The organism is Caecibacteroides pullorum (genome assembly GCF_019239235.1).
GTDB lineage: Bacteria > Bacteroidota > Bacteroidia > Bacteroidales > Bacteroidaceae > Bacteroides > Bacteroides pullorum.
In genome coordinates this window covers 115,344-173,014 of record NZ_JAAZTS010000002.1, presented here as the reverse complement: position 1 = coordinate 173,014, position 57,671 = coordinate 115,344, and the positions used below count along the sequence as shown (strand labels likewise).

Below are 57,671 nucleotides of genomic sequence, written 5' to 3'. Positions count from 1 at the left end.
ATGCGCTTGTCGTGGTAGCCGGTATGAACTATGCCGAATACGTGGAAGCAATGGACAACAAGGTTGTGCTTGCGTCCGCCGAACTGTTCGCACGACAGCAGTTGCCAAGTATGATGCAGAAACTTAAATCGCAGATAGCTTCATGAAATCGGATATTGACATCAAAGATGATATTTACAATCACATCAAAGGTTCTGCTTTGGAGCGTGCCGTGACAGGAAAGCTCTGTAAGGCTTCAAAAAGACCATCAGGATCTGACAAGGAAGATATAGTCATATCCATCCTTGACAACGGAAGCGGCCAAATACAGGAGGCTTTCGTGAATGTGAACATCTATGTAAAAGACAATATCCGTGACGGACAGGCTGAGATGAACGATCCTCGGTGTCGTGAACTTTGTAGAACTGCGATTGATGTTCTGGAAGTTGGGCGTGGGGCCGGTTTCCGCTTTACGCTCGACAAGCAGCGTGTGATGCCCGTCAACGGGAAAGACGAACACTTCATCAACAACAAATTATTGTATAAACAAGTAAACGAATAACACTATGGCAGAAAATACCGTAACAGTATCATGGGGACAACCCAAGATTGAAGTAAAGAAATTGGGACAAGAGCCAGAGGCATCATGGGAAGTATTTGCTACTCCTGTAGAAGGAACGACACAGCTCACCACTACACAAGGAGACAAAATAGAAGCAAAAATTGAAGGTGGCGAGAATGAAGCTGTCAAGTACAAGAAAAACACTTATCAGCTTGCTTTCAATGTGCGACAAGTTCCAGAACGTACTGACCCTATCACCGATTCAGAAGGTGTTGTTGAAGATGAATATTCAGTACGTGTAACTCCAGAAAATCCAGAAGCTTTGGGGGTTCTGATAGACAGATCATCTGTGAATGTACAAAAGACGTACGACGCAGAAAACGGACTTGTAAAGGTTTACACATTTGATGTGCTTAAACCGAAAACTGGCGATGCTGTAAAGATCCAAAAGATTGTAGCTGAGTAACTGAATTACACACAGTTGACAGTATAAAAACCGTATAATCAACGAATTTGCCGAGCGTGGGGGCTTTGTACCCACGTGTTTTTTTATACCATCATATGAAAGATATGGATTACAAAGAAACCATTGAAATGAATATCGCCGATACCATCATGGAAAAGCCTGTAAGTTTCCTCATCGGCAGAAGACGTTTCTATCTGTACCCTCCAACCCTTGGAAAGAGATATCTCCTTTCACGCCTCACGAATGGCCTCGGAGTAAACAAACAGATCCTATCATCCAATCCGTATCTTGAAGCGTACAGGCTGGCCACCGAAAAGAAAGAGCTTGTGTGCAGAATACTGGCTTATCATAGCCTGAAACGCAAATGCGACATCCAGAACGAAGGCAAGGTAAGCAAACGTGCCGATTTGTTCCGCAAGAAACTTAATGATGAAGAGCTTGCGCAGCTTCTTGTCATGACATTCAGCCATGAGAATGTATCTGAATATATCGTTCACCTTGGACTGGATAAAGAACATGCTGAGCGAAACCGTATTATGGCTATAAAGAAGAACACAGGCAACCTCTCTTTCTGTGGAAAGAGTACATACGGAACCATTATCGACTGGGCTTGTCAGCGATATGGCTGGAGTATGGAATACGTAGTATGGGGCATTAGTTATGCCAACCTTCAGATGCTGATGGCCGACTCCATCACCTCTGTTTACTTGTCACCCGAAGAAAGGAAGAAGCTTGGCATTACGGACAATCTGGAAATTATCAATGCGGATGATCCCAAGAACAGGGACTTGATACTTGGCTTGCTTAAGGAAAAATCTTAAAAGTAGAACATACAAGGCAAAAAAATATCGGGGGAAGCACTTTTGGAGTCCCCGATAAATATTAAAAACAGAACATTTTTAGTCACTTGATTTCCTTAGCAACGACTATATGTTTTTTAAGATTCACCAAACCACTATCAGTTACAAGAAAACGAGTATTAAACGTGATATGTTCTTGTAGTGGAATCAAAGTAATCGTATCTTGTACGTTTGTGTATTTGGCCCAAATCGAATCCTTGTTTCCTGTGTATTTTGATATGTCCACAAATAAACATGTTGAGTCTCTGAATTCAATCATATTTAAAGAATCAATAGACTGCCACTTTGTATTACGTATGTCTGATTTGTGAGTGCATCCAGACATTGATAGAACAATCACAATTAGAATAAGTAAAATCATCTTCATAGTTAGAATATTATTTAATATTATTTCTGTTCCTATCATTTTCATATGCCGCCAGTGCCACATCAAGTCCCATCTTTAGCTTGTCTTGATATTTACGGATATCCTCAATGCTTTCAAGTTTAATCCACTCGCAACTACCATAACCGTTAATCGGGACGCCTATACGTTTATTATTGTTTTCTAATGACAACCGACATATCCATCTGCGATAATACCCATCCAGATTAATGGCAAAGTAATTCTTGAAATCAATGTATCTGATACGTGATTCATCCACATATTGTTTTAATATATCCTTGATGATGTGGTATGCGTCAATTTCTTCTTTCGTAGTTGTAACACACCGTTTTTCATCCGTGGCCACAATTCCGTCGGCGGACGGCTGCGTTTCCGACTGACATTCTCCTATCTGTATGGCTGTGGTCAGCCTGTCTGCAATCATGTCCCCGATGACGGAGGCGATTGACTTTTTGATGATTGGACGGTATTGTTCAATCTGTTTCGTACTTGATTTGCCGTCATTCAACGCCCGTACAAAATATCTTGTAAACTCATCGCCCGGTTGCTTTAAATTCTGTTCAAGAAGTTTTTTTAGTTGGATGGTTATCTGCAATTCCTGTGCCGTACTTAGTATTTCCCTTTCATCGAAATACGACTTATGGAACCTTTTAAGCTGCTCTATATCTTCATCTGACAGGTTCAACATATTCACAATCAAGAATGGCTTTTCATCCATGACATTCACTTTATGAAGATCTGCGTAAAAACGATATTCTATTCCGTTTGTCAATATACCAAAACGAGCATTCGATGCGACATAATATCTGGCAAGCTGTGTGTTGTGCAGACTTAGATTCTGTTTACAATGTTTACACTCGATAAGAATGACTGGTTGTTCCTCTTTTATGATGGCATAGTCTATCTTCTCACCTCTTTTGGCAAGGTCGCAGTCCATCTCCGGCATTACCTCGAACGGATTGAATACGTCATATCCAAGGGCAGAAATCATCGGCATGATAAATGCCGTCTTTGTAGCTTCCTCTGTTGATATTCCGTCTATTTGCTTTGATATCTTATCTGATAATTGCAGTATTGCGTCCTTGAAGTCCATATTATGTTATCTGTTATAGTATAACAATGCAAAGATATTATATATAATATTGGCAACCAAATTAAAATATCAAGAATATCAGAAAATTATCTTATAGCGTTTTTATTGGATGTATCACATTTTTTCTAACTTTGCAGAAGCGTATGATGTTGTACGCCGCTCATCTAAGGACGAAAAGACTATGGCAGGATTGCATTTTGACATCACTGGTGATAACACCAATTTACTTCGTAAACTACAAGAAACAGAAAATGGCGTCAAGTCTGTTTCAAGAACCGTAGAAAAAGAAGGTGGAAACATCGAAGATTTGTTTAATCGCCTTGCAAGGTCTGCGGCGGCAATCGGTGTCGGTTTTTCGGCCAAAGAATTCATATCGAAGGCTGCACAAATCCGTGGAGAGTTCCAGAAACTTGAAGTTGCTTTTACTACCATGCTTGGTAGCAAAGAGCAAGCTGAAAAGCTTATGGAGCAAATGATACGGACAGCCGCAACAACTCCGTTCAGTTTGCAGGACGTGGCCGGTGGCGCCAAACAACTCCTTGCATACGGAATTGAAGCGGAACGTGTCAACGAAACTCTTATCAGGCTTGGTGATATTGCCGCCGGTCTTAGCATTCCACTCGGCGATTTAGTGTATTTGTATGGTACGACCCGTGCTCAGGGCCGTCTGTACACAGAAGATTTCAACCAGTTCACCAGTCGTGGTATTCCTATGATTGAAATGCTGGCCGACAAATTCGGTGTTGCCGAGAATGAAGTGAAAGGATTGGTGGAAGCTGGAAAAGTAGGCTTCCCAGAAGTACAGGAAGTCATTGAAAAACTCACCAATGAAGGCGGTAAGTTCGGTGGCCTGATGGAGGCACAATCTAAAACCATCGCTGGGCAAATATCCAACATTGAAGATTCCATTGAAACGATGTTCAATGAAATCGGTAAGGCCAACGAGGGAGTTATCAATGAGGCTCTTAGCGGAGTTTCTTCTTTAATTGAGAATTACGAGAAAGTTGGAACTGTTATTGCAAGTCTTGTCGCAGTTTATGGTACGTACAAAGTAGCTGTTATGACTGTAACCGCTTTGCAGTCATTGCAAGCAACAGGGATTGCTGCTTTAACTACAAAAGAAGTAATCCATTACGGATGGCTTGTTGCGACACAAAAGGCACAGATGCTACTGAATGCAACTATGCTTGCAAATCCTTATGTAGCCGTTGCAGCTGCAGTCGCAGGAGTGGCAGCCGCTATATGGAATTTTCATGATAGTTCCACTGAAGCCGAAAAAGCGCAGAAAAGGTTGAATGAGAGGCAGCAGGAAGCACAAAAGGAAGCAGAAGATCATAAAAGAAAGATTGATGCTCTTATTGAAAGTTCGAGAGACATTGCCTTATCCGACTTACAAAGAGGACAAAGCCTTGCGGAGTTACGGAAAGAATATCCGAAGATATTTGCACAATATGACATAGAGACTATCAAACTTGCTGACATACTAAAACTCAAACAAAAAATTTCTGAAGAAGACGCAAGGCAGGCTGGAGAAAAACAGAAACAGGATTTTGCTAATATTGAAAGTGAAATTGCATATTATGAAAATCTCCTGAAATCACTTTCTGGTCAGCAGGGAGTTGATGGTTATGTGAAGAAACTAAAAGAACTTCGTGCTGAACGCGATATATTATTACAGGATAAAGGGAAAGGAATTTCCGAACAATTTATTTCCAGTTTAAAAGATATTGATATTAACGAGTTTGACCGATATATATCAGAACTCGAAAAGCGAATAAAGGGGAAAGGTGAAAATGGGAAAATAAAAATGCGCCTTCCTATTGATGTAAAAGGCTCTTTATCTGACGAAGCGTTATTTGAGGTAAAAGACATTAAGACGTTGATTGATACTGCAAAATCAACAAAGCAGTCTCGCATTGACGCAAAGGAAAATCAAACTAATTACCAGAAAGATTACGACGCTGCCAAGAAAGCATGGGAGGAGGCTAAAAAGAAGCTTGAAGAGATTGAAAATGACAAGAAAGCTTTCACCTCAAAACAATATGAAGATGCGAAAACAGACTATGATGATAAAAAGAAGAAATACGAATCACTTGGAGGAATAACATCCGACAAGGCCATTAATGATGCCAAAAAAAGAGCTGAAGAAGAAAAGAAAGAACAAGAGCAACTTGCCGAAGCACTTCTCCAGCTTCGTTTCCAAAACCAGCAAGATGAAATCAATCTGATGCAGGAAGGCTCCGAGAAGAAAAGAAAGCAAATCGAGCTGGACTATCAGAAAGAAATTGACGCTTACAATAAGGCGAAGGCTAAATATGGAGAGACTGATGAAGTGAAGCAAATGAAAACTCTTGCTGACGAAAAACGTAAAGAAGGGTTATCTGGCCTCGTTGAAGAAGAACAGCAGAAACTACAATCAATGCTGGAGAAATATCAGGATTACGCCGCTCAAAGAGAGGCTATCGAGAAACAACTGAATGAAGACATAACGTATCTGGAGACACAACGCACAGAAGAAAATTCTGCCAATATTGACCGTGCCATCAAGGTTGCCAAGGAGAAGGCCGCCAAGGCCGTGAAAGAAATAACGGATGAAGAGTCCAAGGCTCTTGTCAACGATTCCGGCATATTCGCACGTTTGTTTTCGGATTCCTCTTCAATGACAAAAGCATCACTCAAGAAAGTAATAGCAGAGGCGAAAACACTTGTCGAATACTTATCTGGTATAAGCATTGAGAAGCCGCTTGGATTTACGGAAGATCAGTTGGAAGCGCTCAAGGGAGACGCTGAATCCATCAAAGAAATATATGACGCTCTCATAGAAAAACAGGACGAGCTCGACAAGAGAACAGATTATCCGTTTGATGGAATAGTTAAGGGCTTCAGAAAGATTAAGGAATCATCCGAACTTGCAAAAAGAGCAATCGAAGAGACCAATGAAGAAAAGAAAAAGCTTCTTCAAAGTCAATCTGAAGCAGAGTATGGTAAAGGCGTTTCTTATCTTAAAGATGGAGCACTTGAGGCTTCTGATGCAGTAGGTTTTCTGGCTGAGCAAGTATCCATATTGGCGGAAGCAACAGGAGACGCGAAGTTCAAAGAGTTCTCCGACCAGTTCAGTGCATTTTCGCAGAATTTGCAGGCGGCAGGGCAAGGTGCTCAAAGTGGCGGTTGGATAGGAGCTATTGTAGGAGGTGCATCTAACATGATAACTCAAACAGTAGCTTCAATGGCCCAGCTGCAATCAGAAGCTTATGAATATGAACAGAACAGGATAGATTTCCTGCGTGAGATTGAAAAAATCTCTCTTTCTCTTAAAGACGAAGACTATGATTCGATTTTTGGAACATCCAGTATAGAAAAGGCAAGAGACGCTTATGAGCTCGCTCAGGAAGCTCTCGAGAAGTATAATGAAGAACTTCAAAGAACTTCGGATTTTGAAATTGAAGAAGAGTATAAGAATCTAGGTGCAGCCATATTTGCGCCAATTTTCGGTTCTTTCGGATTTGGGAAAAAAATTAGTGAGGAAACTAAAGCATTAATGGAGGCTTATGAGAAGGGGTATACCGACTTGCAGGCGATGGCCGTAAAAACAAAGGATAGATCCGGATGGGCAAACTTTTGGGGAAAGAAGGACGAATACACGGCTTTGAAAGATCTTGCGCCCGAGCTTTGGAACGATGATGGAACATTTAATGTAGAAGCCGCAGAAGCTTTTCTCGAAACCAATACTCAGATATCGGACGAGCAAAGGAAACAGATACAAAATGTTATTGATTTAAAAAATGCTTATGATGAAAATATATCAATAATCGACGAAATGCTTGCTTCAACATTCGGAAGCCTGGGCTCAGACATCACAGATATCATTTTCGATTCAGTCAGAAATGGAACTGATGCTTGGGAACAATTCCGTGAGGTTGGTTCAGGAGTTATAGATGAACTAGGTAAGCAAATGATTCAGGAATTGTATGTGCAAACCTATCTCGAAACATTCAAGGAGCGTATGCGTGCCGCGTACGGGCTGGATTCCGTTGAGGACACGCAAAAGGAGCTGGCCAACATAATGGCCGATATATATAACGGCTTAGGAGCAGTTTTTGCTGGTGCTTCGGATGCTGCGGAAGAATGGGATAAATGGGCAGCGAGCCAAGGTTTTACTCCCGGAGAATCTAGCGGTTCTGGAGATGTTTCAAGTTCTATCGAGGGTTTAGATGAATTACAAAAAGCTTATGAAAAACTTTCTAAACAGGTTTCTAAAGCCTACTCAAACGAATCTGTTAGAATACTGCAGCAGCAAAATGAAAACTTAAGGGAGCAGGCACGATTGATACAAGAACGCATAGACGCAGGTATGTCCTCTGATGAGCTAAAGGAACAGCTTGAGGACATAAACACTCAGATAGAAGACAACAAAGAGGCCATGAAGGACGCCATCTTCGGTGAAGACATCCAGTCGGCCATCGCGAACTTCGTATCTGCCTATACCGAAGCTTTAGGCAACGGTGGAAGCATACAGGAAATGTCCAAGGATTTCGTTGAAAGCATGGTTCAGAACATGGTGACGGAATCCATGAAGGCAGACGCTTCCCCGGTGATAGAGAATATCCGTGAGAAACTTATCGAGGCATGGAAGGACGGAGTTGTCACGGCTGACGAACAATTATCCATCGAGCAGATTGTAAACAACCTGAACAAGGAGCTGTCGGACAAGTACAGCTGGGCTGAAGAGTTGTTCAAAGAATCGGACATCGAGGGACTGGAAGCCTTGCAGGATGCCTACGACAGACTATCAGATTCAGTATCGGAAGCCTATTCCTCGAATAAAGCGGAGCTTCTACGGCAGCAGAATGAAATCCTCCAGCAGCAGCGTGACCTCATACTGGAAAGGCTGGAAGCGGAGAAAGCTCTTGGTGAGCGTGGCGATTCTTCGCTTGTGAATGAGTGGGAGGAACAGCTGGAGGAAGTAAACAATCAAATAGAAGAGAATAAGAAGGCTCAACTGGATGCCATCTTCGGGCAGAACACCCAGACTCAAATTAGTAATTTGGCTAACGCTTTAATAAACGTATGGTCCGGTGCTGAAAAAAAAGCGGATTCGGCAAAGGACTTCATCAACGGTATCATCAAAAGCATGGTACTGGAAGCTCTTTCTATGGATCTTACCCCTTTCATCGATTCATTGAGGGAACAAATGGCTGAAATGTTCAAGGACGGCATCATTTCAGCTGAAGAGGGAGACGCACTGGCTGGAATGGTTGAGGGGGTAATGGACAGTCTCGAAAAACAATACGCATGGGCTGACCGATTCATTAAGGAAGAGGAAGAAGTGGTTGAAGAAATAGCAGAAACATTCTCCAACATAACTTTTGAATCAATGAGGGATGATTTCACTTCTCAGCTTTCCGACATGGCAACTTCATACGAGGACATGTGTAATAATTTCGAGGAGAAATTGAAAGAATCAATCATACGAGGATTCATACAATCAAAGTACCAAAGCCAGATTCAGAATCTAATCAGTACATGGGATATGTACGGGGACAGTGAGAATATTGACAGTGACGAGATGAAGAAACTTCGTGAACAATATAAAGAACTTATCAGTGCTATGATTAAGGATAGGGACAAGCTAGCCGAACAATTTGGATGGTCAAAGTTCCAGCAGGAGGCTACATCCAAAGGGTTTGAAACCATGTCTCAAGATACAGGCGAAGAGCTGAACGGGAGATTTACAGCGCTGTATGAAGTCGGTCTGCAAATACTACAAAACATATCATCTCTTCAATCCATAAGTGTCTCTGCACAAAGTAGCGACGCAACACTTCTTGAAATTAAGAACTTGATGATTTTATCTAACGGACACTTGGAAGACATTTCCACTTTCGCAAAAAAGATACTTGATGGATTTGGTAAAAAACTTGATGACATTAATGCTAACTTAAAGAATGCTTTATAACGTAACCGCAAAAGTATTATTATGAAAGGAGAGCTTTATATTAACGGAATAGATGCTTATGACACATGGGGAATAAGCATGACTGATACATCACTATCTGCACTGATGACTCCTGCGCCCAATAAAGAGTATATAGAAAACTCATCAAGACTTGAACATGGGAAAAAGGTCATAACAGATAATGCAAAAGTAGACGAAAGAAGTTTGTCGTTGGAAATTCATCTGACAGCTCCTACCAAAGAACTGTTTTTTGAAAGATACCTCTCTTTCTGCGAAGAACTGAAAAAAGGTTCATTGGAAATAAAAACCTCATATCAGAAAGATTTAGTATATCGAATGATATACAAATCATGCAGTCAGTTCAGTCAGTTCATGCAAGGTATCGGGAAATTTACTTTGAAATTGGAAGAGCCCAATCCAGAAAATAGGAATTTGCAATAAAATGTTTGATTTTCAAACATTATTAGTATTTTTGTAAAAACATCGTATGAAGGTGTACGAAACCAAACAATGACAACCATTGACATCAAAGACATATCTGGCCAATTAAGATTTACCACCCCTATCAATAAAGGGGCCAAGGGAAAGTTTACTCTGATGAAGGAGGACTACATTATCCTCTGCTTTTCTACGCCTGAACCAATCCGTTTCTGTATAGGTGATTATACAGACCTCGCAGGAGTACTTGACGATTCATTAGGAGGACGATTATCCAAAGTATACGAAGTCACTGACACGCAGAGCCCAGTTCCGAATATCTCCACAGGTGGATATGATTATCAGCTTAAGATGGAAGCGTATTACATGAAGTGGAAAAACAAGATATTCAAATACATTCCTGAAGGACACGGGCAGGAAGCGGGATGGTCGTTGACAGCTTCGCTATCTGTACACATGGGCATTTTCCTAAGAAACCTCAAGGAACTTGGATATACATTCAGGGGAACTGATTTCACATTTGCAGTAGATGATACTGTTCCCGACAAAGCAGTAGCACTCACCTACTCGAATACAAACATGCTCGATGCACTTACCATGATGGCCGAAGCACTTGAATGTGAGTGGTGGGTGACAGAGAACGTTATCCGCTTCGGAAGATGCGAGTTCGGTGATGCTGTAAAGATAGAACTGTATAAGGAAGCATCCGACATGCAAAGGAGTGAAAGTTCCGGTACATTTGCAACAAGGCTATATGTATTCGGAGGAGAAAGGAATATTCCTGTGAATTATCGCCCTGTAAACGAACAGGTGGTCGTGAACGGCGTGGTACAAAGGAGGCTGATGCTTCCTGAAGGAGTGCCGTATCTTGATGCGTATCCTGGGATGAGTCAGGAGGAAGCAATTGAAGAGGTTCTTATAATAGACGACATCTACCCTAAAAGAATAGGAACGATTTCTGAAGTTACATCCTATAATAGTACGGTCGAGAATGAAGATGGAAGTATGTCGGAGGCCACTTTCTACCGTTATCGGGATACAGAACTTGAGTTCTCGAAGGAATACATTATAGAAGGCCAAACACTGCATGTAATCTTTGAAAGTGGACTTATGAATGGTATGGACTTTGAAGTAATATTCAATCCTAACGGTGATGATCCATATCAATGGGAGATAATACGAAACGAAGATTACGGACGACCTCTGCCAGATGACATAATTAAGCCTCAGGACGGTGATAAATATGTCCTATACGGATATGATACTTCTTTCGTATCAGACAAGTTAATGCCAGAAGCCGAACAAGAGCTGATGCAGGAAGGACAAAAGCGGCTTGACAAGATGATGGTTGATGACAGTACATTCACAGTACCGCTATATTCAACCTGGGTTTATGAGGATAAGGTTAACCGTACATTTGATGTTGGCCAGCGGATAAACCTCATAAACGAAGGATTCTTTGTGGATGGTAGGGTTTCTCGTGTAATCGGCTGGGAGTTTAACCTCGACATCCCTTGGGACACGCCCACATACACGATAGGAGAAAGTGCTGCATATTCACGCATCGGGTCATTGGAAGAAAGTGTAGGAACGCTGACATACAAGGGGCAAACGTTCACTGGAAGCGGAAGCTCAATATATGTTATAAGAACAAATGATTCCACACCAGCCAGTGACAGCAATGTATTCTCCGCATTGAAATCTATTGCGACATTTTTAAGGAAGGATAAGACCGATTCGACAACTTTCCTCCAACGTTTCCTGGGAGGTGCAGACTTCGGGCAGTTCACAACAGGCATGGTTGGTGGTTCTGGGGCACGAATAGACCAATATGGAGACGGTGAAATGCGTTCGTTGAAACTACGTGACTCGTTGACTGTACCACAGATAACCTTTAACTGCATCGATGTGATTTCCGGCGACAAGGCAAACAGCTTTGCCTATGGCACAATCAAGTCCGTAGATACGGAACAAATGATAGCAGAGTTGGAACTGCTGGAAGGCCAGTGGGGAACTCCACATGTGAATGACTTTTGCCGTGGTACGTTTCACAACATTATAGGAGAAAATGCGACAGAGGACAAAGAGGATGCCAACGGGTTCTGGTCGTATTCCGGTTTCTCTACATCCTATTTCATGCCGATTGAGATCCTTGAAAATGTAGCCGGAACTTACCGGTTTAGGTACTCACTACAACAGGGAACATCCGTTCACCCTATTCAAGGTATGAATTTCTTTGCATATGGAAACCCGACAGACAAAACCAGACAATCAATTACCTACGAGACACGATACTATACACGGAGACTGAAGGATGTGACTACCTGGGCCATCAACCCTACGAAGAATATATCCATGCAGGACGGACTTCTAGACGGACTTGTCATCGGAGGTATGGAAATGAGCGGTTATGGTACCTACAGCGAAAACAACTATTTTACCGGAGTGCAGATACAGTTTACCCCGGAACAGGAAGAAAATCTTCGTGGCGAATCGGCATACGGAGTGGTCCTGTCGGAATATTCCGGTATAGTGACACTGGACGAAAATGGGAATGTAATTACAGGATTCTTGGAACTAAGCGACGTGTACTCTGGGGAAAGTGACGTATATTCCGGGGAAAGCGATGTTGTCGTTTCGAATTATAGACTAAAGACCCGTATACAGGCATTCAGAGGTAAAGAGGAACTGTACTACAGTGAAACGTTCGGGAACGGAAAATTCCTGGTCGATGTAGAACCACACGGATGCACCTGCGTGCAACAGGATGGTGTGGTATATATAACAGGAGTGACTGACACGAACTATGCATACGTAGACATCGTTGTAAACTGCGAAGGGAATGCGGAATTCAGGCAGACCTATACGCTTACGTTCGTCAAAGACGGTATCACCCCGGTACTGATAGATCTGGATAACGAGATGGGTGTCCTGACTGTAGATTCATCTGGGAACGTTACCGGAGGACTGCCATTCTCTACGACCGTCCGTGCCTATTCCGGCAATGATGAAATAGCTGTGGAAGGTGTGACGCTGGACGTTCCCGAGGGTGTGACAGCAACCTCATCCGGGAATGTGGTGACCGTACAATCAGTATCAGTATCTACCACAGACCGTATTCAGATCAGTGTGAACGCCACATACCGATATAAGGATACGCTTTACATAAAGTCTGCAACGCTGATACTGGCGAAGTTCAGCGGAGGAGAGGATGCCGTGATATACGACCTGTTCCCATCCGTACAATGTATAAAGATAGAAAAGGATGGTAGCTTATCGACGGCCTACATATCCTGTCACATCAAAAAGGTGGCTGGCCAAAATGCTTCGTTTCTCCAGACACTTCCGGAAGGATTGACGATGAAATTCAGTATTGACGGAGGCGTTGAGACGGTTTACGAGTACCGTTCCAATATCTCTTGCTCCAATATTAAGGATTCAATCAGGTTCTATCTGTATCAAGGTGAGCAGATGCTTGATGCTGAAACGGTTTTCGTACTTTCGGACGGACAGGATGGAGATCCAGGAAAACCTGGAGATGACGGTAGTCCCGGGGTATCCGGGTGTTCAACAAGGGTATCAGAATGGGTTGTTGGAAAAGAATACCGAAATGATACTGGATTGGAAGACGTGCCTATACGATTCCTAGACATTGCACTTGTTCAAAATAATACGCTTGATACTGGGTGGGAAGCCTATATTTGCAAAAAGACACATATTTCTTCTACAACGATTACATACAGGGATACTACATACTGGGAACAAACGAGCCAGAATGTTGCTTCGTTATTCCTTTCGTTCCTACTTGCGAAAAATGCAAAGATTAAGTTCTTGCAAAGTAACGAACTCGTAATATACGACAGCGATGGAAATCCTACTACAGTATTATCAGGTACACTTGAAGGCGATAAGACAAGATTAGCTATAGGCAGCACAGATTTAGATAATGCTCCTTTCAGGGTAAACGAGAAGGGCGAAACATGGCAGACAAATGCACATATCAAAGGAGAAGTTAATGCAACAAGCGGAGCTTTTGAAAATGTTACTGTCGCTAGTATTTCTAGCAAAAATGGTACTTTCAATATTGATAAGGACGGAAATACATCTGTTAAAGACTTAACTGCGACAGGCGGAACATTTAAAGAGGGAACATTTGAAAACATTACTCTCAAGAAATCAATAAATACTCCTAATGATAAATTGTATATTGATGCGGAAGGTAATGTAAAAATTAAAGATCTTTCAGCAGAAGGTGGTTCATTTAATCGTGCTGATCTAACACAGGTTAGAATTGATGGTAACATTATTATTCATAATAATGGTAATCCAATTTTTACAATAAATGATTTTGATGGTTATATAGACATCCAAGTTCTCGGTGCGGCAACAGGATCTAAATCTTCGGCTTTGATTTATACTGACAGATATTATAAGCTTCCTCCATTAAATGGATATTTGAAAACGCTGAGTTTAGATGATACGCTTATTGTAGCAGATGATGGTTTATTTGTAATATCGATAAATGGAAGTTTGTATAAATTCGGCGGCGCAGAAACAATTTCAGGATTTACAGAATGGTTAGACTCTATTTGATATGGAAAAATTATTAGATATAAAGGATTTTCAGCCTTACTCTAGCGTTTCAGACAATGATAGGGTTTTGATGTCGAAGGGCGGAACGGGTTCTGATGCTTCAATAACTATTTCTTTGTTAAGAACAATACTTACAGACCACATAAAACCGGAGATAAAAGAAGGTATTTGGTACATTGGAGGAGTATCAACAGGAGTATCCGCCGGATCAGTTCAATTGCGCTTGGGAGATAACGGTATTGAATACCGTTATTCTGATAACGACGAATGGGCTATGTTGATAACTGTTTCTAAGCTACAAGAGCCAGCAGTTACTATAGCAGAAGAGCTTAAAACGCATCCTTGCAAGGTTTCTGAAAATTATACATGGCTGATATGGGATGCAGTAAATAAGGAATACATAGACACAGGTATCTCAGCCCGAGGAAGAAGCCCTATTATACGAGATATGATATGGTGGGTTTGGGATGATTTAACAGGAGATTATATATCGACAGGGCAGGCCGTTAATGATTCTTTCGTACTTACAAAAGAAGAAGTAGAAGGGGTATTTGTAGGAAACGTAGTAGGACACCATCATTTGGAGTACACAGTTCCTACAATCGACAGCATTCCTACAGATGCTACATTGACATGGACAGACAGCGATAATAATCTTTATATGTTTTTTGTTGGCCAGCTTTGCAGAGTTCCGGATACAATATCTGAAAAAGGATATAAGTTTTACCAACTATATGATATAAAAGATGGGAAAGCTGTTTGGGGAGAGATAAGTGGAAGTGGAAATGGTGTCGGCAAAGGTAATCCAAATTATCCGGGCGCGGAATATTTTAATGACTATATTAACAATAAAGCAGACGGACCGTATGCTCATGCGGAAGGACGGGAAACAACAGCCGCAGGTCCACGAGCACATGCAGAAGGTTATAAAACATCGGTATACGCGGCTGATGCTCATGCTGAAGGAAGAGAAACTTGGGCTATGGCCTCACAAGCGCATGTAGAAGGAATTTACACTATTGGGATAGGTCCTAGTTCACACGTAGAAGGATCTACAGAAGCAGATTGGGATGTTGGAGAGGAAAGTTCTGTAATTCTGAACGACGTAGAGAAAATTAGAGATTTTCTAGGAAACTTTACGACTCAGGTTTATCCTTACGGTGAAGATGGAAGTTACTATTTTCAACTCGATTCTGAAAAGTTAGGGAATTATATTTTTCACGGAGCTTTAGGATTAAGCACACATGCGGAAGGAATAAATAACGTTGTATGTGATAAAGCCGGACATGTCGAAGGTTATAATAATGTTGCCGGCGATATGATACCCGGGCATGGGCAGGACAGTAAGATTTATGCTCCTCATGTTGAAGGCATCGGAAATAAAGTAGCTAGTTTGCTTTATGCCGTCCATGTTGGTGGCGCGAATTGTATAGTGCATTCAGGTAACTACTCTTTCGCTCACGGTTATAATCTTTCTATATCAAATAATTATGAAACGGCGTTCGGCAAATTTAATTTGTCTGAAATAGATGGCAAGAAGATTGTATTTAGTATAGGAATTGGAACATCGGATACAAATCGGAAAAACGCGGTATCAGTATTTGAAGATGGATCAGTCAAAATTCCTGGCCTGCAAGCTTCTATCTCAAAAGAACAAGTAGAAGAGATTGTGTCTAACGCATTGATACCGTTATCTGCAAAAATAGACAGCTTGAATGACAGGATTAATACTGTCGAAACAACCGTAGATGAGATAACAGCGTTGCTTTCTAACATTTATACAGGAACTAAAGTTCATGTTGTTGGAGATAGACTTGTATTTACTAGTTTGATTGATGCAAATGTAACTGATGGAACTCTTGTTATAACAGATAATGAAACTAGGGTTGAAGAAGATACGTTGATTTTTGAATTTACTAATTAATAAAAATAAGATTATGGAAATAATTAAAAAAGTATCTGTAAACGGCCAAGTTTATAATTTGGGAGGTTCTTCTGTTGTTGAACCAATAGAGATAACATACTCTGAATTGAAAGCACTCAAGGATTCTTCGGGTTTAGTACCCGGTCAAAAATATAAAATAACAGATTATGAAACAATAATTAAAAATGTTTCAATAGGTCTATATGCTGAAATTCCTAGAGTTAAATCAGCAAATCATAGATTTGATTTGACTGTTACAGCAAATAGCACAAATTCATTCGATGCTTTAGCTAAAGCATCAAAAAATAAAGATGACAGCTATTTTAATAATTCAAAATTAGATGCTTGGACAATATATTATTGTTTTGATAATGATACTAATTATCCCGTAGATGATAATTGTAAGGGATACATATATAAAATGGTTGATGAGTATAATAATGAAGCTAATTTTGATTTTAAGAATGTATTAATGGCTGTATATTGTCAGACAGTGCACAATATAGTAGATTCTAGGAGCCCTTCAACAGATACATCGGCCGATCATGTTTATTTTTATTTATTTTCATATGCTTTATCTAAAAGTACAAGTGACCTTCAAAATTCGCAAGATGCCTCTGTATTAGGATTTGCAAAAAATAATACAGTAAATATACCGACAAGTTTTAACTCATTTCAACCTGGTAACAAAGAAGGTTGTGTTCTTTTAGTTATAAAAGGAATACTTCCAATTACATCCTTTTGTATTGTAAATAATATTATAAATAGTGCAAGTACTTTTATTTTTTGCTATAGTTCTACTTTTGCTGACATAAGGAATAATAAAGTCGAAGGGGGTTCTTTCTTAATAAGTAATATTTGCGGACTTGTTAAAAATAATTTGTTATTAAATAATGCGCGATTACAAGTAGGAATACAAAATTGGGAGCAAGAAAGCCATAATCATGTTATGGGAGATATTACAGGTAATTTTTTATATCCTGATTCAAATTTTTATTGTTATGGCACATCTAAAAATGGCGTTAAATTTGAAAACAATATAATATCTACTGCTTATAGATCTACAGTTAATTGTGATTTTAATATTCTTAAGTGTAAAATAGAAGGTTCGTTTCCATATACTTCTGTTTTAGATAGTGAATCCGAAGAAATGTATATTTTAGGAAACGGCACGGATTCTATAAGAAAAGTAGCTATATACGATATAGGAAATTAATATACAGTAAGAAATGCGAAAGATATGAATAGGTAATGATATTTAGGTTCAATGGGCAATAACCCATAATGGAACACCTGAATCACTTGAAGGCAGGAAGCTAAATCTTCAACATCTTAGTTCCAATAACCTGCATCGCAACTTGCACGGATGATCATTGTATTGTCAGTAGGTCAATACCGAATAATTTTCGAAGTTGGGTTATTTATTAAAATATAATCAACAAAAATGTTATAGTTATGGCAAATCAAAAATTAAATTTCACGCAGGAAGGCAGCAAATACAAGGCCAGTTTTGTATCTGCCGGGACAACGGTTGTCCAGCTGGAGAGAGAATACAAAGCCGAGAATAATATCGGCCAGCTTACCGTGTACGCATACATCGACGGTATGAACCCAGTACCCGTGAGAAACTGGACAAGTTACGAAGCATCAAGGAATATGATATTCCAAATAGACATTCCTTCAGGTGTCACGGTAGAAATCGTCAGCTTGTGCGAAGTGATAAACGCATACATAGTTTCGGGGGAATGACCATGGACCTGATTGGTATCGAACAAGTAAAACTGGAACAAGTCAGGTTGGGTGCTGAGAGGATTCCTCGGATTGGAAATTTGCGCCATGGAGAAGCATCAGACCCATTTCCTGTTGAAGGTATATATAATGCTATCCTTCTAGAGAATGGAGGAATATTGATGGGAGAAAACCAACAATATATCCAGTTGGAAGAGAGCATTGAAAGTAAGTTGAAATCATATTATAATTTTTAGCGTATATGGATATACAAGGACAGAAAATCAGCCAGATGTCCGAACTGAGTGAAGTAAGCGGACAAGAATATATCCCTGTTGTGGATAGCGGAGGAAACAACAAGAAGGTAAAAACAGACAAGTTCGCCAAGAAGTCCGACATTCCCGACATCAGCGGCCTTGCGACCAAAACAGAAGTGGAAGAAGCAATCACACAGGCAACCGCCGACCAGCTCACCAAGACCGAGGCGGCTGGTACCTATGCAACGAAGCAGAGCCTTGAAGGGCTATCCGAAGATGTGGAGCAGTTGAAGCTGTCCCAGTCACCTTATGCCGTTGCCGGCTGGGACCCCGACGAGCTGGCACCTGAAAGCGTGTCTTTCTTCCGAGGGACAAAAGACATCCTGATGAAGTACGACTTCTATCTGCTTGATACCACCGACAACACCCGTCAGACCACGAAGCCTGTCGGCAAGCTGATGCGCAACAACCTGCTGCGGTTTGCGGACGGCAGCTTTGCGCCGACCGTCGGCATTACCGAGGCGCAGCGTGCGGAGTGCGACGTCGAGCTGTATCTGGACGAAGCGCAGCAGCAGAAATACTGCGATGCCGGTGCGTTCGATGCCGAGGCGTTCTACAATGAGCACGGCATGGCCAAGCTCTACAACTCGGAGGGTACCGAAGTTCGCGTGCTCCGCCCGTGGGAAACCACCGAGACCAAATACACCATCGGTATTGCCCGTACTGACACCGTGTATCTGCTTGACAACGTAATCGGCGAGAGCGGCAAGGCATGGAAAGGCATATTCACCAATCCAGTTGTGTGGGACGGAATTGACGTGAGCAAGTACCCTCTTGTACCGACCGCCATCGGCCCCGGCCCGGCATGTACGGTGAACAAGAAGACACGAAACTTCCTGTATCTGTATAAGGGTGAAGGCAACTGCCAGTCAGGAAAAGGCCAGAACAACCTGTGTACCATGTTCTACGACCAGGAAAAGACCTATCCTCGTGTCAACGACATGCAACAGATTAACAACATGACCTACGCCCGCTCGAACAATGCGGACGCCAACGCCCCTTATCCGTTTGCAGAAGGCGGCTATCATGCCTTGAACACGTTAATTACGGAGCTTGAGGTGCTTTACGGCACCAAATACCTGCATAACGCCAACATGTTCGGCAGCGGGATATCGTCCAACGACTCTTGTGCCAATGAAGAGAATTGGCTGGTAAACGGTGGTGTCAGGTTCAAAAAAAACGGTACAGAAACATGGACGTACGCAAAATGGAGCGACCAGAAAGATATCTATTACAACGCAACCGGTAACCGTACTCACTTCTATAATTTGATAAATTCGGAATACCCCAAAGAAGCCTGCATGGAAAGCCAGATGGCCTTCAGCTTTGCCGTGGAGACAGGCGTTCCAGAAGACACTGAATTTGAGTTTTACGGATACAAGTACCGTTATGTCAGTGTTCCCGGTACGGACGGTACGGCCAGCATGAATGTGCGTGTATATAAAGTCATGTCACAGACCTTTACGGCCTATACTTCCGATGGCACTGAACAAAGCTGGGATGTAGAAGTCAACCTGCGCATGTCGCTCTATTCCGGAGTAAATCTTTCAGGAGACATATTCATGTATTGTGGCGGCGGTTATGAGCAGGTTGGTACCTGCCTTTATCCTACCAGTGCAAGTACGGGCAATCCTGTCAAGTTTTATCTGCAACCCGACCAGCTGCAATGGCACACCGAAAAAAGTTCGTCCAAAACTGAACTTGGTGTCTTTGACTTTGAAAGCCAATACCTGATGATAGGCGAGGGAACCAATCTTGGTGACGGTTACGCTCTTCGCAGGTTGCCTTATGCACCATGGAAAATCGAGAAAGGCGGAAGCATATCCACCGGGGAATGTCTGTATGTATGGGACAACAACTATTGGAGTACGACACTTAACCAGCGTGTGCGTTTGGCCTGCCGTTCTCGCGGTGCTGCGAACTACAGCAATTGCTCGCCTCGTTACTTGCTTGCGAATCATGCCGTTACGGCTGCCTATCGCGCCACTGGCGGGTCTGCCCAAGCCTTGATTGAGTAGGCGCAGCCCGCTGCAAGCGGAATAAAGGGGCTGCAAGCCCCGCAGAAATCCTTTCGTCTCCCGTCAAGTCCGGCATGAGGACCGAGACCTCCGAAACGGGAAAGGAGGGTTGAAAAAACGGTGAAGCGGACGGCCTGCCGTTCTCGCGGTAATGCGTTCAGCAGCACTTGCTCGCCTCGTACCTTCACTGCGAATAATGCCGTTACGAATGCCAATCGCAACAATGGCGGGTCTGCCCAAACAGGAACAATAAAACTTCGAGAACCGCTTCGCCGTGTCTTGGAATGACGAATATATAAGACAAGCCCGCAGTAAGGAGTGCGGGTGACGGTGGTACCCACACTGTCATGCAAGCCCGGCTTGCAAACAATATGAAGAGAATTGATAACATAAATATTAACCTAAGCATCAGCGATATGCAGTCGGCAGCCTACAGAGCCTTCCGCAAACACGGCTCCAAGCGCGATGTCAAAGCCTTCAAAAAAGACTTCGACAACCGCTGCATAAGCCTGTTCCTTGCGCTGAAGGACGGAAGCTGGAAAGAACGCCTGTCCTACCGGAGCATCGTGAAGGTCAACAACAACGGCAAGGTGCGTAACATCCTTAGCCCGTCGCTGGAGACACGCATCTACCAGCACCTTTTGCTGAACCTGTTGGAGCCACACTATTCCCGGAAAGACAACCTGAACGGCCTGAACTGCAAACCCACATGCGGGATTACGTCGAAGAGACACTCGCGTTCCGTCGTCCACCGGCTGAAGCATATCTATTACGACCGAAGAGACCTTCATTACTGCCTCGTTATCGACCAGCGGAAATGCTACGAGCATATTACTCCTAAGGTATTCCGAAGAGCGTTGAAGCAAATGGTGGCCGACTCTTGGCTGGTTGACTATGCCGTCGATGTGTGTTTCGTAAAAGGGAAACTCCCCATCGGAACACCGACCAGCCCCTTCGTCCACCACATCGTCATGCTCGAGTTCGACTATTTCGTGAAGTCGATATCGCCTGTAAGCGTCCGCTATGCCGACGACAACTTCCTCCCGTTCGCCATGAAAGAAGAGGCGCAAGCCGCCAAGTGGCGCATCAGGAACTGGTGGTGGTACAGATTGGGAATGCGTGCCAAGAGGGGAAGTGCACAAGTGCGACCTTTGTCCAATCCGTGCGACTTCTGCGGGTACGTTTTTCATCGGAACCAAGGCAGGGTAGTTTGCGGACACGACAAAGGCTACGTATCTGTGCGGAAAGCTACCCTGCGACGAGCGAGGAAATGCCGTTCAGACAAGTCGTGGGCATCCTATTATGGCCTGATGAAGCACGCCGACAACTATGCGCTGATGCGATACATAGAAAACAAGATGAAGTTACCCGCATTGACACAGAAGATACGGATAGACCGTAAGATGGATGCCAGACATGTCGAAATCAAAGACCTGTTAGGCATGTCAATCACAATCTATGACTACGAGCTAAGGTACAATTCGCAGCGTGAAGCCAACTGGATCAAGTGCCTTGTCGGCATCGAAGAAGTAGTAGAAGGCGAGAAAACCGGAAAAATCCTTGCCCGTGAATTTCACGGCAATTACCAAGGTATTATTCAGTTCATACAGGCTTGCGAACGAGCGTACGGCAAACAAGCCGTCCTTCCGCTGGAAGAGGTGGAAATCGAAAACCAGTGCGGGTATATCTTCAAGAACTCAACAAACCAATTAACGTATATTGAAGTATGAAATCAATCAATTATCAGGTAGTGCCTTCCACTATGGAAGAAGACTACAACAGCAGCAAAACCGTTTGGAAAGACGGAAAAATCCAATCCATGGACGAGGGTAGATACGTGACTGTGTTCATTGGACATAAGGCCGTGAAGAGTGTTAACGAAGATGGTTCGGAGCAGGACGTGACCGAAGCCTTCTCCGTGCGGGTGCAGAAGCCGTACAGCCTCGATAAGGCCGTAGTGGCGGGAGTGATGAATGCTTACGGGCTGATGAAATCGCAGGATTACACAGCATTGTCCGAAGAAATCGAGCGGAAGAGGCGAATTAATTCCGAAGATGCCTCAGTAAAAGACTACGACATCCTCGTGGACTGGATACGCGGCTGTCTGGACGGCACGTATAAGAACCGTGTGGACGAGGTGAAGGCCAAGGTACTGGCTGAGATTGAGGCGTACGACAAGTCGGATAATGTAAATTCGTTTGTCCTCGATGGAGATACCGTATGGCTTGACAAGTCTACACGTGTCGGTCTTATGAACTCTACACAGATAGAGAAATCCGCCGGACACGAAACCACTACGCTGTGGTTCTCAGGAAACAGCTACACCATTCCATGCGACACAGCAATACAGATGCTTTCCGCGCTTGAGCTGTATGCATTGGAGTGCTACAACACCACCGCACAACATAAGGATGAAGTATCGAAGCTGAATACAATAGAGGAAATAGAGAGCTACGATTATACGACGGGGTATCCCGAGAAGCTAAATCTTCAAACAAAGGAATCATGACGACGTTGATTATCTTATCCGCCTTGTGCATTGCAGCCTATACGGCTGCGGTGTGCATCAAATTCGGAGGTGTACCAGCCTCCATCAGTGCAACCTTCTACAAGCTGGAGCATAAAATGTGGTTCGGAGCGACTATGTGGTTGACTGCCGGTCTGCTGATGCCGGCCATTCTGGAGGCAACCCCTGACTGCTACCAGTTCACGGCCTTCTTAGCCTGCCTGGGTATGCTGTTGATTGGCATCGCTCCCAATTTCAGGGAGGGAATTGACCGGCCGATACATATTACAGGCGCCATTCTCTGCATTCTGTTCTCACAAGTGTGGGTCGGATTAACCTGCCCGTGGATGCTGTTGGTATGGGCGGTTTATCTGGCTAATACGGTCTGGGCGATGAAGAAGCATTGGAAAGGGAATGCGGTTTCGGCATTCCTTATGACGAAGCCAATGTTCTGGGTAGAGATAACGGCCTTATTGGCTACATATGTGGCACTATTAATTTCATTATAACATGGAAGAGTACTTGAAATTTATCGTACAAGATATCCGAGGAGGTGTTACCATCATTTTTATCTGTTCCATGCTAATCTGTATTGCATGTTTGATGGACATGTGGACAGGTATAGATGCTGCCAGAGCCAACAAGGAAAAAATCCGCAGCAAGCCACTTCGCAAGACTGGCGTGAAGATTGTTGATTACTTCAGGCTGATAATCATCTTCGTGTTAATTGACATCCTTGGGCTGTGCTTCCCTTGGTACAATCTGCCTTACGGTGCCATCATCGGCACTGCAGGTGTCTTATTTGTCGAAGGCTTTTCTGTGGTCGAGAATCTACGCCGGAAACGTAGTCATGCAGCTGAAGTGGCTGATGTGGCTGCCAAGATAGTGAAGTGCCTCACGACCGAGGATGCCGAGAAAATAATCAAGATGATTAAGGAGGAGAAAAAATAAAGGGACTATCCTTGCGGATAATCCCTTAGCTTGGAAGCATACTCATCCGGATCTAGGGAGAGTATATCGCTGCAAAATTAACTAAAAGAAATGAATTATGAAAATACTGATTGATAACGGTCACGGGAGTAATACCGCCGGAAAGCGTTCACCGGACGGTAGGCTGATGGAATATGCCTATACCCGTGAAATTGCAGAACGTGTAGTGCATGAACTCCGCAAGCGTGGCCTCGATGCGGAACGTATCGTGCGAGAAGAAGTAGATGTGCCGCTGGCCGAGCGGTGCAAGCGGGTGAACGAATACAAGGCCAGTGAAGCCATCCTTGTTTCTATCCACTGCAATGCTGCAGGAAGTGGAGCGGAGTGGATGAGTGCCCGAGGCTGGGAGGCGTGGACCAGTGTCAGACAGACAAAAGCGGACAAGCTGGCAACCTGCCTGTATAATGCAGCCGAACGGGAAGGCTTCAAATTGCGCAAGGACGAGACAGACGGTGATCCTGACAAGGAAGGGCACCTGTACATACTCAAGCACACCAAGTGCCCGGCAGTACTCACTGAAAACCTTTTTCAGGACAACAAGGATGATGTGGACTACCTGCTTTCCGAGGAAGGAAAGAAGGCTATTGTCGAATTGCATGTCGATGGGATATGCGAATACTTGAGCGTATGATACGGGGACTAAATACATTCAGGAACATTTTCGTAAGTTCACGAAAATGGGTGTGCATCATATTTCTGATGTCAACAATATGTTCATGTCGGAGCGTGAAATACGTACCAGTCGAAAGTAGCGTAGATAGTATAGTCGTAGAGAAGCTGGTTGAAGTTCAGTTGCCACCTGACAGCGCTACTATTCGGGCACTACTGGAGTGTGATGAGAATGGAAAGGTAGTCCTGTCTTGGCTTGATATCGCCAACAGCAAGAATGCACAGGCCCAGCTGGCTATTGACAGCCTCGGCAATCTACTGGCGAAGATGCGGACGCAACAGGATACCATCTACCTTCCGTCTAAAGAGGTGACGGTTACCAAGGAGGTGAAGGTACCGTATCCGGTAGAGAAGGAGCTCACCCGCTGGCAACAGATGAAGCTGGAGCTGGGCGGATGGGCATTCGGGATTATCATCGCTTTTGCTCTGATAATTGTCGGCTGGATGATATACAAGTCTCGAAAAAAGTAGTATCTTCGTCGTGCAATAACAGAGGTTATGGCTAAAAACTAACAAATGTATCCCCGGCTGCTTAATGGTAGTCGGGGATTTCATTTTAATCTCAGTCTACTTCACCCTAAAGCACACTGGTATCTCACGCGGTTTACCATTGTAGAATTGATAAACGTAGCACTCCACCATCTCACCTTTGAACTTTTGGAGTTTCCTGTTTAAATACTCCCTTACTTCATCCTTGCGGGAGAAGTAAAGACCATCCTCTTCCAGAACAGGTTCACCTGCTCCAATCCATACTTGCAATGAGCATGGACAATTTTTGATAATTTGTTGCATCTTATATTGATTTTATGTAGCGGCTTCATTGCCGCATACACAAAACAAGTAAAGAAGTGTCGGACAAATTATCCTCTCATCAGCATAATATCAGACCTCAGTTCAATATATTCCTTATACTTCTCAGGGTTGTTCACGTAATCTATCACACGAGCAATGGCCATGTCCGCCTGTTTCTGCCGGACTTTGGTGTAATACCTTATCACCCCTTTGGATTTGTCCGAGTGGCCCAAGCAGTAGTCTATTATCCCGTCAGGGATGCCTATTTCCGAGGCGTACTGGGCGAAAGACTTTCTGGCCGAGTAATAGACAACCTTCTCAGTAATCCCCAACTCCTTGGCCAAAGAAGCAAGTGAACGAGTTAAGTACCGTGAGAAGTTTGGATATGAGAATTTATACCCAAAGTCGAGCCTTCCGGTGTTTTTGTTCATCCACAGATTTATGATATCTCTTGCCTGTGAAGGAATGCTGAAGCTGATTGTCCTTGTGCCATGCGTTGTGTTCCGTGATTTTGTTCTGATGTACTCCAGTACTTCCACGTTCTTGAAATTGATTTGCAGTAGATCTATGAGGTTTATCCCTCCGAGGTAGAAAGAGAGACAGAACAAGTCGTGCGCCACCCGAAGCTTTTTCTCTTTCGGATGGGCCAGACGTATTTTGTTGAATACCTCAATGGGCAAATCCACTTCCCGAATGTTGGGTGCCGAGATAGAATAATTCAGGAATGGATGGACGTCGTACTTTACTAATTGCTGCTTCACGCCTCTGTTGATGATGGTTCGTGTTCTGGACATCATCATCCCAAGGGTAGTGTCCCCTACTCCCTTCTTGACCTTCAGAAACCTGGAATACCCCTCAATTAGGACAGGTGTTATATCTGAAAGAAGAATGTCCCCTTTGGTGAACTCTGTAAAATACCGGCTGTTTCTTTCCAGCAGAGTGGCGTAACTATTCCTACCCTCCTCTTCCAGCTCAGAGATATATTTTCGGCACACTGCTTGAAAGGTAGCTTCCTCTTTAGCCGTTGTTGAATTCAATAGTAATTGCCTTAACTGCTTGCAGTCATAAATGGAAATGTTCTCTATCTTGTCAAGCTTTTCTTGATAAGAGTTTAGTAGGTTCCTCAATTTAGTATTGAGAACAGCAGCATCTGGCCTTTTTACAACTTGGCCGTTCTTGAATTGGGATGTAGAGTCAAGCTCAATCTTTGTTGGTATATAACACGTGTCTTGATGATGGCATACAGCAACACGTATTTTATGCTTACCATTCTTAAGCACCTTATATTTTAATATAGAAAGTTTGAGAGTTGCCATGACGATTAAAAGAAAGACAAGTTTTAGACAAGTGATTGTGTCCAAAAATGGACATAAAAATCTTTTTTTTAATCAGGCGGTAGGAATATAGAACGAAAAAAAGGAAGCATAAAAGCATGATAATCAACACTTTTAAGAACTTCCTTCTTTGTGATTCCGTTGCGATTCGAACGCAAGACCCACGCCTTAGAAGGGCGTTGCTCTATCCAGCTGAGCTACGGAACCAGCCTTAATTGCGGTGCAAAGGTAGTTCTTTTTGTCGAAACTGCAAAAAAATAGGAGTAAAACTTCAGAGAAAACATAAAATTCATTGTTTGTCCCTGCTGAAATAGTACCAGCAGACAACCAATAAGGGGATATATTGTATCAAAAAGGACACAATCTGCTGTCCTTGCCACCCCCAGTTGGCCAGTATCCATCCGCTGATACAAGTATCCAAACGAGAATAATCCAAGCAAGCGAACATCTGAGAGGCGAAAAAGCAGACGACCAGATAGAGAACCATGAATCGAGACAGGTACAACATCCCATTCACGACATCATAGTCACGCCGATAACGGCCGCTGATAAAGCCATAACACGTCCCCATCAATACCGCTCCCATTGCAAACAAGAACGAAAAGCCATCTACAAAGGGGGAACGAACCAATCCCCCATCAATGCCACGCAATACCGCCCACGGAGAGAAGGTTGCAAACAATACAATGATCCAATAGACAATCCCTACCAAGATGGAATTCTGTAGAGCCCTCCGCTCTTTGCGTGACAATTGGCGGCATTCGCTTGTCCGATGGCAATAAGACCATCCCCATTTCCGCATACACGCATCCGCCAAACCTGAATGCAAGCATACACTTACGCCAGCCACAACCAGCAGGACTGGTCCCAATGCCCTGAACTCCACATAATTCTCTACGACATGGCGCAAAAGCCAGCGCAAACCTTCGGGACTCAGCAGACTTCGGACACGAATGACCTCTCCCGTTTCTGAGCGCACAATGTTCATGCCATAGACTTCTGAAATCCATGACAAAAACACGACCAGACATGCCAACAGAAAGAATACGGTAGCTGGGTGCCAGATGTATCGCTTACTCTTCATCCGCTTCCAAATTGTCTATATCAAGTATCCTCAACTCCAAGGCACGTACAACCAGACGGGTAGCATTCACGCTCCCTCCTTCGTTGTGTGGGAAAAGGCGACCTACCAAATCGTTCTGACGCTTCTCCAACGACTTCACGCCAAACGGCATTCCCTTCAGATTGGCAATCATCTCTTTTGTGTAGCCTAATGCCAGATGTCGCAAAAAACGTTCGTCATACTCGTCAATGTCGTAGCTGATGATGGCCTCCTGACGTTTGGCCTCGTTCAGTACCGAACGGCGGAATCGCTCTACGATCTTCTCCAGAATGGGATAATTGAAAACCAGTTTCTTACCGTCCATTACCGCCTGCACGTCTGTTTTTGTCAGCAGTTCGCCAGTCTTCAGGATGATTCCATCGGCTCCTGCATCCAGTACATCCACCCACAACTTTTCATTCAAGATTTCACCTGTGAATATCAATACATGCACGCCCGGATACTTGCGAAAGATGTTTCGACAGATATCAACCCCGATTGTTGTGGAACCTCCCAGCCCCAAATCGAGCAATACCAGATCGGGCAGTTCCTTTTCCATCAGCGGCCAAAATTCCTGTTCTGTCATGGCGGTGCCGATCACCTCCGCATCAGGAATCTCATGGCGGAAAATTTCTTCCGTTCCCTTCAACTCCAATTTTACATCTTCTACTATGATTACTTTATATTTCATCGTATCTATCGTTTTTATAAATTCCTTATTTTCTTTTTCCTATTTGCAAGGTACTGTAAAATAGAGCGTAAATCCCCGACCATCTCGGGCAGGCTCCGCATTGATGCGACAGCCACGCCGCCCTGCATATTCGTCATGGTCGCGAACAATCTGCTTGCATATCAGGTATTCCGTCCCTTGCAAGCGCCCATCCTTGCCAGAAGTCATCCGCTCCAGGTTCGGATAGAACAAATGGTTCAATTCGTCCTGCGTCTTCCCACGTCGGGTATCTGTAAAGCAGAAGCGGACAAACTTGCCATCCGCACTTGCCTGAAGACGCAATTCTCCACTCGCAGGCACTGACAATGCTTCGTCTATCAGGTTTTCGAACAGAAAATGCAACTGATGGACATCGCCCACTACCTGCCCTTCTGCCTCGCCCTCTATGGTCAGCGTGACTGAAGCCCGACTATCTTTCACTGCCTTACGAAAGTATTTTTCAGCCGACTTTAGAAGTTCTGCCACAGGGATGACCATCCGTCGGAAAGTCACCTCTTCCAACTGGCGCGAAGCGCAGGAACTGAGCAACGTAAATATGCCTCGATAGTATTCGACCAATTCCTTGATATCTTTGACGGTTTCTTCTTCGCTAGCTGCATCCAAGGTCTGCGAACGGAGCCTTCCGACCAACTGTTTTATCCTATTCGGATAGTAGAGCGTCTCGTGCTTGATGGTAGACAGGCAGTTGTCCAGCACCATATTTTGCACATGCAGCTGGCTGTCTTCATAGGAAGCTCTCCGCGCCTCGTCCTCCGCCAGCTCGATATCGCGGTATTTGGTAGCCAATTTTACCACTGCATTGAAAAGCACGATGGACAAATAGCGCGCCATCAGTTCCAGCAGCAATTGGTCGCTTTCCTGCTCCATGCCCTGCCTGCGCTCCAAATGCAGAACGCCGATACAGCGCTTGGCCCCTCCTGCCTCCACCATCAGCGGCAGCATTTGTGTGCTTGAGGAAAACAGTGTTTTCTGCTCCTCAAAGCACTGTTTTATCAGTCGTATCTCTATGCTTTCGTCGCCTCTTGCCCCACGAGGGCTACATGCATAATCCCAATGACGCGCATCTTCATTATAGATCGCAATGCCCAAACGGTCGATGCCGACAAGTTCGTTGACGGCATGAAAAGTTTCATCCACAATCCGCTGGGGAATCAACTCCAAGCCTTCTTCCTCGCTTCCTGCCTCACGAGGAGTCATGCGCGAGGCTTTGAACACCAGGCTGTCTATCTCGAGCACCTGCTCCAAGTTCCAACGATCGACCAACCGCTTGCGGAAGTAAAGGAAATAATACCCCAACGCCAAAACGAAGAAAAGAAAGACCGTCAGCCAAATGCCTACCATGCGGTTGCTGGCCGATCGCTCCAACTGGCGGCAATAGTCTTCCAGCGACTGGTCCTCACCCAGCAATTTGTAGAGGGCAGTATAGGCATCGTTGTTATACCGATAGGCATCCCAGCGCTTCAACGCCATAAAGGCCACCGCCGCCTCGTTGCGAATGTCCAATATCACATGGTAGTCCGTATCAAACCAGGCATTCCACCATTGCAACTCTGCCGCACTGCCCTCGCCCTCCAATGTCATCGGCGCGTCGACACGCCCATCGCCATATCTGTCGGCATGCTCGTTCAGGCACCACATGGCGGAATCGACATACGCCAACGTCTGCTCGTATTGGCGGTCGATGTTGCTATAGTAGGCCGCATTGGCATAGTCTGACGCCCACAGTAACAGCTCGTCGTAGGCCCCATCCTCGATTTGCGACAGAGAGTCCTGCCCAACGACCGACAATGAATCAACCGCCTGCTTCGTCCCTGCCTGCGTATTTCCTCCCTCGCACGATACCAGCCCTGCTGACAACACTATCACAAGCAATGCCAGTGCCTTCCTCGCCCCTACAGGCAGGCGGAAGTAGAAACGGCTTCCCTTGCCCAGCTCGCTCTCAACACCAAACTTGCACACGCTGAAAAGCGCATTCGTTTTCCGATATTTTTCGATGATCCCCTTGCAGTTCATCAATCCGAAACCACTGCCCTTGCTCTCCTTCAGCTCGTCGCGGTCGTCGGCATCATTCATACCAATGGCTTTCGGATCGTAGATTTTTTCTTCGGTCAGACAGAGGACATCTTCCTTCGACAATCCACGCCCTGTATCCTCCACCGAGATTTCCACATAATCCCCACAACTTTCAGCATATACTTTCACGTGTCCTCCCTGCGGCGTATACTTGCGTGCGTTCTCTACCATTGTATTCAGCATAAACAAGGTCAGTGCCCGATCGGCTTTCACACAAGCGTCGGTAGGCACTACCTCGAACGTCTGCCTGCGCATTTCGAACACACGTCTGCCTTTGCCCAACAACGTAAACAGGTCGTTGAGTTCGAAGTTCTCCACATGGAGGCTCAGCGCTCCCTGCTTCATCTTGATCCACAGGGCCAGGATGTCATTGTATTCATTGATGGTCGTCACCAGTTCGTCCATGTACTGATACTTCTCCGCTCGGACTTCTACCTGACTGACAAGACCCTTGCGCGTCAGCTTGTCCGCCTCGTTGGCCAAACGGTCTATATAAGGATAAATGCCATTGACAATGGCCAGGCAGGCTTTCTTCTCCAGATTGCGCCGCTTGTTGTCGGCTATGTGCCGCTCGTAGACGTAGCGTTGTTTCTCCAGCCTACGCCGTTCGTCGCCCAAGGTAATGGTAGCCATACCATTCTCCAACGCCCATTGCACATAGGGGTTCAGTATCTTCCATGCAGCCATCTGATCGCGCCCCATTTGCAGATGCGGAAACGCCAACCTGCGATCTTCGATACAGAAATCTTTTGTACCAAAAAGCTTCTCTACATCGTCGGCTATGGCACGACAGATGGCATCGGCCACTTCCTCCTCTGCCTGGGCATCGGTAGGGATAGAAGCGGTTATCTTCTGGCCCACATCCAGCAAGAGCTGCAATCGTCGTAGATGTTCCTTGTTGCGTGCCTTCGAACGCCGATTGAAGAACCAGAAGAAGACAAGCACGGCTATGATACCTGTCACTACCACCAGCGACCACAAGTTCAGCTGACGCACGCCTTTCTCCAAAGCCTCGTAGCGGCTTTCCAATTCTTTGTCCTGACGGGTATCGTCCAAGATGTCCAGATAAATGTTTCGGTTATAATCCGAACATTCCTTCCTGCCCAGCCCGGCATAGGACACACTGAGCTGTTCGCGGATGCGCGAGATCCATTCGGGTACAGTCTTCAGCTTATGCTTCATCCAGCCCTGCTCTACAGGGATGGCATCACGACGGTCGAACATTTTCAGAAAATCAAGGCTATCTTCTGCATGACAATAGCGCTGGTGATGCCTGTTCACATAGTCAAGCGCTACCTGCAACGTATCCAACGCCTCCTCGTAGCGTCCATGTTCGTTCAGATAGCACCCTATCGACACGTAAGTGCCTGCAAGCTGGTAAATATCACCATACTGAGCAAACTTCTGTAGAGCAAGCTGTCCCAATCGCATGGGAAGAAGCGTGTCTACAGGCAGCCCAAACCTCTCCAAGGCATGCCCCCGATGGGTGCGGAAGAGTTCATAGGACTCGGGCGAAGCCATCAGCCCTGCCAGCCCCTGAATGCCTGCCGCTTCAAAATAAAGATAATCTGTATGCGACGCACCCAGCCAGGTGGCATACAATTCATCAAACTCACGCAAACTTCGCTCCTCCATCGTCTGGCCGTCCACAAGTCCTGCCATGCCACGGAGGTAATGATATTGGAGCCATTGGCTGGTGTCTGCCGCCAAAGTGGTCACTTCGGGCACACGCCTGATGCATTCCAACGCTTCGGAACGTTGTTGCAGATAATAGTAATAGACAGCCGACACCAGGTAGAACTCCGCACGGGCATATTCCAGCCGCTTGCGCCCACGCCCTTCGGCAAAGAGCGCATCGTCCTCGGCAATGCGGTTCAGGCGACGCAGGGCACTGATGCGATAATCATAGAATTCCTTGTTCATGGCCGTACGCTGATAGACCCTCATCAGGCCGATATCGGCCACCAGCAGCTCCAGCTCGTTCTGCGTCTGGTCGCGGACGGACAAATACAATTCTTCTGCCTTCTCGTAATCCATCTGCATGAAGGCATGAAAAGCCAGATTGTTGCAAGCTTCGGCTTTGCCCGACCGATAGAAGCGAACACTTTGCGACGCCTGCTCTGCCGCCTCGTACAGCGAATCGAGGTTCTTGTAACGAAAGCTGTATGCAGCCTGGTTCAGCGAGTCTACCCGATGCACTTCTGCACGCGGAGCCATGCCTGTACACGAAGCCATTACCCCACACATCACAAGCAAACAGCTCCACACCGATAGTTTCCTATGTCGTCCGAACATTCTTTTCTGCATAGAAACAAAGCTACGAATAAAATCCATAATAACCTTGCAGGAAAGCAAAGAAAAAACGTTTATTATCATTACACAAAGCCAGGCAAAGGAATAGCCATCCTTCGAGACAATCGGAAGGAAAAAAGGCACATTACATTTTTGTAACAGAAGTCTTGGGGAAATCGGCAAGAAATACCTACCTTTGCAGAAGTTTAACAAAAATAGGTAACTTCTATTAATAATACAATGAGCGAAAAAGCACCTTTTTTGGTATTCTCAGGAACAAACTCGAGATACCTTGCAGAGAAAATCTGCGCAAGCCTGAATTGCCCGCTGGGACAAATGAACATCACCCACTTTGCCGATGGTGAGTTCGCCGTTTCTTACGAGGAATCCATCCGCGGAGCAAATGTTTTTCTGGTTCAGTCCACTTTCCCCAACTCGGACAACCTGATGGAACTGTTGCTGATGATTGACGCTGCCAAGCGCGCATCTGCCAAGACCATCAATGCCGTTGTGCCTTACTTCGGCTGGGCCCGTCAGGACAGAAAAGACAAGCCACGTGTTTCCATCGGCGCCAAGCTGGTAGCCGACCTGCTCTCTGTAGCCGGTATCGACCGTCTGATCACGATGGACCTGCATGCTGACCAGATCCAAGGTTTCTTCGACATTCCTGTAGACCACCTGTATGCATCGGCCGTATTCTTGCCCTACATCCAGTCGCTCAAGCTGGAAGACTTGGTTATTGCTACGCCCGACGTAGGAGGTTCGAAGCGTGCCAGCACGTTCTCCAAATACCTGGGTGTGCCCCTGGTACTTTGCAACAAGTCGCGCGAGAAAGCCAACGAGGTTGCTTCCATGCAGATCATCGGTGACGTAAAAGACAAGAACGTTGTCCTGGTAGACGACATCGTGGACACGGCAGGCACCATCACCAAAGCAGCCGACATCATGCTGGCCGCAGGCGCCAAGTCCGTACGTGCCATTGCCAGCCATTGCGTAATGTCCGATCCTGCTTCGTTCCGCGTACAAGAGTCTGGTCTGACAGAGATGGTATTTACCGACAGTATCCCCTACTCCAAGAAATGTGCGAAAGTAAAACAGCTCAGCATCGCCGACATGTTTGCCGAAACCATCAGACGAGTAGTGAACAACGAATCTATCAGCTCACAATATCTGATCTAAACTGATACGAACAGTCAACAATAATAAAGGGCTGCATCCTTCTTCTATCGTATGGATGCAGCCCTTTCTATTTTGTCTTATCGTTAAGGATCAGTTGTTGGGAGCAATACGTCCCATCTTGTAGGTTATCTGGCGGATCAACTTACCATTCTTGTCTTTCTCTACAAAGAGGCCGTCTTTCTTGCCTTGCTTGAAGACGCCTTCAGCCGTATTTCCATCTTTGTCCGTCTGAATGCCTTTTCCTTCCTCCAATCCGTTGACAAATCCGCCTTCGTAGCGTGTTCCGTCCGCCATCTTCAGCTTCCCTTGCCCGTCAAATTGATTGTGTTTCCATTCGCCCTCGTAAGAGTCGCCGTTGTTCCACTTGTAGACACCATAGCCGTTTCGTTCGTTGTCAGCCCAATCGCCGTCGTAGACAGCACCATTGGCCCACGTGAATGTTCCCTTGCCATGCTGACGGCCGTTCATGAAACCACCCACGTACTTGTCGCCGTTGGCATGGATGTAGATGCCTTCGCCTGTACGCTCGCCCTGCACGTAGGAACCTTCGTAGCGGTCGCCCGTGTGGAAGGTATAGATACCCTTTCCGTGCTGCATGTCTTCCTTCCATTCGCCCGTATATTTATCGCCGTTGGCATATTCGAAGGTACCTTCACCACTACGGAAATCGTCCTTCCAATGGCCTTCGTAACGGCTACCGTCGTTCCATACGAGGGTTCCAGTTCCGTTCTTCTTGTCGTTCTTCCACGAACCTGTGTACTTCGAACCGTTTTTCCACGTGTAGGAACCTTGTCCTTCGCGCTTGTCGTTCTGCCAGTTTCCTTCGTAGACGTCGCCGTTGTAGTAGTACATGGTGCCCTCGCCGCTTTGGAAGTCCTGATACCACATGCCTTCATAGCGGTTGTTGTTCAGGAAATAGTAGATACCCTTTCCATGCTGCTGGTCCTGATACCATTGTCCTTCGTAGCGTTCGCCGTCAGAGAAGGTATAGACGCCATATCCCTGACGCTTGCCTTTCTCGTACTCACCCTCGTAGGTATCGCCCGACTTGAATACGGTTTTTCCTTTTCCACTCGGCTTGCGGCCTTTCATCTCGCCATTGTAGACAGAGCCGTCCTTGAAGGTATAGGTACCGATCTTTACTTCCGAAGAAAGCGATCCTTTCAACTTGCTGAAGAAGCCTCCTTCGCTCTGCGCCACAGCCCCTTGGGAGAGACAGGCGCATACAAGTGCTATATATAGACAGTTTATTTTCATGCTGACAATCTCTTTACTTTTATACAACTCAACTCACAAAGGTACAATTTATCCCCGACAGCGGAAAATGCCCTATTGCTTTTTAGGACATTTTTTTACCCGATACCACTTCGTTTAAATTCTCTTTGCAAAAATATTTTTGTGCCAGATGAAGCAGTTCCTCAGCCGTCACCTGACTGATGGCTTCCTGCACTTCTCCAAAGTAAGTAGCCGGCAGACGGGAGGTCTGAAGATAAATCCAGGCGTCAGACAGGGAGAAGGCCGACTCGTAGTTGCGGCACAGCTCGCCCAGCATGTAGTTCTTCACCATGGAGAGTTCTTCGTTGCCCACAGGCTCATGGCAAAGGCGGTCCATCTCGCGATATACTTCGTCGATGAGGGGCTCCACATACTCGTTGGCCGTCTCGGAAGAGATGAACAGCACGCTGCTGCCCGGACAGGAGACAAGTCCTGCGGAAATACCATAGGTGTAGCCTTTCTCCTCACGGATGTTCGACATCAGGCGACTGCCGAAGTATCCTCCAAAGACAGTGACCAACACACGCAGTTTCTGATAGTCGGGATGGTGGCAGGGAATGGTCAGCATGCCCATCCTGACGGCACTCTGCATGGCATCGGGGCGCTCGACGAACACACGGCGGACGTCTGCGGGAGTAGGTTCAAAATGCACGCGCTCGGTCTGACGGACAGAAGCGCCGAAATGCCCCGTCCCAAAGCAGGTTTCCAACCGCCGCAAGCAGTCGTCCGTCACCTTGCCGGCCACGTATATCGAGCAGTTGGCCGCATGGTAGTGGCGGTTGTAGAAATCACGCAACACGTCGGACGTGATGCGGCGATAGTCGGCTTCGCCCACCATCCGACCGCTGGGATGTCCTGCGCCATAGAGGTTTTCCATCAACCCGCGATGCGCCAGGAAGTCCACCTTCTGCATATTCACCTTGAACTGCTGGACGTTGTTCTCCACCACCGTGGCCAGCTCGTCGTCGGGGAAAAGCGGCTCCTTGACCAGGCTCTCCAGCACGTCGAACGTCTGGGGCAGGTATTTGTTGAGCGAATAGAGGGTGACAAAGGCATGCTCCGATGCGCTCGACAGGTCGAGCCACGCACCATAGTAATCCAGCCGTTCGGCTATCTGGGCGGCAGTATAGCGGTGTGTGCCTTCGCGCAGCATGCGGTTGGTGAACAGTGCCTGCAAGGGTTGGCTCTGATGCCAACGGCCGCCTGCCATCAGGATGTCGATGCGCACCACCTCGTTATCGCCTGCGTTGAGCACATTGAGGGCGACGCCATTGGGCAGTGTTATTCGTTCGGGCGCCTGCACCTTCAGGTGTTCAGGCTTTTTTATTTCGGGTTGGAGAGTTCTGTCTATCATTTCTTGAATTGAAAATTGAGAATTGAAAATGGAAAATTATCCATAACCAATTATCCACTATCCATTATTCATTAGTTCTTTCAGCCCCTGGCGAACGTAGCCGCGCTCCATATCGGCAGGCTTCAGCACACGGCCGTCGCACGACAGGAGGTCGATGTCCAGCCGCACAATCTCGCGCGACTTGTCCTCGGGCATACGGCCTGCCTCGCGCTCGATGGCTTTCAAGCAGGCACGCACCTCGTCGGCGCAGAGGTCGGAATGGAAGCAGGCCACCTGGTTGGAGAACCGGCAGGGACGATGCAGGTACAAGGGAGCGGTCTCTTCTTCGCAAGAGAAGCGGATGTCGGCAAAGAGTTCCGACAAGCGCCTGCGCGCCAGAAGCATGTTCTGACGGCGGCCTTCGTTGCTACCGATGCTCACCAGGTACTCCATCGCGGCACGTCAGTTGAACAGGTCGTCCAGCCCCATGTCGGGCGTCGGTTCGTCCACCTCCTCGTACACCTCGCCGTTGTCCTTGCAGGGATCGTAGTTCTCGGGCAGTTGGAAGGTCTCCGTCTCGTCGTAACCCAACGTCTTGTCGGCATAGACCTTGTTCATGTATTTCGTCCAGATGGGCAGGGCCATGGAGGCTCCCTGTCCGTGGAGCATGGTGTCGAAGTGGATGTCGCGGTCTTCGCCGCCCACCCAGCAACCCGATACGAGCGAGGGGGTGAAGCCCATGAACCAGCCGTCGGCGTTGTAGTTGGTGGTACCCGTCTTGCCGCCCATGTCGGCCTTGACGCCCAGACGGCGCACACGGCCGCCGGTACCTTCGTTGATGACGGCACGCAGCATGACGAGCATCTTGTAGGCGCTGGAGGTGCTGATGACTTCGTTCATCTCGGGCGAGAAGGTGGCCAGCACGTTGCCCTCGTTGTCCTCGATGCGGGTCACGAGCAGCGGAGCCACGCGGATGCCGCGGTTGGGGAAGGCGGTGTAGGCGCTCACCATCTCGGCGACGGATATCTCACAGGGGCCGAGGCAGAGCGACACGCTGGGCACGATTTCGCGGTTGCGCACGCCGAAGGTCTGCACCAGGCGCTTCAGTTCGTAGGGGTTGAGCTTGCTCATGAGGTAGGCAGTAATCCAGTTGTCGGAGTTGGCCAGGCCCCACTTCAGGGTCACCATCTCGCCGATGCGCTTGTTGTTGGCGTTGCGGGGCGTCCAGGGGATGCCGTTCTCGTCGAGCAGGGTGTAGGACACGTGGCGTGCCTCGTCGCAGGGCGAGAAGCCGTTCTCCATGGCCAGGGCGTAGACGTAGGGCTTCATGGTCGAACCAATCTGACGGCGGCCCACCATGGCCATGTCGTACTGGAAGTAGTGGTAGTTGGGGCCGCCCACATAGGCCAGCACGTGTCCGTTGCGGGGGTTCATCGACATGAAGCCGGCGCGCAGGAAGTGCTTGTAGTAGCGGATGGAGTCGAGCGGCGTGAGCACGGTGTCCACTTCGCCCGCCCAGCTGAAGACCGACATCTCCTGCGGGGTGTTGAAGGCCTTCATGATTTCCTTCTCCGAAGCGCCGCCCTTCTTCATCAGGCGGTAGCGGTCGGTCTGGCGGATGTTGCGCAACAGGATTTCATCGACCTGCTCCTGCGTCAGGCGGAAGCTGTAGGGAGCCTTCTTGCGGCCTTTCTTCTCCTTGAAGAAGTAGCCCTGCAACTCCTTGAGGTGCTCGGTCACGGCCTCCTCGGCATACTGCTGCATGCGCGAGTCGATGGTGGTGTATATCTTCAGTCCGTCGGTATAGAGGTTGTACTTCTTGCCGTCCTTGCGGGCGTTCTTCTCGCACCAGCCGTAGAGGGGGTTCGTCTCCCAGTCGAGCGAGTCTTCGTAGAACTTCTGCATCTGCCAGCCGCGGTAGTCGGACTTGTCGGGCTTCTTGGCCGTCAGCACCGTGCGCAGGTATTCGCGGAAGTAGGGCGCGGGGCCTTCCTTGTGGTCCACGCGGTTGTACTTCAGCTTCAGGGGCAGGGCCTGCAGGGAGTCGCACTGCGCCCGGGTCAGGTAGCCGGCCTTGCGCATCTGGTCGAGCACCACGTTGCGGCGCCCGCGGGTGCGCTCGTTGCGGCGCACGGGGTTGAAGAGCGAGGGGTTCTTGCACATGCCCACCAGCGTGGCGGCCTCCTCAATCTTGAGGTCCTTGGGGTCGCAGTTGAAGTAGGTATAGGCGGCGGTCTTCACGCCCACGGCGTTGTTCAGGAAGTCGAACTTGTTGAGGTACATCGTCAGGATTTCCTCCTTCGTGTAGTAGCGCTCCAGCTTGACGGCGATGACCCACTCGATGGGCTTCTGGAAGAGTCGTTCCAACGTGCTCTCCGCACTGGGCGAATAGAGCTGTTTGGACAGCTGCTGGGTGATGGTGCTGCCGCCGCCGGCGTTCTTCTGGAAGAGGAGGCCGCGCTTCACCACGGCACGGAACAGGGCCTTGACGTCGATGCCCGAATGCTCGGCAAAGCGCACGTCTTCCGTGGCGATGAGGGCGTTGATGATGTGGGGCGACAGATCCTGATAGCCCACGTAGACGCGGTTTTCCTTGCTGTACGAATAGGTGCCCAGCGTCTTGCCGTCGGCCGAGAAGACCTGCGTGGCAAACTTGTAGTTAGGGTTCTCCAGGTCTTCGACGGGCGGCATGTAGCCTATCCAGCCTTTCGAGATGGAGGTGAACACCAGCACGCATGCCAGCAGCATGACGGCCAGCAGTATCCAGAGGGTTATGATGACTTTCTTTATCATGTTCAGCGTTTCGTTTTTACTTTGATTTAATAACGTGCAAAGATACAACTTCCGGCGCAATTACACAAGAGTGTTTGCACTTTTTGGCGGCTTTCCAAGGCCGAAAACGCATGTCTGTCCGGCAGTCCTTCTGATAAACACTTTTTAACTTACACAATTACAAATTACAATTACAGTTAGACGAAAGTGAGTTTCCGCATCCATCAGATTAAATAGTATATTATAAATTTATTATATTATATATTATATATATATTATAATTATATATATAATATATAATATAATAAACATATATATAAGGGGCATGGGAGAAGCGAGCAAAAAACGATATTGACCTAACTGTAATTGTAATTTGTAATTATGTAAGTTAACGAATGTGAATAAAAATCCATCTTCCCACAGCATTCGGCAGGCACAAACAGCCTGTTTTCCCGAGCAGCCGGACACTCCGTTTCCTGAACAAGCAGACAGTTTCCTGCTTTTCCGGACACATATCCTGATTCAGCAGACATACCCTTTCCCCGAATGTGACAATCGGACGGAAAAGAGGATGCTCGATGCCTCGCCACAACGCGCCGCCCCGCCCGCACGAAAGCATCGTTTTCCCGACTGAGAAACAATGCATTAGTTTTATTAACACAACAGGACGGCTTCGTTAACACCTTTTCAGACGCCGGCGAGGCTCTATTTTTGGCGCTTCGGCGGGAGATGCCTACCTTTGTAGGGACGGGAGGAAAAATGGCGGCGGACGGAAAAAAAACGGGGCACAAGCTTCCAACTACCGCAGTTTTTGCCTACCTTTACACACTCGAAAGGCAGTGAAAGGTGAGAGGAGAACAAATATCGAAACTCGTTTCAGATATTTTTATCCCGAACCGCCTCCTGTCTTATTCAAAATTAACAAGAAACAACAACAATATGGAAAACAGAAGTTTAGTGACCATCGCCGAGCACAGCAAGGAAAAAATACTCTACATGCTGGAAATGGCGAAGCAGTTTGAAGAACGTCCCAACCGCCACCTGCTGGACGGAAAGGTCGTGGCAACCTTATTTTTCGAACCCTCGACGCGCACACGCCTCAGCTTCGAGACGGCGGCCAACCGCCTGGGCGCACGCGTCATCGGCTTCAGCGACCCCAAGGCTACCAGCTCGTCGAAGGGCGAGACGCTGAAGGATACCATCAAGATGGTGAGCAACTATGCCGACATCATCGTGATGCGCCACTACCTGGAGGGAGCCGCCCGCTATGCCAGCGAGGTGACCGACGTGCCCATCGTCAACGCCGGCGACGGCGCCAACCAGCACCCCTCGCAGACGATGCTCGACCTCTACTCCATCTACAAGACGCAGGGCACGCTGGAGAACCTGAACATCTTCCTGGTGGGCGACCTGAAATACGGACGCACCGTCCACTCGCTGCTGATGGCCATGCGCCACTTCAACCCCACCTTCCACTTCATCGCCCCCGACGAACTGAAGATGCCCGAAGAATATAAGATATACTGCCGCGAGCACGGCATCCGCTACGTGGAGCACACGGACTTCACCGAGGAGACCATCGCCGAAGCGGACATCCTGTACATGACGCGCGTGCAGCGCGAACGCTTCACCGACCTGATGGAGTACGAGCGCGTGAAGAACGTCTACATCCTGCGCCGCAAGATGCTGGAGCACACCCGCCCCAACCTGCGCATCCTGCACCCCCTGCCCCGCGTGAACGAGATTGCCTACGACGTGGACGAAAGCCCCAAGGCCTACTACTTCCAGCAGGCGCAGAACGGCCTCTACGCCCGCGAAGCCATCCTCTGCGACGTGCTGGGCATCACTTTGGATGAATTGAAAATGGAGAATGGATAATGGAAAATTAGTGAATCATTTCCATTGTCAGTCCCCCCAAAAAATTATCAATTATCAATTTTCAATTTTCAATTAAAGAAATGAACGACAAGAAAGAATTGCAGGTAGCCGCGCTGGAGAACGGCACCGTCATCGACCATATCCCCTCCGAAAAACTGTTTACCGTGGTGTCGCTGCTGGGCCTGGAGCACATGAACAACAACATCACCATCGGCTTCAACCTCAACAGCAAGAAGCTGGGCAAGAAGGGCATCATCAAGATTGCCGACAAGTTCTTCTGCGACGACGAAATCAACCGCATCGCCGTCGTGGCGCCCAACGTGAAGCTGAACATCATCCGCAACTACGAGGTGGTGGAGAAGCGCGAACTGGTGTTGCCCGACGAGCTGCGTGGCATCGTGAAGTGTGCCAACCCCAAGTGCATCACCAACAACGAGCCCATGCCCACCCGCTTCCACGTCATCGACAAGGAACGCTGCGTCATCAAGTGCCACTATTGCGAGAAGGAGCAGACGAGGGAAGAAATCGAAATCATCTAATCAATGGAGAATGGAGAATTGATAATGGATAATGATGATAGAATACAAAGAATCAACGTTGTCGAGGAAAAGAGTTATCAATTCTCCATCCGTATCATCAACTTGTACAAATATCTGGACGAGAACAAGAAGATATACGCCATTGCCCACCAGTTGTTGAGAAGCGGGACGGCCATAGGCGCACTGATTAAGGAATCGGCCCATGCACAAAGCAAAGCCGATTTTCTGAACAAGATGAATGTTGCTTTGAAAGAAGCAAACGAAACGACCTACTGGCTTTCGTTGCTACACGATACCGATTACTTGAAAGATCACGAGTTTGCCTCTATCAACAAAGATTGTGAAGAACTTCTCAAACTATTGATCAGTATCGTAAAAACAACCAAAAGCAGCCTCAACAAATAATTATCCATTATCCATTATCAATTTTCCATTCAAGAAATGAAAGAAGACTGGAAACCCGGCACCCTCATCTACCCCCTGCCCGCCGTCCTGGTGAGCTGCGGAAGCACGCCCGAGGAATACAACATACTCACCGTGGCCTGGACAGGCACCCTCTGCACCAACCCACCCATGTGCTACATCTCCGTCCGCCCCGAACGCCACTCTTACGACATCATCCGCCGCAACATGGAGTTCGTCATCAACCTCACCACGAAGGACATGGCACGCGCCACCGACTGGTGCGGCGTACGCTCGGGCCGCGACTACAACAAGTTCGAGGAAATGCATCTGACACCCGGACGTTGCACCGTGGTGCAGGCACCGCTCATCGAAGAGTCGCCCCTCTGCATCGAGTGCCGCGTCAAGGAAATCGTGTCGCTGGGCTCGCACGACATGTTTATCGCCGACGTGGTGAACGTACGCGCCGAAACCAGCCACCTGAACCCCGACACGGGCAAGCTGGAACTGGCCGAGACGAATCCGCTGGTCTACGTCCACGGCGGCTACTACGAACTGGGCCCCAAGATCGGCAAGTTCGGCTGGAGCGTCGAAAAGAAGAAAAGTTAAACAACAGACAAACGAAGGAACGACATGAAAAGAAACAGAGCTTCCCTCTTGCTTGCCCTGCTGACGGCTTCCACACTGGCGTACGGACAACCGTCGGCCAACCCCGATGCCGACGCACAGGCTGACAAGAAAAAGCGAAAGACGGAAACGTCCATCAACTTTGGTGCCAAGGGCGGATTTACCGCCTCTCTGTTCCTCGTGTCCGACCTCAGCATCAACGGAACCCATGTAGAACAGGTGCAGAACAACTACAAGATAGGCTACTTCGCCTCCCTGTTCATGCGCATCAATTTCGACCGCCACTTCCTGCAGCCCGAATTGTCCTACACCATCAACCGTTGCAATATCACCTTCGACAAGCCGCTGCCCGTAGACAATGCTCCCGAAGGCACCCTGCCCGAACAGGGAAGCATCACCTCGTCTATCCACAGTGTCGAAATCCCTGTCATCTACGGCTACAACATCATCAAGGACGGCCCCTACAGCCTGGCCGTCTTCGGAGGACCGAAGCTGCGCTACATCTGGGACAAAAAGAGTAAAGTCACTTTCGAAAACTTCAACATGGACAACATCCGCGAAGAACTTTACCCCTTCAATGCCAGCCTGACCGTGGGCGTAGCAGTCACCATTTCGCGCATCTTCTTCGACTTCCGCTACGACATCGGCCTGCACAACATCTCTAAGAAAATCACCTACGACATGCCCGACCTCCAGCCTTCGCCCGGCGAAAACATCCCTGACAAAGAGATACGCTTCACCCGCAAAGACAATGTACTCAGTTTCTCGTTTGGCGTGTTTTTTTAAACAAAATGACGCATATATTCATTTATTTGCTTACATTTGTAAACTTCTTAAAGAAAGAACTATTAATCTATTATAGAAACACATGAAAAGAGACGATTTAATTTTCGACATCATCGAAAAAGAACACCAACGTCAGCTCAAAGGCATTGAACTGATCGCATCAGAAAACTTCGTAAGTGACCAAGTCATGCAGGCCATGGGCTCCTGCCTCACCAACAAGTATGCCGAAGGCTACCCAGGCAAGCGCTACTACGGCGGTTGCGAAGTGGTGGACCAGAGCGAACAGATCGCCATCGACCGTATCAAACAGATATTCGGAGCCGAATGGGCCAACGTACAGCCCCACTCGGGCGCACAAGCCAACGCAGCTGTCTTCCTGGCCGTGCTCAACCCTGGCGACAAGTTCATGGGCCTGAACCTGACTCATGGCGGACACCTGTCGCACGGCTCACTGGTGAACACGTCGGGCATCATCTACCACCCCTGTGAATACAACCTGAACCAGGAAACAGGACGCGTGGATTATGACCAGATGGAGGAAATCGCCCTGCGCGAACACCCCAAGATGATTATCGGAGGCGGCTCGGCCTACTCACGCGAATGGGATTACCGCCGCATGCGCGAAATAGCCGACAAGGTGGGCGCCATCCTGATGATCGACATGGCACACCCCGCCGGCCTTATCGCCGCTGGCCTGCTGGACAACCCCGTGAAGTATGCCCACATCGTCACCTCGACCACTCATAAGACCCTCCGCGGCCCTCGTGGCGGTATCATCCTCATGGGCAAGGACTTCCCCAACCCCTGGGGCAAGAAGACACCGAAGGGCGAAATCAAGATGATGTCACAACTGCTCGACTCAGCCGTATTCCCTGGCATTCAAGGCGGACCACTGGAGCACGTCATCGCTGCCAAGGCTGTTGCCTTCGGCGAAATCCTCCAACCCGAATGGAAGGAATATGCCGCACAGGTACAGAAAAACGCCGCCGTGCTGGCACAGGCGCTCATCGACCGCGGCTTCTCCATCGTGAGCGGCGGTACGGACAACCACTCCATGCTCGTCGACCTTCGCACGAAATACCCCGACCTGACTGGTAAAGTAGCCGAGAAAGCCCTTGTATCGGCCGACATCACCGTCAACAAGAACATGGTGCCTTTCGACAGCCGTTCAGCTTTCCAGACTTCAGGTATCCGCTTGGGTACGCCTGCCATCACGACTCGTGGCGCCAAGGAAGACCTGATGCTCGAAATTGCCGAAATGATCGAAACTGTGCTCTCCAACGTAGACAACGAAGCCGTTATCGCACAGGTTCGCGCCCGCGTCAATGAAACAATGAAGAACTACCCGATCTTCGCTTATTGAGTAAATTGAGAATAGAAAATTAAGACAAAAAAAAGAGTGCATCCCTTGGGGCGCACTCTTTTCTTCTATATAGGAATTGCTAATTGAATTCTCAATTCTCCATTTTCAATTTTCCATTAACTCAGCCCTTCTATCAACCCGTTTACGATATCGATATGTTCTGCCTGAGGCACCTTGGGAAGGCCAGGCATACGCAAGATTTCGCCCGCAATCGCCACAATCATTTCGGCACCATGGTTGATGACAATATCCTTGATGTGGAACTCAAAATTATCTACCGCCCCATAAATCTTCGGATCGGCCGAGAAGGAATATTGTGTCTTGGCAATGCAAATCGGATAATGCGTAATGCCCATCTGCTCAATGAGTTTGAGCATTTTACGTGAATGAATACTATAAGTCACCACGCTCGCTCCATAGAGGTTGCAGGCCACTTTCTCGATCTTACGCTCTACGCTGTCCGTCTCTTCGTACGTGAAGGCAAGCGGCTGGGAAGGCCGTTGTTCGATGGTATCCACCACCAGACGGGCCAGGTCGACGGCTCCTTCGCCTCCTTCTGCAAAGGCGTTGTTGATGGCGAAACCCACACCCAGCTTCTCTTCGCAATGACGGCGGATGGCTTCCACCTCCTCATCCGTATCGCTGGCAAAGCGATTGAAGGCCACCACGACGGTCTGTCCGAAGGAACGCAGGTTGCGCACGTGTTTGTCCAGGTTGCCAAAGCCCTGCTTCAACCCTTCCATGCTCGGCTCCTTGATGCGGTCGAGGCTCACGCCACCATGCATCTTCAATCCTTGGGCCGTAGCCACAATGATGGTCAGCTTGGGTTGCAAGCCACTCTTGCGGCACTTGATATTATAGAATTTTTCCGCACCCAGATCGGCGCCGAAACCAGCTTCCGTCACCACATAGTCGCCGAAGGTCATCGCCATCTTCGTAGCCAGAATGGAGTTACATCCATGGGCGATGTTGGCGAAAGGACCGCCATGTACGAATGCCGCCGTGCCTTCCGTGGTTTGCACCAGGTTGGGGTTGATGGCATCCTTCAGCAGGACGGTGATGGCTCCAGCCACACCCAATTCCTTCACTGTAAAGGGGGTACCGTCGAAGCGGAAACCGAGGATGATGTTCTCGATGCGACGGCGCAAGTCGTCCTGATCCTTAGCCAGGCAGAGAATGGCCATGATTTCCGAAGCAGGCGTGATGTCGAAGCCCGACTCCTGTGTCACGCCGTTGGTGCTCGGTCCCAAGCCGGTCACGATGCTGCGCAGGGAGCGGTCGTTCACGTCGAGTACACGCCGCCAGATGATTTCCTTCAGCCCGAAGCCGTCGGCCTGATGCTGGTAAAGGTAGTTGTCGAGCAGGGCCGAAATCATGTTATGGGCAGAGGTGATGGCGTGGAAGTCGCCTGTAAAGTGCAGGTTGATTTTCTCCATGGGCAGTACCTGCGCATAGCCGCCGCCTGCCGCCCCACCCTTCATGCCGAAGCAGGGACCTAAAGAAGGTTCGCGCAAGGCCACAATGGCCTTCTTGCCTATCTTGTTCAATCCCAATGCCAAGCCGATGGAGACGGTCGTCTTACCAATACCAGCCTTGGTGGCCGTGATGGCTGTCACCAGGATCAGATTGCTTTGCTTTACTTTTTCTTCATCGATGAGATGAATGGGAATTTTGGCGATGTAGCGGCCATAGTTTTCCACTTCTTCGCGAGGTATGCCGACGCTCTCAGCCACCTGCTTGATTTTCTTGAGCTCGATGCTGCGAGCTATTTCGATGTCCGACTTCATAGAGGTATTCAAATGATTTAAAAAATGAAAGTGCAAAAGTACGAAAAAGCCCGCAGCCAGCCAACGAAAGTCTATTGCAATTGCAGAGTGTAGTTCAAATTCGAGTCAATCGGTCGCAACTCGCGGTCGAGCATGGTCAGTTTGTCACCTCCGAACAAGAAGTTCATCGTGTCCTCAGCCTTGTCGAAAGGCACAAACTGAAGGACAGTAGCGTTCTTGTCTACGGCATTTCCACGCAAGGTGTACTGGCGTCCGCAGAACTCGTAGGTCTGGTCCTTCCCGTCCTCAGCCTCCAGGTAGGTGAGGCTCGCTCTGAACACGCCGTCGCCGCTATGCTCGTAGTTGTAGAGGGTGATATCGTAGACGATGCCCGGGCATGAAGCGGCTGGCAACGTGCCACGATAGACGCGCGTCTGCAACTGACCCGTACCTTCCGCCTTCCGAAGGGAGTCGAGCAACGCCTTGTCCTTGCCCAAGACAGGCACTTCCTTCACCCGATAGTAATCGATGCGATAAGCACCGTTCTTGCCCAACTTCAGGGAGTCTGCCGTGAGGGACACCACGTCCAGCGTGTCCGAAAAGTCCAGCGTCTGCCCATTGCCGATGCTCTTGCCGTTGAGCACCAGCTTGCCATCGGCCAGGCTCCACGATTCATACTTCAGCGTAGCCATGCCGATGGAAGCAGCGGTGCCGTCGGCGTTCAGCGTCACCCCCTGCGTAAATTGGGAGTTGACAGGCATCACCTCTAACCAGTTCCCTACAAATTCTCTCTCTTCTTTTTGAGTGGCCGTGTGGCACGAAGCCAGTACGCAGGCAGCCACGGCCAGCATCATTGATTTTTTCATGGTTTATATCTTCTATATAGCTTACTTATTTCGATTCACTTATTTCTGCTCCACAAAGTCGATGGACGTGTCATTTCCTGCGAGCGAGAGGGTTACCTGATGTCCTTTCCCCCTGATGTCGGCCAGCGGATTCCGATAGCCGTAGCCCGAGGCGGTGACATACTGGCGGAGCAGATAGTCGATGCCGTTGTAGCGGATTTGTGCCACCCCTGCCTGGGTGAAGAAGATGGCGGAAAGTTTTTCTCCTTTCGCACCCACGAACTCGGCCTTGAGCTGGTTCTCACAACCGGTCGAAGCATACAACACCTTTCCACCCCGACTCACCAACCATTCGTTACCACACTTTTCCAGCATGTAGGTATCGTCGTCCTCCACATTCCATACGGCCGTACCATCAGGGCGGACACGTTTGTCCAACACGACGGTTTCCTGTGGCAGGAACACTTCTGCCTTGGACGAATCGGACGGAAACACGACATAGCCTGCCATCGTGGCTTGCGGGTCGGTGGCCGACAGGACGCGTGCACCTTCCTCGAAGATGCGGATTTTCTTATCGAGTACTTTGGAGTAGGTGTAACCCTGGGCGGCATCGCTCGCTCCAATAGGGGCTTCTGCCTTGTCGGGGCTTTTGGCCTGCTTGCTACCACACGACATCAGTAACAACAGAGCGGCCAGACAAATAAAGTTTCTTTTCATCTCAAATAAAGTTTTAATAGTTTATACATTCAGTCCAGTTTTCCTTTTTATGAAACAGGCGTCGGACTTGCATCATCGACCTGCACGACAAAAATAGGCAAAAACACCCATGCCCGCAAGCCGACAGACGTCGCCTGTTATGAAGTATAACAAATAATGTATGAAATAGTGCGATGGCCGTACGAAATATTATTTTCCGAAGACCAGATAGTTCGTGTTAGGATAGACATGCTCCTGCGAAACGCCCAAAAAGAGGGTATCACCATCCACCTTGCAGAAGGCATAGGCATCGCCGCCAGGCAGGTAGAGGGCGTCGTGCATGCCATAGTCGGCCAGGGCTTCCGAGAAGTCGTAGAGCGACTCGCGCTGGCGGCTCACCACCACATAGACGCGGGCGTCGTCGGCCTTCCGCGCCACCGCCCGCCGCAGGGATTTTCCCTTCAGGCGGTTGGGCCATATCTTTCCGTCGGCCACCAGCGCATATTGCCTGAAGAAGGAGCCTTGCCGCGAGGCGCAATAGTTCATCACCGTGTCCGAAGCCGAAACGCCCAGAAAGAGCTTCCCTTCGAGCAGGGCGCCATAGCCCTCCTTCCGCTTGCCGTTGCCATAGCGGCGGCCGTCCAAGACGAAGTCGCCCACGATGCCCAGGTTATCCTTGCGCACATCGGCGGCAGGCAGGGCCATGAGCACCGTCGTGTCTTGCGCGGCAGGGCGCCCAATGCACAGGCGCGCTTTGGCCCCCTCGATGACAAACACCTGCATCGGGACGTCGTTCACCGTATCGTCCACGACGCTAATGCGCACCTCCTTCGTCACACCCGCCGCGGGTTGCTGCCCGTCTTCCAGAAAGGCCAGGTCGCTTTCCAGGGGGAAAGCATCGTTTTCCTGTGGAGAAACGGCCGTTTTCCTGAGGAGAAACCAGCCTGTTATCAGAAGGGCTACAACCAAAGCGGGCAACAGATACCCAAGGAAGCGTCTGCCGCCTCCCCGCTTCCGTCCGCCGCCAGCCTGACCCAATACTTGTATTTCGTCTTCTTCGTGTCTCTTCATAATCCTGCCTCCTTTTCCAACAATTCCTTCAGCTGCCGCAGGGCCTCGCGCGAAGCCGAGAGTCTGAAAGCTCCGTCCAGCCTGCTGTCCGACAAAATCAGTTCCTGCTTCGTCAGATTGATTTTATAGATGTAGTTGCGATTGATGATCAGGCTCTTCCCGATGCGGATGAAGCAGGCCGCCTCTTCGGCCAGCTGGGTCTCGACCAGCTTCTGCATGCGCAGGAGGTTGAAGGCAAAGACGTGCTCCGTGCGGTCGTGAAGCACCACCGTCACATAGTTGCCGTCCGAGGAGATATAGGCTATCCGCTCCGGCTTCATCCTGACCAGCTCGTTCGAGTTCGATACTACCAAGACCCTTTCCATACGGGTGACTGAAAGATTTATCGCGGGCAAAATTATCGTTTTTCCGCATATATGCGTTAACTTTACCCCAAAATATTCCAAACAAACCTACGCAGATGAAAACAGAAAAACAGAAAGCAGCCGAAGGCCTGCTCTACGATGCCAACAACGACCCCGAGCTGCAACAGGAAATGCTACAGACGCGCTGCCTGCTGCATGAGTACAACCTACTGCCGCCCGACCGCACGGACGAGCGCGACCGCCTGATACGCCGCATCGTGCACATGGGCGAAGGCGGATGCATCATCTCGCCCTTCTATTGCGACTACGGCTACCACATCCGCATCGGCCGCAACTTCTTTGCCAACACCAACCTCGTCATCCTCGACGGAGCCGACGTCACCATCGGCGACAACGTCTTCATCGCCCCCAACGTGGGTATCTATACCGCCGGCCATCCGCTCGACATCGGCCGCCGCAACGCAGGCCTGGAGTATGCCTACCCCATCCGCATCGGCAACAACGTGTGGATAGGCGGCAACGTGGTCATCCTGCCGGGTGTGACCATCGGCGACGGGGCCGTCATCGGCGCAGGCAGCGTGGTGACGCATGACGTGCCCGCCCATACGCTGGCCGTAGGCAATCCCTGCCGTCCCCTGCGCAAGATTGAAGAGGAGGGATCAGAAAACTCCTGCCGCCCCCGATAGGCTCCCTGCATTAATTATCATTTGTTAATCTTCCGCGCCGAACTTTGGCTTACCTTTGCACCCGCAAAAACGAAAAAGCTATGACAACGAAAAAAGACAATCACACTCCGCTGAAAGACAGCATCGACTTCGGCAGCATGCACATCCCCACCCTGTTCAGGAAGCTGCTGATACCCACCGTGCTGGGCATGGTGTTTTCGGCCATTTTCATCATTACGGACGGCATCTTTGTGGGCAAAGGCATCGGTAGCGACGCGCTGGCGGCGGTCAACATCACCGCTCCGCTGTTCCTCATCAATACGGGCGTGGCGCTGATGTTCGGTATCGGGGCGTCGGTCGTGGCATCCATCCATCTGTCGCACGGCAAGCCGAAGGTGGCTCGCATCAACGTGACGCAGGCCGTCATCGTCTCGTCCCTGCTGCTCATTGCCTATGCCGCGGCCATCCTGGGCAACGTGGAGCAGGTGGCCCGCCTGCTGGGCAGCAGCGATCGGCTGCTCCCGCTGGCCGTGGAGTACATGTACTGGTTCGTGCCCTTCCTGGTGTTCAGCGCGCTGCTTAGCTCAGGCATGTTCTTCGTGCGGCTCGACGGCTCGCCCAACTATGCCATGACCTGTAACATCGTGGCCGCGCTCATCAACATCTTCCTCGACTGGCTGTTCATCTACGTTCTCCAATGGGGTATGTTCGGCGCCGCACTGGCCACGAGCCTGGGCTACATCTTCGGGGCGCTGATGATTCTCTTCTACCTCCTGCAACGCCGGCACGTCATCCGCCTGGAGCGCATCAAGCTGAGCCTGAAGAGCCTGCGGCTGACGGTGCGCAACGTGGGCTACATGATGCGCCTGGGCCTCTCTACCTTCCTGTGCGAAGCGGCCATCGCTACCATGATGTTCGTGGGCAATTACGTCTTCATCCGCTACCTGGGCGAGGACGGCGTGGCGGCCTTCAGCATTGCCTGCTACTTCTTCCCCATCATCTTTATGGTATATAATGCCATCGCCCAGTCGGCACAGCCCATCCTGAGCTACAACTACGGAGCGGCACAACCCGAACGGGTGCGGTCGGCCTTCCGCCTGGCCCTGTGGACGGCGGTGGTGTGCGGCGTGGTGGTGTTCCTCGTCACGGAGTTCTTCACCGAAGGGATTGTAGGCATGTTTGTCGATACCCATTATCCGGCCTACCGCATCGCCGTGGAGGGACTTCCGCTTTTTGCCGCCGGCTTCGTGTGCTTCGGCGTGAACATCGTGTCCATCGGCTACTTTCAGAGTGTGGAGCGCGACCGTCCCGCCATGGCCGTCACCCTGCTGCGCGGCTTCATCCTGGTGCTGCTGTGCTTCTGGCTGATGCCCGCCGTGATGGGTGTGCCCGGCATCTGGCTGGCCGTACCTGCCGCCGAGACGCTGACGCTGCTCTTCGTGCTGACCATCTATTGCCGCGGCAGAAAGAGGAAAGAGAAACTCGGAGAATGAAAATAAAGAGATATGGAAAAATTCGTCGATATATTCAGCAAGAAATACAACCTGAACAGCAAGGACGCCGCTTCCCTGCTGGCGCTGATGGAACCCGTGACCTACCGCCGCGGCGAGATGCTGGTACGCGAAGGCGAGCTCAACACCTCGTTCCATCTGATAGGCCAAGGCATCTGGCGCGGCTATTACCTGCGCAACGGAGTAGATGTGAGCATCTGGTTTGCCACCACGGGCGAATCGCTTTTCTCCACCCGCGGCTATATGGGCGGAAGGCCGTCGGGTACGTCCATCGAGGCCATGAGCGACAGCCTGCTCTACCGCATCGGCAGGCAGGAGCTGGAGGCCTTCTTCCACTCGTCGGCAGCAGCTGCCAACCTGGGACGGCGAATGTTCGAACGAGAATTTCTGGTGTTCGAGGAACGGCTCATCAACGAAGGAGCCACGCAGGCCAAGGAGCGCTACCTATCACTGCTCGAACGCATGCCCGAGCTGCTGCAACACGTACCGCTGAAGCACATCGCCTCCTATCTCTACATCACCCCCCAGTCGCTGAGCCGCATCCGTGCCGAACTGGCCCGAAAGGCAGGCGGCGAACCTACTCGCCCACGCGAATAATCGCCTGCACCTCTACCACGCCATCATATTCGGCGGCAAAGCCTTCGGACGAAGGTCCCAGCATCTTCACCTTCAATTCGGCAGAAACAGGGGTGTAGGGTTCGGCACCGGCCGGCAGGGCCTCCTCGTAACGCTTCTTCAGCTCGCCCGAACGGTCGACTACCCAATAGGACAAGGTATCGCCGTCGGGAGTGAACGAATAGGCTTCGTGCCCCATCACCAGACGGCCGCTACACGTAATTACAGAATCAGGGACGGCAGACGCCGCCTGCGGTACAGCGCCCTCCTGCTTCTGTGCGGCAGGACGGCAGGCAGCCATACACAGGCCCGCCGACACGACAAAAAGAACAGCTAATTTTTTCATGATTATATCGGTTTAGTTATAAAACAGAGCCTAAAATAGGCATTTATCTTTTACAACAACATTTTTAGCGAACAAAGATTTGCCGAATTCATAAAAATTAGTACATTGTGCCGCCATAAACCAAAATGTACAAATACAACCTAATAACCATGAAACGCACCGATTTCTATTTCTGCCTGATTGTAGTGGCGCTGTTCGCACCTTTCGTCCTTTCCCCCAACCTGTATGCGGGCTATCAGTCGTTCAATGCCGAACACGGCATGGTGATGAGCTTCCTGAAGTTTGCCGTCCTCTCCACGCTGGGCGAGCTGCTGGGCCTGCGCATCAGCACGGGCCAGTACCTGCGTAAAGGGTTCGGCGTCCTGCCTCGTGCCGTCGTGTGGGGCGTGCTGGGCATGGGCATCAACCTGGCGTTCATCGTCTTCTCCACAGGTGTGCCTGCCGCGGCAGGCTACCTGGGCGTCGATGACCCTGCCGCCATCATGGCAGGCCCCGTCACCCCGAGCAAAGTACTGCTGGCCTTCGCCATCTCCGTCAGCCTGAACAGCATCTTCGCACCCGTCTTCATGACGTTCCATAAAATTACAGACACGCACATCCTGGCAACGGGCGGAACTCTGCGCGGCCTCTTTACCCCCATCCCGATGGGCGAGATCATGCAGAACCTGAACTGGCGGGTGCAGTGGGGCTTCGTGTTCAAGAAGACCATTCCGTTCTTCTGGTTCCCCGCCCACACCATCACTTTCCTGCTGCCGGGCGAGATGCGCGTGCTGTTCGCCGCCCTGCTGGGCGTGGCGCTGGGCGTGATACTAGCCGTGGCTGCACGCAAGAAGTAACAGCGAAACCAACCTCCGCAGGCCCTCGAAAGCCTGCGGACAGCTTTCCGCGCACCTCCGTACCCCTACGGAATCCTGCCGACAGCTTTCCGCGCACTTCCGTACCCCTACGGAACCCTGCCGACAGCTTTCCGCACACTTCCGTACCCCTACGAAACCTTCCCGACGATCGTCCGCAGCTCCACGAAGGGCTTCAGAAGCTTCCCGACGATCGTCGGCTGCTTTCCGTCAGGATAACGCCGTCCATCATGCGGATGATGCGGCGTGCCTCGCGGGCGTTCTCCTCAGAGTGAGTCACCATGACTACCGTGGCGCCGTCGGCGTTAAGCTCCTTCAGCAGGGACATCACTTCGTTGCCGTTGGCCGAGTCGAGGTTACCTGTCGGCTCGTCGGCCAGGATGATTTTCGGATTGGTGACAATGGCGCGGGCAATGGCCACACGCTGCTGCTGACCGCCGCTGAGCTGCTGCGGATAGTGCTCCGAACGATGGGTAATCTGCATGCGGTCGAGGGCTCGGTTCACGCGCTCCACACGTTCGCGGACGGGTACGCCGGCATAGAGCAGGGGCAATTCGACGTTCTCGAACACCGTCAGTTCGTCTATCAGGTTGAAGCTCTGGAAAACGAAACCCAGGTTGCCGTTGCGCAGGTCGGTGCGGTCGTTTTCCTTCCATCGGGACACTTCCTGCCCCATGAACCACAGTTCGCCCGAGGTAGGATTGTCCAGCAGGCCCATGACGTTGAGCAGCGTGGACTTGCCACAGCCCGACGGGCCCATGATGGCTACAAACTCACCCGGATAGATTTCCAGGTTCACTTCGTTCAATGCGGTTGTCTGCACGCTTTCGGTGCGAAATATTTTGGTCAGGCCCACGGCCTTGATTACGTTGTCTGTTTTCATATTGTTATTTTAGGAATTTAGGAGTGAAGAAATCAAACCGATACTTTAAATTCTTCATTCTTCATTTTTCATTCTTCATTTACTCGTATCTCAACGACTCTACCGGATTCTGCGACGCCTTGCGCCACGTCTGCCCAACGACCGTCAGCAACGTAATGGCCGCCGTCAGCAGACCGGCCAGCAGGAAGAGCCACCAGCTGATGGGCGTCTGATAGGCAAACTCGCTGAGCCAGTTGCTCATCAGCCAGTAACCCACGGGGCAGGCCACCACGAAGGCAATACCCACCCAGACGAGATACTCGCGGCAGAACATACGCACGATGCGGTCGGAATGCGCACCGTTCACCTTGCGGATGCCAATCTCCTTGGTGCGCTGCTCGGTGGAGAGCGCCACCAGGCCGAACACACCCATCATGGCAATGAGGATGGCCAGCACGGTGAAGAACAGCAACATGCGGCTCTGCTGATGCTCGCGGGCGTAGTTCTGGTTCAGCTTGTCGGAGAAGAACTGGTAACTGAAATCCTTGATAAAGGCATCGTCGCGCTTGGCAAACTCCTCGAACTTCTCCTTGATGAAGGCCAAGGTCTGCTGCCGCCGTTCGGGAGCTATCTTGATGTACAGATAGCTCAGAGCCTCGGGGTTGTACCAGATGTAGGCAGGCTTGATCTGCTCGCGCATGGACTGGAAGTTGAAGTCCTTCACCACACCCACGATGCGCAGCGGCATTCCCCACTCCGAACGGATTTCCATCCCGATGGGGTCGGCCACCTTCATGGCTCGCCAGGCCGTTTCGTTGATGACGGCGGTCTTGGTCTCACCCTGATCCCAGTAGTTGTTGAAGTCGTCATCCATCAGCTTGCCCTTCACCAACTGCATGCCGAAGGTCTTCACGAAGTCGCCGTCGGCCCACAGCTGCACCATGCGCACAGAGTCGGTGCGTCCGTCCACATCGGTCCACTCCACCTTGCTGCCGTCCTTGAAATTAGTGCCTTCGCCGAAGTTCTCGATGGGCGACGACATGGAGACACCCTTGATGTCGGGATTGCGCAGCAGCTCCTGCTTGAAGTCGCCTACGTTGTACCACAGGCTGGTATAAATGCAAACAATGTTTTCCTTGTCCAGCCCCATGTCCTTGTTCTGCATGTAGTGCAGCTGCTTGAAGACGATGCCCGTCAGTAACATCAGCACCAGGGCAATAACAAACTGCACGCACACTAATCCGCGTATCAGCCCGCCCTTGCGCCCCGTCTTGCGCCCGCCCTTGAAGGCCAGCAGCGGGTTGACGGACGAGAGATAGAACGCCGGATAGCTGCCCGCCAGGCAACCCACACCCACGATGCCGAAGAGCATGTAGAGCACCACGCTCCAACTCGCCTCCAATCGCAGGTCGGTCTCCATCACCCGGTTGAACAAGGGCAGTGTCAGCTCGGTCAGTGCCATGGCCAACACCAAGGCGATGCATGCCTGCACCATTCCTTCGGACAGGAACTGCCCGATGAGCACCCGTCGCTTGGCTCCCGTCACCTTGCGCACGCCCACCTCCTTGTAGCGCAGCGAGGCGCGGGCGGTGGACAGGGTAGTGAAGTTGAACGCCCCCATGAAGATGACAAGCACCGCTAAGGCGATGAACAGATAGACGGTGGAGAGGTTGCCGTGCTTCTCCACGTCGGGGTCGGCAAAACGGGTATGCAGATAGATGTCGTGCAAGGGCTGGAAGCCGAGACGTACGTTCTTCTCGCCACGGTCGGCCAGCAGGCGGCTCATGGCCTGCGCCTCGCTGCGGAGCATGGTCGATCCTTGCTTCATCTTGACATAGACGTGCATGCTTTCCGTGAAGGTATCCCAATCGATGCTTACGCCCCCTCTGCCATATGCATCCATCGACATGGCCATTTCAAAGCGGATGTGACTTTTGCGGGGAATGTCCACCACAGCCACCACCGTATAGACGTCGTTGGTGAAGCTACCGAACGAATAGGTCAGCTTCTGCCCTACGGCCGAAGACGAACCGAAGAACTTGCGGGCCAGTTCGGAGGAGATAACCACGTTGTTCGGGTTGTCGTTGATGCGTTGGGGAGTACCTTCCACCACAGGAAAGGTGAAGAAACGGAAGAAGGTGCTGTCCACGTAAACTTCGGTCACCGTCATCTTCTTTCCGCCCTCTGCCTCGTAGGAGTACTGATCGCCGTACTTGATGGCCGTGGCGTCCTCCACCTGCGGGAACTTCTGCCGGAAGTCCATGGCCAGTGTGCGCGGCAGGCGGGGCGACTCCTTCACCTCCCCGCCCGCTTCGCGGCGAAGCTCCGTCACACGATAGATGCGGCTGCCGTCGCGGAAGCAGTCGTCGTGCGTCAGTTCGTCCACCACCCACAGGTAGATGAGGAAGGCAGCCGTCAGGCCCAGCACAAACCCCATCAGGTTGATGGAGGAGAACAGCAGGCTCCGGCGGATGAGCCGAAGCGCCACTTTGATGTAATGTCTTAGCATAATTCTGTTTTTATTCGGGTTTTACAAATATACTGTTTTCTGTCGCTCCCGTCAAGGGGAGACTTTAGCGTCATTCCATCTGTACAACGACGATTTCCTCATCTTTCCATTGCTTCGACAAGGGCAAGTCGGGCAGCATCTCCTTCAGCCGCTTTCCTTTGAAGCAGGCAGCGGCCCGGTCTCTTATCGTCAACGAAGGCAGGAGAGAGAGTTCCTTCCCTTCTACCTGGAAAGGCAGGTTGGCGTAGGTGTATCGGCCATCCTTGTCGGTCCGTCCAGGCAGGCTGAAGAAGTCGCCCGTCTGTTTGTCGTACACCAGTGTATGAAGCGTCACTGTTCCCTGGGTGCGGGCATTGGGCGAATCGTAGCTGCGCGACAGTTGAACCAACAGGTATCTGTTTGTTTCTATCCAGCTGTTGACCAGGTAATATCCGTCGAGACTGTTATTCAGGCTACCCACCACATACTTGCCCGTGGGGCGTTTCAGGGGGCCGAAGTCCAACCGCCAGACGGCCTTGAGCGTGGAGGCATCCGTCAGCTCGTAGACGGTGTTGTCGTAAGCCATGCGTAGGCGGAGCTTCCCGTCATAATGATAGACGTCAGTA

Annotated in this window: 49 protein-coding genes and 1 tRNA gene (2 of these 50 cut by a window edge); 30 read left to right on the top strand and 20 right to left on the bottom strand. The window is 49.1% G+C overall.

The genetic code is table 11. The features are described 5' to 3' along the window. From HF894_RS02615 to HF894_RS02600, 4 genes are all read left to right on the top strand, one after another. Positions 1 to 146, top strand: partial view of a hypothetical protein gene (locus tag HF894_RS02615; RefSeq protein WP_204970991.1) — the 3' end only. Its footprint begins 316 nt before the window's first position; only the last 146 of its 462 coding nucleotides appear in the window; the start codon falls outside the window, past its left edge; the stop codon is at positions 144 to 146. Then, positions 143 to 541 carry a hypothetical protein gene (locus HF894_RS02610; RefSeq protein ID WP_204970990.1) on the top strand — a complete coding sequence of 133 codons (399 nt, stop codon included), beginning with the start codon at positions 143 to 145 and terminating at the stop codon, positions 539 to 541. Before HF894_RS02615 ends, HF894_RS02610 begins: the two co-directional genes overlap by 4 nt. Before the next feature lie 4 nt (positions 542 to 545). Beyond that, complete coding sequence (locus HF894_RS02605; RefSeq protein ID WP_204970989.1) at positions 546 to 1,007, top strand: hypothetical protein; 462 nt, start codon at positions 546 to 548, stop codon at positions 1,005 to 1,007. 104 nt (positions 1,008 to 1,111) lie between these two features. Further along, positions 1,112 to 1,828: a hypothetical protein gene (locus tag HF894_RS02600; protein ID WP_204970988.1), complete on the top strand. Its 717-nt coding sequence runs from the start codon at positions 1,112 to 1,114 to the stop codon at positions 1,826 to 1,828. 82 nt (positions 1,829 to 1,910) lie between these two features. Here HF894_RS02600 and HF894_RS02595 read toward each other — a convergent pair whose 3' ends face one another. Both HF894_RS02595 and HF894_RS02590 read right to left on the bottom strand, forming a co-directional pair. After that, positions 1,911 to 2,234: a hypothetical protein gene (locus HF894_RS02595; protein ID WP_218417843.1), complete on the bottom strand. Its 324-nt coding sequence runs from the start codon at positions 2,232 to 2,234 to the stop codon at positions 1,911 to 1,913. A gap of 10 nt (positions 2,235 to 2,244) precedes the next feature. Then, on the bottom strand, positions 2,245 to 3,345 hold the full coding sequence (locus tag HF894_RS02590; RefSeq protein WP_204970987.1) for a type I restriction endonuclease: 1,101 nt from the start codon (positions 3,343 to 3,345) through the stop codon (positions 2,245 to 2,247). Positions 3,346 to 3,526: 181 nt separating this feature from the next. Between HF894_RS02590 and HF894_RS02585 the strand changes: the two genes are divergently transcribed. The 14 genes from HF894_RS02585 (at position 3,527) to HF894_RS02520 (ending at position 24,955) form a co-directional block, all read left to right on the top strand. Beyond that, positions 3,527 to 9,301, top strand: a complete 5,775-nt coding sequence (locus HF894_RS02585; protein WP_204970986.1) for a tape measure protein — start codon at positions 3,527 to 3,529, stop codon at positions 9,299 to 9,301. A gap of 21 nt (positions 9,302 to 9,322) precedes the next feature. Then, positions 9,323 to 9,742, top strand: a complete 420-nt coding sequence (locus HF894_RS02580; protein WP_204970985.1) for a hypothetical protein — start codon at positions 9,323 to 9,325, stop codon at positions 9,740 to 9,742. A 69-nt stretch (positions 9,743 to 9,811) separates the two neighbouring features. Continuing rightward, positions 9,812 to 14,332 (top strand): hypothetical protein, encoded by a 4,521-nt coding sequence (locus HF894_RS02575; protein WP_204970984.1) that lies wholly within the window; start codon positions 9,812 to 9,814, stop codon positions 14,330 to 14,332. A gap of 1 nt (position 14,333) precedes the next feature. Beyond that, positions 14,334 to 16,256 carry a hypothetical protein gene (locus HF894_RS02570; RefSeq protein ID WP_204970983.1) on the top strand — a complete coding sequence of 641 codons (1,923 nt, stop codon included), beginning with the start codon at positions 14,334 to 14,336 and terminating at the stop codon, positions 16,254 to 16,256. A gap of 13 nt (positions 16,257 to 16,269) precedes the next feature. Further along, complete coding sequence (locus tag HF894_RS02565) at positions 16,270 to 17,472, top strand: hypothetical protein (protein WP_204970982.1); 1,203 nt, start codon at positions 16,270 to 16,272, stop codon at positions 17,470 to 17,472. A 239-nt stretch (positions 17,473 to 17,711) separates the two neighbouring features. Beyond that, complete coding sequence (locus HF894_RS02560) at positions 17,712 to 18,005, top strand: hypothetical protein (RefSeq protein ID WP_204970981.1); 294 nt, start codon at positions 17,712 to 17,714, stop codon at positions 18,003 to 18,005. A 2-nt stretch (positions 18,006 to 18,007) separates the two neighbouring features. Further along, positions 18,008 to 18,241: a hypothetical protein gene (locus tag HF894_RS02555; RefSeq protein ID WP_204970980.1), complete on the top strand. Its 234-nt coding sequence runs from the start codon at positions 18,008 to 18,010 to the stop codon at positions 18,239 to 18,241. Positions 18,242 to 18,246: 5 nt separating this feature from the next. Next, on the top strand, positions 18,247 to 20,319 hold the full coding sequence (locus HF894_RS02550; protein ID WP_204970979.1) for a hypothetical protein: 2,073 nt from the start codon (positions 18,247 to 18,249) through the stop codon (positions 20,317 to 20,319). Positions 20,320 to 20,690: 371 nt separating this feature from the next. Next, the gene (locus tag HF894_RS02545) at positions 20,691 to 22,049 is read left to right on the top strand and encodes a reverse transcriptase domain-containing protein (RefSeq protein ID WP_204970978.1); all 1,359 of its coding nucleotides are present in this window, start codon (positions 20,691 to 20,693) and stop codon (positions 22,047 to 22,049) included. Next, positions 22,046 to 22,828: a DUF4376 domain-containing protein gene (locus tag HF894_RS02540; protein ID WP_204970977.1), complete on the top strand. Its 783-nt coding sequence runs from the start codon at positions 22,046 to 22,048 to the stop codon at positions 22,826 to 22,828. The genes HF894_RS02545 and HF894_RS02540 overlap by 4 nt, the downstream gene beginning before the upstream one ends. Further along, positions 22,825 to 23,334, top strand: coding sequence for a glycosyl transferase (locus HF894_RS02535; RefSeq protein ID WP_204970976.1), 510 nt, complete (start codon positions 22,825 to 22,827; stop codon positions 23,332 to 23,334). Before HF894_RS02540 ends, HF894_RS02535 begins: the two co-directional genes overlap by 4 nt. Position 23,335: 1 nt before the next feature. Continuing rightward, complete coding sequence (locus HF894_RS02530) at positions 23,336 to 23,776, top strand: phage holin family protein (protein WP_204970975.1); 441 nt, start codon at positions 23,336 to 23,338, stop codon at positions 23,774 to 23,776. Between the two features lie 97 nt (positions 23,777 to 23,873). Next, complete coding sequence (locus HF894_RS02525; RefSeq protein WP_204970974.1) at positions 23,874 to 24,446, top strand: N-acetylmuramoyl-L-alanine amidase; 573 nt, start codon at positions 23,874 to 23,876, stop codon at positions 24,444 to 24,446. A gap of 95 nt (positions 24,447 to 24,541) precedes the next feature. Further along, positions 24,542 to 24,955 carry a hypothetical protein gene (locus tag HF894_RS02520; RefSeq protein ID WP_317196516.1) on the top strand — a complete coding sequence of 138 codons (414 nt, stop codon included), beginning with the start codon at positions 24,542 to 24,544 and terminating at the stop codon, positions 24,953 to 24,955. Positions 24,956 to 25,344: 389 nt separating this feature from the next. Here HF894_RS02520 and HF894_RS02515 read toward each other — a convergent pair whose 3' ends face one another. The 5 genes from HF894_RS02515 to HF894_RS02495 all read right to left on the bottom strand — a co-directional run bounded on the left by HF894_RS02515 (position 25,345) and on the right by HF894_RS02495 (position 32,750). After that, positions 25,345 to 26,592: a site-specific integrase gene (locus HF894_RS02515; protein WP_204970972.1), complete on the bottom strand. Its 1,248-nt coding sequence runs from the start codon at positions 26,590 to 26,592 to the stop codon at positions 25,345 to 25,347. Positions 26,593 to 26,743: 151 nt separating this feature from the next. Then, positions 26,744 to 26,817, bottom strand: a tRNA-Arg gene (locus HF894_RS02510). Between the two features lie 82 nt (positions 26,818 to 26,899). Beyond that, on the bottom strand, positions 26,900 to 27,694 hold the full coding sequence (locus HF894_RS02505; RefSeq protein WP_204970971.1) for an AbgT family transporter: 795 nt from the start codon (positions 27,692 to 27,694) through the stop codon (positions 26,900 to 26,902). Continuing rightward, positions 27,684 to 28,403, bottom strand: a complete 720-nt coding sequence (locus tag HF894_RS02500) for a DUF5932 domain-containing protein (RefSeq protein ID WP_021846145.1) — start codon at positions 28,401 to 28,403, stop codon at positions 27,684 to 27,686. Before HF894_RS02500 ends, HF894_RS02505 begins: the two co-directional genes overlap by 11 nt. A 39-nt stretch (positions 28,404 to 28,442) precedes the next feature. Then, positions 28,443 to 32,750: a DUF5113 domain-containing protein gene (locus HF894_RS02495; RefSeq protein ID WP_204971123.1), complete on the bottom strand. Its 4,308-nt coding sequence runs from the start codon at positions 32,748 to 32,750 to the stop codon at positions 28,443 to 28,445. Between the two features lie 297 nt (positions 32,751 to 33,047). Between HF894_RS02495 and HF894_RS02490 the strand changes: the two genes are divergently transcribed. Continuing rightward, positions 33,048 to 33,986: a ribose-phosphate pyrophosphokinase gene (locus HF894_RS02490; protein WP_075317049.1), complete on the top strand. Its 939-nt coding sequence runs from the start codon at positions 33,048 to 33,050 to the stop codon at positions 33,984 to 33,986. 90 nt (positions 33,987 to 34,076) lie between these two features. On the opposite strand, the gene HF894_RS02485 is transcribed toward HF894_RS02490, so the two are convergent. From HF894_RS02485 to HF894_RS02470, 4 genes are all read right to left on the bottom strand, one after another. Then, positions 34,077 to 35,237, bottom strand: a complete 1,161-nt coding sequence (locus HF894_RS02485; protein ID WP_204969796.1) for an MORN repeat-containing protein — start codon at positions 35,235 to 35,237, stop codon at positions 34,077 to 34,079. An 88-nt stretch (positions 35,238 to 35,325) separates the two neighbouring features. Next, on the bottom strand, positions 35,326 to 36,615 hold the full coding sequence (locus HF894_RS02480) for a M16 family metallopeptidase (RefSeq protein WP_204970970.1): 1,290 nt from the start codon (positions 36,613 to 36,615) through the stop codon (positions 35,326 to 35,328). Between the two features lie 57 nt (positions 36,616 to 36,672). Then, complete coding sequence (locus tag HF894_RS02475) at positions 36,673 to 37,047, bottom strand: 2-amino-4-hydroxy-6-hydroxymethyldihydropteridine diphosphokinase (protein WP_204970969.1); 375 nt, start codon at positions 37,045 to 37,047, stop codon at positions 36,673 to 36,675. 9 nt (positions 37,048 to 37,056) lie between these two features. Next, positions 37,057 to 39,387 (bottom strand): transglycosylase domain-containing protein, encoded by a 2,331-nt coding sequence (locus HF894_RS02470; protein WP_204970968.1) that lies wholly within the window; start codon positions 39,385 to 39,387, stop codon positions 37,057 to 37,059. Positions 39,388 to 39,763: 376 nt separating this feature from the next. Between HF894_RS02470 and HF894_RS02465 the strand changes: the two genes are divergently transcribed. The 7 genes from HF894_RS02465 (at position 39,764) to glyA (ending at position 44,961) form a co-directional block, all read left to right on the top strand. Then, a complete protein-coding gene (locus HF894_RS02465; protein WP_204970967.1) occupies positions 39,764 to 40,000 on the top strand; it encodes a hypothetical protein in 237 nt (78 codons plus the stop codon). Between the two features lie 305 nt (positions 40,001 to 40,305). Beyond that, positions 40,306 to 41,244, top strand: a complete 939-nt coding sequence (gene pyrB / locus HF894_RS02460; protein ID WP_204970966.1) for an aspartate carbamoyltransferase — start codon at positions 40,306 to 40,308, stop codon at positions 41,242 to 41,244. 80 nt (positions 41,245 to 41,324) lie between these two features. Continuing rightward, positions 41,325 to 41,783, top strand: a complete 459-nt coding sequence (pyrI, locus tag HF894_RS02455; protein ID WP_022020337.1) for an aspartate carbamoyltransferase regulatory subunit — start codon at positions 41,325 to 41,327, stop codon at positions 41,781 to 41,783. Positions 41,784 to 41,786: 3 nt separating this feature from the next. After that, a complete protein-coding gene (locus HF894_RS02450; RefSeq protein ID WP_246593106.1) occupies positions 41,787 to 42,188 on the top strand; it encodes a four helix bundle protein in 402 nt (133 codons plus the stop codon). Positions 42,189 to 42,224: 36 nt separating this feature from the next. Next, positions 42,225 to 42,794 carry a flavin reductase family protein gene (locus tag HF894_RS02445; protein WP_021848140.1) on the top strand — a complete coding sequence of 190 codons (570 nt, stop codon included), beginning with the start codon at positions 42,225 to 42,227 and terminating at the stop codon, positions 42,792 to 42,794. Positions 42,795 to 42,818: 24 nt separating this feature from the next. Further along, entirely contained in the window at positions 42,819 to 43,598 is a 780-nt protein-coding gene (locus HF894_RS02440; RefSeq protein ID WP_021848141.1) for a porin family protein, read from the top strand. Between the two features lie 82 nt (positions 43,599 to 43,680). Continuing rightward, positions 43,681 to 44,961, top strand: coding sequence for a serine hydroxymethyltransferase (glyA, locus tag HF894_RS02435; protein ID WP_204970965.1), 1,281 nt, complete (start codon positions 43,681 to 43,683; stop codon positions 44,959 to 44,961). A 116-nt stretch (positions 44,962 to 45,077) separates the two neighbouring features. On the opposite strand, the gene HF894_RS02430 is transcribed toward glyA, so the two are convergent. The 5 genes from HF894_RS02430 to HF894_RS02410 form a co-directional block, all read right to left on the bottom strand. Then, positions 45,078 to 46,748, bottom strand: coding sequence for a formate--tetrahydrofolate ligase (locus HF894_RS02430; protein ID WP_075317055.1), 1,671 nt, complete (start codon positions 46,746 to 46,748; stop codon positions 45,078 to 45,080). A gap of 71 nt (positions 46,749 to 46,819) precedes the next feature. Next, positions 46,820 to 47,593 carry a lipocalin family protein gene (locus HF894_RS02425; protein WP_204970964.1) on the bottom strand — a complete coding sequence of 258 codons (774 nt, stop codon included), beginning with the start codon at positions 47,591 to 47,593 and terminating at the stop codon, positions 46,820 to 46,822. Between the two features lie 39 nt (positions 47,594 to 47,632). Further along, on the bottom strand, positions 47,633 to 48,289 hold the full coding sequence (locus HF894_RS02420; protein ID WP_204970963.1) for an MliC family protein: 657 nt from the start codon (positions 48,287 to 48,289) through the stop codon (positions 47,633 to 47,635). Positions 48,290 to 48,478: 189 nt separating this feature from the next. Further along, positions 48,479 to 49,339 carry a phosphodiester glycosidase family protein gene (locus HF894_RS02415; protein WP_204970962.1) on the bottom strand — a complete coding sequence of 287 codons (861 nt, stop codon included), beginning with the start codon at positions 49,337 to 49,339 and terminating at the stop codon, positions 48,479 to 48,481. Continuing rightward, entirely contained in the window at positions 49,336 to 49,704 is a 369-nt protein-coding gene (locus HF894_RS02410) for a LytTR family transcriptional regulator DNA-binding domain-containing protein (RefSeq protein ID WP_204970961.1), read from the bottom strand. The genes HF894_RS02415 and HF894_RS02410 overlap by 4 nt, the downstream gene beginning before the upstream one ends. 95 nt (positions 49,705 to 49,799) lie before the next feature. On the opposite strand from HF894_RS02410, the gene HF894_RS02405 reads away from it, so the two are divergent. From HF894_RS02405 to HF894_RS02395, 3 genes are all read left to right on the top strand, one after another. Further along, positions 49,800 to 50,390 carry a sugar O-acetyltransferase gene (locus HF894_RS02405; RefSeq protein WP_204970960.1) on the top strand — a complete coding sequence of 197 codons (591 nt, stop codon included), beginning with the start codon at positions 49,800 to 49,802 and terminating at the stop codon, positions 50,388 to 50,390. Between the two features lie 110 nt (positions 50,391 to 50,500). Beyond that, positions 50,501 to 51,862 carry an MATE family efflux transporter gene (locus tag HF894_RS02400; protein WP_204971122.1) on the top strand — a complete coding sequence of 454 codons (1,362 nt, stop codon included), beginning with the start codon at positions 50,501 to 50,503 and terminating at the stop codon, positions 51,860 to 51,862. Between the two features lie 12 nt (positions 51,863 to 51,874). Continuing rightward, positions 51,875 to 52,477, top strand: coding sequence for a Crp/Fnr family transcriptional regulator (locus HF894_RS02395; RefSeq protein WP_021848150.1), 603 nt, complete (start codon positions 51,875 to 51,877; stop codon positions 52,475 to 52,477). Here the strand turns inward: HF894_RS02395 and HF894_RS02390 are convergent. Further along, positions 52,458 to 52,841: a hypothetical protein gene (locus HF894_RS02390; RefSeq protein ID WP_204970959.1), complete on the bottom strand. Its 384-nt coding sequence runs from the start codon at positions 52,839 to 52,841 to the stop codon at positions 52,458 to 52,460. The two genes, HF894_RS02395 and HF894_RS02390, sit on opposite strands and share 20 nt — an antisense overlap. Before the next feature lie 149 nt (positions 52,842 to 52,990). On the opposite strand from HF894_RS02390, the gene HF894_RS02385 reads away from it, so the two are divergent. Next, the gene (locus HF894_RS02385; RefSeq protein ID WP_204971121.1) at positions 52,991 to 53,677 is read left to right on the top strand and encodes a hypothetical protein; all 687 of its coding nucleotides are present in this window, start codon (positions 52,991 to 52,993) and stop codon (positions 53,675 to 53,677) included. A 193-nt stretch (positions 53,678 to 53,870) separates the two neighbouring features. Here HF894_RS02385 and HF894_RS02380 read toward each other — a convergent pair whose 3' ends face one another. From HF894_RS02380 to HF894_RS02370, 3 genes are all read right to left on the bottom strand, one after another. Continuing rightward, positions 53,871 to 54,578: an ABC transporter ATP-binding protein gene (locus HF894_RS02380; RefSeq protein ID WP_204970958.1), complete on the bottom strand. Its 708-nt coding sequence runs from the start codon at positions 54,576 to 54,578 to the stop codon at positions 53,871 to 53,873. 79 nt (positions 54,579 to 54,657) lie between these two features. Further along, positions 54,658 to 57,066, bottom strand: coding sequence for an ABC transporter permease (locus HF894_RS02375; RefSeq protein WP_204970957.1), 2,409 nt, complete (start codon positions 57,064 to 57,066; stop codon positions 54,658 to 54,660). A gap of 70 nt (positions 57,067 to 57,136) precedes the next feature. Continuing rightward, on the bottom strand, positions 57,137 to 57,671 hold the end of the coding sequence (locus HF894_RS02370; RefSeq protein ID WP_218417842.1) for a DUF4933 domain-containing protein. It continues 860 nt past the right edge of the window; only the last 535 of its 1,395 coding nucleotides appear in the window; its start codon lies beyond the right edge, outside the window; its stop codon occupies positions 57,137 to 57,139.

Bases quoted from the DNA above. Each gene is read 5' to 3' on its own strand.
- HF894_RS02610 (WP_204970990.1), top strand. From the start codon at position 143: ATGAAATCGGATATTGACATCAAAGATGATATTTACAATCACATCAAA.
- HF894_RS02605 (WP_204970989.1), top strand. From the start codon at position 546: ATGGCAGAAAATACCGTAACAGTATCATGGGGACAACCCAAGATTGAA.
- HF894_RS02600 (WP_204970988.1), top strand. From the start codon at position 1,112: ATGGATTACAAAGAAACCATTGAAATGAATATCGCCGATACCATCATG.
- HF894_RS02595 (WP_218417843.1), bottom strand. From the start codon at position 2,234: ATGAAGATGATTTTACTTATTCTAATTGTGATTGTTCTATCAATGTCT.
- HF894_RS02590 (WP_204970987.1), bottom strand. From the start codon at position 3,345: ATGGACTTCAAGGACGCAATACTGCAATTATCAGATAAGATATCAAAG.
- HF894_RS02585 (WP_204970986.1), top strand. From the start codon at position 3,527: ATGGCAGGATTGCATTTTGACATCACTGGTGATAACACCAATTTACTT.
- HF894_RS02580 (WP_204970985.1), top strand. From the start codon at position 9,323: ATGAAAGGAGAGCTTTATATTAACGGAATAGATGCTTATGACACATGG.
- HF894_RS02575 (WP_204970984.1), top strand. From the start codon at position 9,812: ATGACAACCATTGACATCAAAGACATATCTGGCCAATTAAGATTTACC.
- HF894_RS02570 (WP_204970983.1), top strand. From the start codon at position 14,334: ATGGAAAAATTATTAGATATAAAGGATTTTCAGCCTTACTCTAGCGTT.
- HF894_RS02565 (WP_204970982.1), top strand. From the start codon at position 16,270: ATGGAAATAATTAAAAAAGTATCTGTAAACGGCCAAGTTTATAATTTG.
- HF894_RS02560 (WP_204970981.1), top strand. From the start codon at position 17,712: ATGGCAAATCAAAAATTAAATTTCACGCAGGAAGGCAGCAAATACAAG.
- HF894_RS02555 (WP_204970980.1), top strand. From the start codon at position 18,008: ATGGACCTGATTGGTATCGAACAAGTAAAACTGGAACAAGTCAGGTTG.
- HF894_RS02550 (WP_204970979.1), top strand. From the start codon at position 18,247: ATGGATATACAAGGACAGAAAATCAGCCAGATGTCCGAACTGAGTGAA.
- HF894_RS02545 (WP_204970978.1), top strand. From the start codon at position 20,691: ATGAAGAGAATTGATAACATAAATATTAACCTAAGCATCAGCGATATG.
- HF894_RS02540 (WP_204970977.1), top strand. From the start codon at position 22,046: ATGAAATCAATCAATTATCAGGTAGTGCCTTCCACTATGGAAGAAGAC.
- HF894_RS02535 (WP_204970976.1), top strand. From the start codon at position 22,825: ATGACGACGTTGATTATCTTATCCGCCTTGTGCATTGCAGCCTATACG.
- HF894_RS02530 (WP_204970975.1), top strand. From the start codon at position 23,336: ATGGAAGAGTACTTGAAATTTATCGTACAAGATATCCGAGGAGGTGTT.
- HF894_RS02525 (WP_204970974.1), top strand. From the start codon at position 23,874: ATGAAAATACTGATTGATAACGGTCACGGGAGTAATACCGCCGGAAAG.
- HF894_RS02515 (WP_204970972.1), bottom strand. From the start codon at position 26,592: ATGGCAACTCTCAAACTTTCTATATTAAAATATAAGGTGCTTAAGAAT.
- HF894_RS02505 (WP_204970971.1), bottom strand. From the start codon at position 27,694: ATGAAGAGTAAGCGATACATCTGGCACCCAGCTACCGTATTCTTTCTG.
- HF894_RS02500 (WP_021846145.1), bottom strand. From the start codon at position 28,403: ATGAAATATAAAGTAATCATAGTAGAAGATGTAAAATTGGAGTTGAAG.
- HF894_RS02495 (WP_204971123.1), bottom strand. From the start codon at position 32,750: ATGGCTTCGTGTACAGGCATGGCTCCGCGTGCAGAAGTGCATCGGGTA.
- HF894_RS02490 (WP_075317049.1), top strand. From the start codon at position 33,048: ATGAGCGAAAAAGCACCTTTTTTGGTATTCTCAGGAACAAACTCGAGA.
- HF894_RS02480 (WP_204970970.1), bottom strand. From the start codon at position 36,615: ATGATAGACAGAACTCTCCAACCCGAAATAAAAAAGCCTGAACACCTG.
- HF894_RS02475 (WP_204970969.1), bottom strand. From the start codon at position 37,047: ATGGAGTACCTGGTGAGCATCGGTAGCAACGAAGGCCGCCGTCAGAAC.
- HF894_RS02470 (WP_204970968.1), bottom strand. From the start codon at position 39,387: ATGATAAAGAAAGTCATCATAACCCTCTGGATACTGCTGGCCGTCATG.
- pyrB (WP_204970966.1), top strand. From the start codon at position 40,306: ATGGAAAACAGAAGTTTAGTGACCATCGCCGAGCACAGCAAGGAAAAA.
- pyrI (WP_022020337.1), top strand. From the start codon at position 41,325: ATGAACGACAAGAAAGAATTGCAGGTAGCCGCGCTGGAGAACGGCACC.
- HF894_RS02450 (WP_246593106.1), top strand. From the start codon at position 41,787: ATGGAGAATGGAGAATTGATAATGGATAATGATGATAGAATACAAAGA.
- HF894_RS02445 (WP_021848140.1), top strand. From the start codon at position 42,225: ATGAAAGAAGACTGGAAACCCGGCACCCTCATCTACCCCCTGCCCGCC.
- HF894_RS02440 (WP_021848141.1), top strand. From the start codon at position 42,819: ATGAAAAGAAACAGAGCTTCCCTCTTGCTTGCCCTGCTGACGGCTTCC.
- glyA (WP_204970965.1), top strand. From the start codon at position 43,681: ATGAAAAGAGACGATTTAATTTTCGACATCATCGAAAAAGAACACCAA.
- HF894_RS02430 (WP_075317055.1), bottom strand. From the start codon at position 46,748: ATGAAGTCGGACATCGAAATAGCTCGCAGCATCGAGCTCAAGAAAATC.
- HF894_RS02425 (WP_204970964.1), bottom strand. From the start codon at position 47,593: ATGAAAAAATCAATGATGCTGGCCGTGGCTGCCTGCGTACTGGCTTCG.
- HF894_RS02420 (WP_204970963.1), bottom strand. From the start codon at position 48,289: ATGAAAAGAAACTTTATTTGTCTGGCCGCTCTGTTGTTACTGATGTCG.
- HF894_RS02415 (WP_204970962.1), bottom strand. From the start codon at position 49,339: ATGAAGAGACACGAAGAAGACGAAATACAAGTATTGGGTCAGGCTGGC.
- HF894_RS02410 (WP_204970961.1), bottom strand. From the start codon at position 49,704: ATGGAAAGGGTCTTGGTAGTATCGAACTCGAACGAGCTGGTCAGGATG.
- HF894_RS02405 (WP_204970960.1), top strand. From the start codon at position 49,800: ATGAAAACAGAAAAACAGAAAGCAGCCGAAGGCCTGCTCTACGATGCC.
- HF894_RS02395 (WP_021848150.1), top strand. From the start codon at position 51,875: ATGGAAAAATTCGTCGATATATTCAGCAAGAAATACAACCTGAACAGC.
- HF894_RS02390 (WP_204970959.1), bottom strand. From the start codon at position 52,841: ATGAAAAAATTAGCTGTTCTTTTTGTCGTGTCGGCGGGCCTGTGTATG.
- HF894_RS02385 (WP_204971121.1), top strand. From the start codon at position 52,991: ATGAAACGCACCGATTTCTATTTCTGCCTGATTGTAGTGGCGCTGTTC.
- HF894_RS02380 (WP_204970958.1), bottom strand. From the start codon at position 54,578: ATGAAAACAGACAACGTAATCAAGGCCGTGGGCCTGACCAAAATATTT.
- HF894_RS02375 (WP_204970957.1), bottom strand. From the start codon at position 57,066: ATGCTAAGACATTACATCAAAGTGGCGCTTCGGCTCATCCGCCGGAGC.